The organism is Wolbachia endosymbiont (group B) of Chorthippus parallelus (genome assembly GCF_947251815.1).
Lineage (GTDB): Bacteria > Pseudomonadota > Alphaproteobacteria > Rickettsiales > Anaplasmataceae > Wolbachia.
Genome location: NZ_OX366390.1, coordinates 519,045 through 576,715, shown reverse-complemented (window position 1 = coordinate 576,715; position 57,671 = coordinate 519,045). Strand labels below are relative to the sequence as shown.

The following is a 57,671-nucleotide window of genomic DNA, read 5'->3' as shown; positions in this document are numbered from 1 at the left end:
TATGATCTTTACCCATACCAACATTCTTTCCAGGATGAAATTTTGTACCTCTTTGACGTACAATTATGTTACCTGGAATAACCTCACCATTCTTCTTTATCCCGAGCCGACGCCCTGCCGAATCTCTACCATTACAGGAACTACCACCTGATTTTTTAGTTGCCATATCTTACCTCTTACTTTTGAAGACTAATTTCATTGATACGAAGAACAGTAATATACTGCCTATGACCATTTTTCCTACGGTAATTTTTTCTTCTCTTTTTCTTAAAGATTATAATTTTTTTATCTCTACACTGCTCCAGTACTTCAGCTTTAACAACAGCATTAGATGAACAAGATAAGCCATTACTTGAAACACAAATCACTTTATTGATTTCCACTTCCTCTTTTTCTTCAGCTTGTAATCTTTCTACTTTAATTATGCTGCCTTTTTTTACTAAATACTGCTTTCCACAAGTTTCGATTACTGCAAACATGACAAATATCAATTATTGTTATTAACACTAATCGTAAATGATGTTACACATACTGTCAATATAAATAAAAACATGAAATACTTCTACCTTTATCTGCTTTTCCTTGGAGAGTAGTCAAGTTTTAAAACTTGACTACTCTCAAATTCTCTTAGTATCATGAAAACTTTACGACGTTAATAAAAACTCAAGCTTTCACTAAAAACATTCAATCGGAGCTTATAAATTAAAACTCATTCCAAGTTCAAACCCATGAGAAAAATTACTGAACTTGTGAAGTTTATAGCCAGCGAAAACATTCGTTCTCTCAGAAAGTGGAAGATTAATACCAGCACCTATCTGGTAGGAAAAAACTTTTTTACGTCTAGCTGTTGACCTTGCTGTGCTGGTTGAGATACTTTAGCTCCACCTCCTACACCAAAAGTAACATAAGGAGTAATATCCGTACTTTCAAATTGATGATTATAATGAAGCTTTGCCATGAATCCTAACTCTGCCAAAGATCCTCCAAACAAAACAGATTTCAATACAGGACCAGCTGAAATTTTTATGCTATCTGTATAATGATAGCCAAGCTCATAATTAATACCAAGATTGCCATATGACGACGAAGTATAGATTCTATCTCTAATCCAATCAACTCCAAAAGACGGTGCTGACAAAGAACAGCAGATAACCAAAGTAAGTAATTTTTTCATTTTCACCCTCTAACCATGAATATACGCATATATATCCATAGAAAAGTTAAAAATCACATAACTTACATAATAAAATTGGAATCATTTTCTTAGTTACTTGCCTGTCTCTTGCAATTGCCAAACTTTTCTTTTTCACATTTTATTACCTACTGCAATCATCATTTTAGCCTATATAACTTGCTTTTATTTCAACAAAAATTCAAACCAGACTTCACTAAAAACATTCAATCAGATTTTACAAATTAAAACTCATTCCAAATTCAACCCCATGCGAAAGTTCATGGAACTTTTGCAGCTTATAGCCAGCAAAAACACTTGTTCTCTCAGAAAGTGGAAGATTAATACCAGAACCTATCTGGTAGGAAAAAAATTCTTCTACGTCTGGCCCTTGATTTTCTGAAAGAGGAATTTTAGCAACACCTCCCAGACCAAAAGTAACATAAGGAGTAATATCCGTACTTTCAAATTGATGATTATAATGAAGCTTTGCCATGAATCCTAACTCTGCCAAAGATCCTCCAAACAAAACAGATTTCAATACAGGACCAGCTGAAATTTTTATGCTATCTGTATAATGACAGCCAAGCTCATAATTAATACCAAGATTGCCATATGACGACGAAGTATAGATTCTATCTCTAATCCAATCAACTCCAAAAGACGGTGCTGACAAAGAACAGCAGATAACCAAAGTAAGTAATTTTTTCATTTTCACCCTCTAACCATGAATATACGCATATATATCCATAGAAAAGTTAAAAATCACATAACTTACATAATAAAATTGGAATCATTTTCTTAGTTACTTGCCTGTCTCTTGCAATTGCCAAACTTTTCTTTTTCACATTTTATTACCTACTGCAATCATCATTTTAGCCTATATAACTTGCTTTTATTTCAACAAAAATTCAAACCAGACTTCACTAAAAACATTCAATCAGATTTTACAAATTAAAACTCATTCCAAATTCAACCCCATGCGAAAGTTCATGGAACTTTTGCAGCTTATAGCCAGCAAAAACACTTGTTCTCTCAGAAAGTGGAAGATTAATACCAGAACCTATCTGGTAGGAAAAAAATTCTTCTACGTCTGGCCCTTGATTTTCTGAAAGAGGAATTTTAGCAACACCTCCCAGACCAAAAGTAACATAAGGAGTAATATCTGTATTTTCAAATTGATGATGATAGTGAAGCTTTGCCATAAGTCCCGCGTCTAAAATCCCTTCATTCATAACAAGTTTGACTATAGGGCCAAATGAAATTTTAACGCTATCTGTACAGTGATAGCCAAGATCATAATTAACACCGAGCATGCCATACGACGAAGAGGTATAGGTTCTATCTTTAACCCAATCAACTCCAAAAGATGGTACTGAAAGAGAACAACAAACCAACAAGGTAAATAATTTTTTCATTTTTATCTAAGATCTCAGCATATTCATATATAAGCATAACCATCAAGAAAAAAATTGGAATTATTTTATTTTCTTAGTTATTTGCCTTTCTCTTGCAATTGCAAGACTTTTCTCTGGCACATCCTCTACTATAACGCTACCTGCTGCAACTAGAGAGTCATCATAAACATTAAGCGGTGCAATTAATGAACTATTGGCACCAATAAAACAATTGCTTCCAATATTTGTTTTATGTTTCTTTTTCCCATCATAATTACAAATAACGGTACCTGCACCTATGTTACTCCCCTGCCCTACCTGAGTATTTCCTATATAACTTAAGTGCTTTATCTTAGTATTTATACCTATATCACTTGCTTTTGTTTCAACAAAATTACCTATGATTGCACCATCACCTATTGTTGTATTTTCACATTTGGCAAATGGACCAACCCTAACACCAGATCCTATTTTTACTCCAGGACCAAAAAAAACGTATGGGTAAACAATCGAATCCATACCAATTTGCGTATCAAGAGAGAAGAAAACAGTTTCTGGAGCAACAAGTGTTACTCCAGAGTTAGTGAAAAACTTTCTTTTTTCTTCTTGAAAGTAAAACTCAGCCGTTGCAAGGTCATTCCTATTATTTATGCCAGTTGCCTCCTCCTCATCAGCAATAACATAGCCAACATTTAAATTACTCTTTACTGCAATGGCAACTATATCAGTCAGGTAATATTCGCGAGCTTGATTATTACACTCTATTTTCTCCACTAATTCATGTAAATCTTTTGTATATGCAACCATTATTCCAGCATTAGCAAGAAATTCCTCATCATTATTTCTACCATTTTGTACTTCTACTATTTCTCTTAGGGAACCGTTCTCAATAATTAGTCTACCGTATCCTTTATTATCAGTTTTAAACCCAAGACAAACTAAAGCATTGCTCTCTCCTAAGCAGCTTATCATTTTAGTTATTGTGCTGCTTTTTATCAGCGGAGTATCTCCATACTGCACAACAACTATGTCTGATAATTCTTTCAGGTTTCTCATTGCAATTTTGACTGCATCCCCTGTGCCGAGCGTTGACTCTTGTGTAATGAATTTTATATCCTCAAAGCACTTTAGTCTTTCAATTAAAGGCTGATCAACTACAACAGCAATATTTTCAGGATTTAGCTGCTTTGCATTGTAAATGACGTGCTCAAGCATGGAGAAATTACCTATTTTGTGCAGAACCTTAGGCAAGCTTGAATTCATTCGTTTACCATGCCCAGCAGCAAGTACAACAAATGTATAAGATTTATTTGTCACTTATCTTAAAGACGAAAAATGAAAACCATAATGGTTGAGCCAATTGATTTTGTTGTCGTAAAAACTCCTTAGATCACCAATTTGATATTTCAGCATCGCAAGCCTTTCTATGCCAATTCCAAATGCAAAGCCACTGTATTTAGTATGGTCTATTCCAACATTTTTAAAGACATTTGGATGCACCATACCACATCCAAGTACTTCAATCCATTTACTATCTTTATAGCTTATGTCCACTTCCGCAGAAGGTTCAGTAAAAGGGAAAAAACTATTACGAAAGCGTATTCTTAGACCCTTATCTCCGAAAAATTTACTAAGGAAGCAATGAATAGTAAATTTTAATTGGCCCATATTGACATTTTCATTAACATAAAGTCCTTCTATCTGATGAAACATAGGAGTGTGAGTTGCATCAAAGTCATTTCTGTATACCCTGCCTGCAGCCACTATTTTAATTGGAAAAGTTTTTGTCTTTTCCATGGTTCTAATCTGCACAGATGAGGTATGAGTGCGCAGCACCATTCTTTTATCATTTATTTTATTCCTTAAATAGAAGGTATCTTGCTCCTCTCGTGCAGGGTGGTGACTTGGAGTATTTAATGCATCAAATACGTGAAATTCATCTTCAATATCAGGACCATCAACTGCTTTAAAGCCCATATGCGCAAAAATGAGCTTCACTTCACTTATAACTTTACTGAGTGGATGAATCTTGCCAATTCTTTCTGGTCTGACAGGCAGTGTGATATCAACTGCTTCATTTTGCAGTTTTAACTTAACTTCTTTATCTTTCAGTTCATTTTCTTTGCTTGTTATAAGCTGGTCTATCTTATTGCGTAAAACATTAATCACTGCACCTAGGTCGCGTTTCTCTCCTGCATCATCTATATTCTTTAAGTCATCGAAATAAGCTTTTACTACACCCTTTCTCCCCAAGTATGACAACCTAACTTTTTCTAAATCCTTCAAAGAAGCAGCATTTTCAATCTCAGAAACTGCCTTATCTTCAAGTAAAGGTATTTCACTTATTAGCTCTTTATTCACCTTAAAAACGCTAGCTTAAACTTTCATTATAGTGCAATCTTTAATATCATCAATAAAACTATTTGGATAAAAAGGTGTCATGCGAGTACTCTCCCTTCTTGTCATCCAAGTAGCTGACACTGGGATCCATAACAGGTAATAAGAAGCACTGAAATGACATCTCTATAGGACTCCTAACTAATCCAGAATATTAAAAAATTCACCAAGCGAAAAAAAGGCAAAAGAATCCCCCAGTAGTGAGTTTTATAATGTAAATCGGCATTGTAATAATGTGCTAACGCTTATTTAAAGCGCGTTTTGGCTGAATGTAGAAAAAATAAAAAAGACATGCAGCCGCTATAATTTTATGTAATCTGCCAATATATACCTGAGTTTTTTACTGAATTTTGTTGTTAAATCTGCAGAGATTAAAAACAAGGATAAACACTCTTATTGTCATGATAAGAAGATTGATGAGATTTGTAAAGTAACTTTTTCTGCTCTTATTGAATCCAACACGCTACTATTATGTAAGAGTGCTATAATTATTAATTTATTGACTAATTATGTTTTTTATTTCACTCTATATTAAAAAATTTACTCATGCATAGTAGTAACATAGAAACTAAGAAAAAATATGAAATGGAGGATTTACCTAAGTTTTTTAAGGATAGATCTAAAGAAATAAGTAAAGCATTTTCTAATGAAGTGCTGGAGATTAGCACCATTCGCTCAAAAAATATTACAAGTGATACGCAAGAGTTTTCATTTAAGCTCAAGCTACTGACAGAGGTAAACCCTAATACAATATTACCTCAAATAAAACATTTAATTGACTTTTTTAAAATCTGCCTTTCTCAGGAGAAAAACTTCACAGCCAATATAAAAATGCCAAAAGAAAGTGAAGAATTATACAATAGCTACTGTAAAACTGTAGAAGAATTCATAAATAATGCTCCAATTCAAATCCTCCTGCAGGGCATAACAATAACGCTACAAACAGAAGTTAAAAACATCAACCTCAATAGCTTGCAACAAATCGAGGCATTTTTGAATGAACAGCTAAAGCATGCAGAAAAAGCTAAAAATGAGGATGCCACAAGAAATTTAGTCCCTCAAGAAATAGAGCGGGATATAGGTCAAACTACTTCGCACACAGATTATTTTAAGGCTAACAGAAAAAAGAAGTCAAAAAAGCAAGCTCAAGAACTATCAGAAGAGGAAAAACAATCAATCATAAAACAAGTTCAACTTGATGCTAGAGTAGCTATGATAGATAATTTGGCTGAGCACAAGGGAAAAAAACTTGATGAAATATTCGTAGAAGTAATAAGTGAATATAAAAATCAAGATTCAGATGCATTTTACAATATTTTCAACTCAGTGTTTAATATTATTTATTTCCAAGATAAACAACTACATGAAATATTAGAGCCGAATGAGATATCAGAAGTGCTAGAGGTACTCAAAAGGCCACAACCCCCTAATAATTCACTTTTAGGTAAAGAATATTTACAAAAGCAAGTATATAGAAAAAAAGAGCAGTTGATTAAATTAGTTTCAGGCCAACCTTCTCCACAGCCTAAAAATGTTTCTCATGAAATTTTACCAAGCAAAGCTGTAGATCATTTACCAAAAACAAATGAAGCTAAAACTCGATTGCCTACTAATATTAGGCTCAAATCACCATTAAAAGCTATGTTTTCTTCGAAAGAGACTTATTTTTGTCTATTTTTAGTAGCAGCTTCTATATCAGCACTCTGCCTATGGCATTTGCCGCTGGGAAAAGTGTCAATTTTAAAGGAATTGGTGCCAGCAGAAAAAAGGGAAAGTATCGGTCTAACATTAAACATAGGGTTACCAATATTAATTACGCTGTGCGTTTTGAACCTGGCTTACTTTATATATTCTGAATATTCTGTAGAATCTATTGAGCAGATAAGTAAAAAAGATCTTCCTTTGCGCACCTAACAAATAAGATCTTTTGTGATATAATTATTTATTTTATTGCATGTTTAAAGGAATTATCAAAGATATTGGCACTATAACTGATATCACTATCCACCCTAACTCTGATCAAACCTTCCATATTGAGACACAAAATTTATCCTCTATAAACAAAGGAGATTCAATATCCTGCTCCGGAGTGTGTTTAACTGTTGTCAACATAATGAGCGATGTATTCACAGTTCAAGTATCTCAAGAAACTATGAAGGTTTCTAACTTAAATATGTGGAAAACAGGAAAAAAAATAAACCTAGAGCAAGCAATGAAACTGAGTGACAGAATTGACGGCCACTTGGTTCAAGGTCATGTGGATGACACAGCAGAAATTTTAACAATCAATCAAAATTTAGAATCTCATGAAATCAGACTATCATGCCCACAAGAATTAATTAAATTTATTACAAAAAAAGGTTCTGTAACGCTAGATGGAGTTTCCCTTACAGTAAATTCAGTTATCGATCAAGAATTCACTGTGAACATTATTCCCTACACATGGAAAAATACAACTTTTCAATATAACAAAACAGGTAATTACCTAAATTTAGAAGTTGATATGATTGCCCGGTACTTAGACCAGCTGATAAAATATCAACACAATTAATTTTACAACTTTGTTATTTACAACTATTATATCTTGAAAATCATATAGATACAAAATATGTTTTTCGATAGCCTAATTATCTTTATTATTGTCTTGTGTGTAATAATATCGATAACTAGAGGTTTTATAAAAGAGCTATGTGCATTAATGTTGTTGCTCTTATCAGTCTTTTTGACAGCTAGTTACTATGATTTTTTTATTATAAATTATAGTAAGTATTTTGACTCTAAAGTTACACAAAACATACTTTCTACAATCTCTGTATTTATCATACTTAATCTTACATTCATGACAATGAATAACTGGCTAATGTACATATTATCACCTATAAGGTTGGGATTAATGGATAGAGTTACTGGAATCTTTGTCGGAGCACTCAGAGGAATATTGCTTTCTTATGTACTATTTTTTGCTGTGCACTTATATTGCCACACAGTATATGATAAAAAAGAGGGAGAGTCTAAAATAGACGCAGAAGACATATTGCCCAATTGGATAATAAATTCACACTCTTATCAGGCTTTATTTGTGACAACAGAAGAAGTAATTAACATGTATGTACCAGAGTCATTGATACTAAAAATAAAAGAGATTGGTGAGGAAATGGTTGATCAAGAAAAATCTCAAAACAATAAAGAAAAGTGAGTGTTCATTTTCTATAGCTAAATTAGCTTAGACAGCTGTTATCCACAGCAGTGCGCCATAGGTTACCAATTCCTATTACTAATCAAACAAAACTGCAAACATTGACGAATAAGTAAATCATCAAAAAAATTTAAATGTATAATTTTAGTTCATCAATGTAATACAACAAAACTTTTTTAGTGAATTCAAAATCTTCTAAGGTATTTCCTTCACATCTTGCTGTTATGCAGTTTTGCGTATTTGATACTCTAAGAAGCCACCAACCTTTATCATCAGTTACCTTAATTCCATCAAGCTCTGAAAATACAATGTTTTGCTGCTTTAGTGTCTCCTTTATTGATTCAATTATTTGAAATTTTTTCTCATCCTTCACTACAATTTTCACTTCATGAGTGATATATAACTTTGGTAAATCTTTAATCATCTCAGATAGGCTTTGGTTTTTCTTAAGTAAAATGTCAATGGCTTTAATAGCAGAATATAGTCCATCATCAAAACCTAGCTCAGAAAAGAAAAAATGTCCACTCAGTTCACCGGCAAACTTGGCCCCTTCTTCTACCATCTTTTTCTTAACTAGTGAGTGTCCAGTGGCACAGGTAATTATTTGCCCTCCTAATTTGCTAACGAAATCATGCACTTTCATACTCATTTTTACGTTGGCAATAACCTTGCTTTTTGGGTGTTCCGCCAATACTTCACGTGAAAAAATCATAAACAAGTGATCATTGGAAACAACATTACCTTTATTATCAATCAAGCGTACCCTATCACCATCACCATCAAGTGCAATACCAAGATCACATTTATCTTTCTTGACAATATCTATTAACTGAGCAAGATTTTTCTCTTCTATGGGATCTGGGTCATGCAGTGGAAACGTTCCATCTATAAAGCTATTGGTTACGATGTGTATATGATCTGGTAAAATCTTTTCAATATACCTTACAATTGTTGGGCTATTGCCAAAATCCCAAGCTATTTTTAGTTTTTGTGTAGCGTTATTCTTGAGCGCATTTTTTAATATGTTAACGTACTCACTATATATATTCGTGTTAATTAAGCTTCCAATTTTCGTGCTGTTTTTAATTGTATTGCCTATAATTTCCTTCATTTCTTGATCTGAGTAAACTTTTTTACTACTGAAAAATTTAAAGCCGTTATATTCTCTGGGATTATGAGAAGCAGTGATCATAATCCCAAGATCTGCCTGCATTGTTGCAGCGTAGAGCATAGGTGAAGAACAGAGCCCAACGCGTATAACATTCGCACCGGATAAAATCAAGCCTCTGATTAATTCTTTTTCTATGCTTGGTGAATCTATCCTGCTGTCATAGCCTACACAAACGTTAGCTGCAGTTTGACCGAATTTTCTACCTATTTCATACCCATCACTGATTTGCAGGTCTCTGCCTACCACACCTCTAATATCGTATTTTCTTATAATAGTATTGTCCATACTGCACTTCTTGGAGTGGTTAATATATAACATTCCCGCCAAATACTCAAGTTTATTTAACTATAAGATTAGTTGATTTTTTAAGAAAATATGCTAATCTTATAATATAGTTCTCTAAAAATAGAAATTATGCTAAAAGAAAACTTATTTATAGCTGAAAATCAAGGTTTAGATGTAGATGAGCAAAAGAAAAATGATATTTTAAGTTTCATTAAATCTTGCAAAAATTTTCAGGATTTTATCAGAAAACTAGAAGAAGAAAATTTAATCTGGTACTTTATTGGTCCTTTACACAAAGATGAGAACATTAAAGAACAGGTAAGTTCAAAGTGGAAAGAGGAGTTTCAAAAGTTTGAGCAATCAATAAATGCAACACATAAAAAATTCGCAGAATCTCTACCAAGTGAAAATTTCTTAGTATATACAACACAAGATAATGAATTTAAAATTAGATTTGAAAATAAAGAAAAACCAATAGAGATTAGCACCCTTTTAAGAGCCAGTGACGAAGGCAAGGTTTATAACCTATCTTTAGGGAAAGATAGTCAAATAACTGCAACCAAAAAAGGCAGCGAAAGGCACTATGATTTTACTGGTTCAAGCTCATGTGAGATGACCATTAACTGGCAAGCTAAGGATTCTAAAGGCAATAGCATAGATTGTAGCATGACTGTAGAAGTAAATTCTAAGGGCATAAAAAGAGTGATTGATGAACCAAAATTTGGAGAAATAACTGACCCAGAAGAGGTATTAAAATTAGTTGAGCAGAATAAAGAAGTTTTTATCAATGGCAAAACTCTATATCAAACTTTCACTGACATGGTCAAAAGTGTGAACGAGCAGCAAACACCAGCAGAGGAAACATTTACAAAAGATTCACCACAGTCAGCTACACCAAGTAGCAGTGGATATTCTTCTCTTAATACACCTTCTTCACGCAGAAGTTCTTTGTCTATTAGTAGTGAATTTAATGGTGAAGATGAAATATTTGAGAGTGATACGTTTAGTGATGAAGAAGAGAACAAACAAGAAGGAAATGAGTTAGAGGAAGAAAACACATATCTCAAGAAGGAAAACGCGGAGTTAAAAAGCCGTAATACGAAGATAACAGAAGAAGGTGAAGCAGAAGCAAGTCAATTAATCGAGGGAAAGCAAGATCTGGAAAAAGAAGTCACAAGACTTAAAGATGAATTGAAAAGAAAGGAAAAAGAGTTAGCTGAAAAGGATAAAGACATAGAGCAATTAGCACAAAAAGTAACCGTACTAGAACAAAGTCAAAAAAATAAAAATGTTGAAATAATAGATTTAACTAATCAATTGAACGATAAAGAAAGTGAGATTCAGTTAACAAATAGAATAAATGAGGAACTACAGGAAAAATTTAAGCAAAGTGAAGCTAAGTTAAGTACACTAGAAAAAAAGAATACAAATTTTGAAAATGATCTCAAGAAAATATTGGTAGAAGGTTCACAAGATAATCACGAAAAGCAGTTGGTAGAAGAATTGACGGAAGAAAAAGGGAAAAACAATACATTGGCTAAAAAGATGAAACAATTGTCTCAAGAATTCAATGAACTACAAAGAAAAAATGAAGATTTAGAGAGGAAAATTCGACAACTTGAACCCGGAAGATCACTTGCGGATGAGTTCAGTGAAGTAAATGCGAAAGTAGCTACTTCAACTGAAGCTGAATATGAAAGTAGAGGAATCGAGGCAAGTAATCACGAAACTACAGTTCCTAAAACACAAGACCAAGGTACAAATGCAGGTGTTAATGCATCATCTTTAACAGGTCAAAAAGAGGATAAGGAAGAAGAAGCTCGAACAAACATACCACAAAACATTATGGATTGGCCTATTCCAATTCCGAATGATAAACCAGATATAATGCACCCATTTGTCTAGACCATTTTTTTCAAAGTGATCCGATTTTTAAAATGAATATGTTGATAAATACGTCGACACACATTTAAAGTATTTATCAATATATTCATTTACTGTTTATGATAATAAAGATCAGCAGGAACTTTATAATGTAGAGTCTGATGTCGCCTTTTATAGTTATACCAACCAACAAAATCGTTTATTATAAGATTCAAATCTCTGATACTATTTGGTCTATAATAATATATAGCTTCTTGCTTTAAAGTTCTCCATAAACGCTCAACAAATATATTGTCGAAGCAACGTCCTTTATGATCCATACTAATTTTAATATTAGCACGCTCTAATTCCATAATAAAGTTGTAGCTAGTAAACTGCACTCCTTGATCACTATTAAAAATCTCAGGTTTACCTTGTTTTAGAGCTTCTTTGAGAGTATAAAGGCAAAATCCAGCATCGAGATATGGTGATAATGAATGAGCAATAATATAGCGACTATACAAGTCCATTATTGCCACAAAATAGACAAACTTACCTTCTACCATAATATATAGTAGCCCATACCTGATTAACTCTACAAATAATCAAATCTTTGAGTAAATAAGGATATATTTTATGCTTTTTTTCTTTAATACTTGTATTACATCTTTTTCTACAATACAGCCCACTAATCTTCATTTTTTTCATAATTCTTAAGATTTTTTTGTGATTGACTACTACTCCACTCGCTATGATTTCAGCAGTAATTTTACGATATCCATAACGGCAATCAGAAGCCAAATATACTTCTTGAATCAAATTTCACTTTCGTTATTAATTATATGCCTATAATATAGGCTAGATCTGCAAATCCCCAGTAAATCAGCCTGTTTCCTAATTGATAGATCAGAATCTTTTTCTATAAACCTTACTCTATCTTTTTTGCTTATTTCAGTAATTTTTTTTTCAAATAACTATTTTCCACTGTCAATTCTCCTATTACTTTATGTAAACTTTCTATTTCTTGCGCTAAGATTCTTTGTTTTCTCGCACTTTCACTTTCTTCAACAAATAGGTCTTTTAACCTTGCCAATACTCTATCACGCCAATCATATAGATTTGTTGATGGTATTTTATATTCACTACATATCTCAGATGTGCTTTTTTGATTTTTTATTGCTTCCAAAGCTATCTTTGCTTTTAACTCTGGTTCATATTTTTTTGTTGCCATACTTTTACCCCTTTACCTTCCTACTCGGATCAACCATTTTTTTTTGGTCTAGTTTATGGGGTGCATTATAAGAAGAGCAGGAAACTCCATTAGAGCCAACTAAGGTAAATACAGAATTATCAGATCCAAAATCAACCCCTGCTGAGATTCCTAAAAAATCCACCCCTTCAAAAGGATGAGTTTTTACTTCAACTATAGCTAATCCAAACGAAACATCATACCGCAACAATCACTAATTTTCTGTGCTTTCAAAAAAACACATCAAGCAAAATCATTTGAGAGTAAGTGGACATTGTTAGATGAATTAACCCTAACTTAAGAATCAGATATATACAATATTAGTATGTTTAATTAATAGTGAGGTTTAAAATGTCACCTAGTGAAAAAAACTCTTCAAATTTTGTTGAAACTAAGCAAGATGATCTTAAAATGATTCAAGATTCTTCATTAAATTCAGATATCATTCACGATCCCAAGAAGCTAAAAGACAGAATTATGGATCTGTTAAAAGGAGATACAGAATTCTCCAAGATGAAGCAAGGAGATAAGGCCCTTGTAGTAGGTACAGCAAGTGGATTATTTGCAGCAGTGTTACCATTTTTGGCAGTTGGTGCAACACTTGCTATACCAAGTGCTATAGTTGGTCTTACTCTATTTTTCGCTGCGAAAGTTGCTGTAAAAGCAGTTCAATCTGGATATAAAGGGCTCAAATGGTCAGCAGAAAAAACAGTTGAAGGAGCGAAGCATATTGGCGGAAAAATCAAAGATGGTGCTGTATATGCCAAGAATTCGGTAAAAGAAACTGCAAGTTCTGTAAAACAGGCAACACAAGAGAGAGCTAGCTCTACATTAAGAAAAATGGGGGATAACATTCAAAACCTTGGAAGGAAGATGAGTGATAGTGGTGCAAGCATGTCTAGTTTAGATGGCATCGCATATTCAATAGGTAATGAAGATCAAACTGTTATTTTGAAAACAAAAGAAAAAACGAGAAGTTTTAATAGTGTAAAGGAAATGTTTGTCAAGGAAGTTTTTGAAGACAAAGGTGTGAATAGCTCTGCTTTAACTAGGAAAATATTTTCTAAGCTGGGGGAAAAAATATTAGAGAAAGCTTATTCTGTTGATGGTCAACACAGTGCCAAAAAGGACCAGTTGATCAACCGATTGAAGCAGCAAATAGATTTTATCAATAAATTAGATGCTAAGAAGTTGCAACATTTGTTAGCTAAAGATAATAGCAGCCTATATGAAATTTTTTCTGAACATCATGATGAGATTAAGGAAGTTATTAAAGAATGCAAGGAAGAGCATACTCGTTTTAGTACTTTAGAAAGGCTTAATAAGTCAGCAAAAAGGCATAAAGCAAGTTCTATGAATTCACTGGAAAATAGCTTATCAGGTAGTAGTTCAACGAGTTCTATAAGTACTGTTAGCAGCAAAGCAGAATTATTAAATCCTAATGAGCATAAGGAAGTAAAAGCACCTACTTCACTTTGGAGCAAGTTTTCATCATCACTAAAAGGTGGCAAAAAGCCAGAGGAAGCTACTTATATAAGATATCAAGATTCTGAGTTGGATCAGATACAATCTGCGGAGATAGGAAATAGCCGTTTTTATGTTGCTCCGGAGAAACCGCCAAGAAGCAATTCAACGGGTTCTTTAAGCACTGACAGTACTGCTACAACTTCTAGCTTTGCCAGTTACCGTCGTAATTCTGATAGTGGGTTCAATTCACCAAGTTCTTCTCCGCAACATGGTATGTTCACTGAGAAAAATGGCAAGTTAAAAACCCAAGCTGACTTAAGAAAGACAGGTTCTTTGGACAAATTGGTGGGACCTTCTTCAACAGTAACTGCTGAAGTCGATGTAGAGCATCAAGCTCCAAAAATGAAGATATAGAGAGTAAACAAAACTATCTATCTTCTTAAAAAAGATGTTACTCACTGAGTAACATCTTTTTTTCATTTGATCAAAAACATTCGCTTATTTAAGATCAGTTTTCTAGCACTGGGCCAATTATGGAGTTTCTTTTGCCTTTTTTCTAGGTTATGCAAGAAACTTGAAAAATAAAATTTTTATTCAATAATTTGTGTATAAGGGATATCATTTTACTGCTAGCGAAATAAACCAGAATGAAGTCTATTTTATTGACAAGGCCTTTATTAGATTCGTTGAGCACAAGAAGCACGCTAAAAAAATATGGATACAAAGTTTTTATAGAGCCAGTATTCACAATAAAGTACTTAAATCCTGATATATCCGCGCACGAATTTGATGTTGTGATATCTACAAGTAAAAACAGTGTAAAGGCTTTCAGTCAAATATGCAAAGAGGATAACTTTTCGATTATTACAGTTGGTAATTCAACTATGCAGGCTGCAAAAAATTTGGGATTTTCCGATATAATCTCAGCAGACAGCAACGTTGATGGTCTGATATCATTCATAAAATCTCATTATTCAAATGCAATAAAGTTCTTATATATAAGGGGACAAGAAGTATCATGTGACCTAAAAAAAAGATTATCTGAAGAAGGTTTTAACGTAAGAGAAGTTGTACTCTATAAAACAATTACTAAAAGGAGTCTAACTAATAGGTGTAAAAATTTACTATTGGACGGTAAAATTGATAGCGTTGCTTTTTTTTCCTCACAAACTGCAAGGGTATTTTGTTCATTAGTTCTAAAAAGTGGGCTATCTCCTGTGATGAATAATACAGTTGCATATACCATGAGTAAAAACATTGCTGATAGTTTAAAGTTAATCAAGTGGAAAAAAATTATAACATCGAGGTTGCCTACAGGGGAGAGTTTAATTGATATAATTAATAAGGATTGTTGATGCTAAAGATTGCAACTTGGAATGTAAACTCCATACGTAAAAGAATTAACCAACTTTGTAGTTTTATAGTTGATAGTCAGATAGATATAGTTTTGCTGCAAGAGATAAAATGTACAGAAGAGCAATTTCCTTATGCAGAGATAGAAGAATTAGGATATGAATATGCTGTCTATGGACAGGTTGCAAGAAATGGTGTTTGTGTTTTATCTAAATATCCAATACTGGAGAAGTTTAAAATTGATATTGTAGAGAGTCATCAAGAAGCACGTTATATAGAGTGTGTGATAAAACACACCAATAATAAGGTAAGGGTAGGAAGTGTATACGTTCCAAACGGTCAAAGCCCAGACTCTCATACTTTTGAGTATAAACTCAAGTTTTTTGATAACCTATATGAAAGGATGGGCACTTTGTTGAAAAATGAAGAGTTAACTATTATAGCTGGCGATTATAATGTTGCACTGGATGAAATTGATGTTTTTGATTCAAATTTATTAAATGGCCAAGTGTGCTTTCATATAAAAGAGCGTGAGAAATTAAGAGCGATCTTGAATCTTGGTTTTAAAGATGCATTTAGAATATCTCACCTCAACTTACAACAATTCACTTGGTGGCATTATCAAGGTAATTCACTCAGAAACAATCAAGGAATGCGAATAGATCATATGCTGCTATCGCCACAAGCTGCAGATAAATTGGAAACATGTTACATAGATGATAGGTTGCGTAAACTAGAAAACCCATCTGATCATACTCCTGTTGTATGCGTTATAAAACAATAAAAGACCTCTTACATATTTGGTAAATCTGTTTGCTGTCCTGTACTTTTAGCTGGCTGATCTAAAGTAGGTTGTTTAAGGGTAGCAGGTGTTTCTTTTCGTGGACTGCAAACTCGCTCAGAAGTAAAATGCTGTTTATTCTCTCCGTCTCCCTGAGAAATTTGTTCAGTAATCTCTTTGATTTCGGTTTTTAAAATATCATCAATGCCATTGCGAATTTTTTCATTCAATTTTTCTCTCTTTTCTGTATCATCTTTATCTGGTGAGCTAGGGTCATATAAAGTACCTGGCCTATTATTTGAAAAAAGAACCTCAACTCCTCCCTTTACAGCAAATATTGTACCAATAACAGCAGCAATTATCGCAAGTGTAGTAGGACCAAAAATTAATATTGAAGCAATGGAAAAAAGAATAGGAAGAAAAACTTTACGTAAGAACTTTGTTACCATCTCTTCATCACTAAGTGGTGGTTCATCATCCTCTTTTTTACCACCGCCTAAGAATGGTATCTTCTCTTTTAGCCCACTCATACAAGAATCAGAAATATTTTTCGGGTCTATTTTTATTCCCAATGGTAACCCAACAAGTTTTATTAGTGAATCCTTAGCTTCTGTACCACGTATATCAGCTACACAATCATCTACTAATTTCTTTATTTCAACATTCTTGACATTCTCTTTGTTCGCTAATTTTTTCTCTCTAACTTCTTTAAATACAGAAAGTAAAAACTGACAAAAATTCTCTTCACTGAGTGGTCTTATCTCTTCTGGATTGACATTATTAAGTAGTATGTACTCATAATCTGATATGAAAACATTAGTTATTCGTGGGCTCTCCTGTGATTTGGCTTTATCTTGTAATGCTTCCATGAAGGCATCATAAATTGCCTTATGTTCTTCTTTGAAAATTATCTCACTTTCCTTTATAGGTGATTTTGAAGACTCTGCTTTTACTGGTGGAACTGTCATGGTTGACCTATTTCATTTACCTATGCCATAATTATAGCATATTTTTCGCATTAATTCAAATTTCTTAGAACCTGTCTTGAAAGGGAAAAAAGAAAAGAATAAAGCAAGAAATAGAAAAGTAACAAATGATAAGGGAATGTAAAAAATTGCTTCCATATATTTTAAATCTGATTATAATTACAGTTAGAGATGTTTTAAGAGCTCAAAATCTATCTTTGTCTGCAGACTTTTCAGTCAAACTTTTAATCAAAAAGCGTAGCGTATCTTCTTCAGTGTATACACGTATACTTAATCTCTGTCGTATGTGCGCTGCACTTTTTTCTAATCTTTTTTTTACACAGGGGGATTTTATGTCCAGAATTCCAGATATTTGACCTTTACTTTAGCTAAAAACCAATAGGCGCCTATTGTTTAACGCTAATTAAAATAAAAATTTTTCTAATATATAGAAGAATTACAAAATCACTGTTTACTGAAAACGGGGCAAGAAAGCTGCTAATGTCACAGAATTTTAGGTAAATGTTGTTTGCTTGACGTATGAGTGTACTCTCCTTACTTCAAGAACTCTTTAATATGACTACTATTATACTTACGAAATTAACCACTCAAGGCATCCGTTCAGGGGTGTGGCAAAATAAGGTAAAAGTGAATTTACAACAATAAGGTGTCATTCCAGTGCTTGACACTGGAATCCAGCCTTTTGTAGTCTCATTGAAAGCGTTGCTTTTAATATCTATGATTAGGTTGCTTGTGAGCAATTTGGATCCCAGTGTCAAGCACTGGGATGACATTACTTTTGCTTCAATATTTACACATTAGCCATGCATCTGAACAGATACTACTTAAGTCCTTTCAAGACAGGTTCTTAGGGTCTACGGTATAATTAAGAAAAGCCCCAGTTGTCGCTAATTTTTATTTCTACTTCAAGTGGTATAGAAATTTCTACTGCATTTTCCATTATATCTTTCATAAGTTTTGCTGTTTCTTGCACTCTGCTCTCTTCCACTTCTACAAGTAATTCATCATGAACCTGGAGGATTATTTTACCTGACTTTAACTGATCAAAAAGCCGAATCATCGCGCGTTTTATTATATCAGCGGCAGTTCCCTGCAGTGGTGCATTTATTGCTGCCCTTTCTGCAAATTGTCTTAGATAAGGAATTTTATTGTTGATGTCTCTTACAAAACATCTTCTACCAAACAAAGTCTCTACATAACCATGATTTCTCGCGATAGATACTGCTTTTTCCATATAAACCTTTATTTCTGGGTAACAAGAAAAATAGTAATTAATGTATTCAGCAGCCTCTTGAAAGGTAATGCCAAGTCGCTTTGCAAGGCCAAATGGACTAATGCCATATATAATGCCAAAATTAATGGTTTTTGCTTTGCGTCTTAATTGCTCATCTATTTCTTGCACTCCAAAAACTTGTCTTGCAGTGATATCATGAATATCTTGCCTGTTTGCAAAAGCTTCTTTAAATGCGGTAACATTTGCAACGTGTGCCAGGATTTTTAATTCTATTTGTGAATAGTCAGCAGAAATTATCTTGCAACCTTTTGGCACAATAAAGGCTTGCCTGATAAGACTACCTTCTTCGCTTCTGATAGGAATATTTTGTAAATTAGGATTGCTAGAGCTCAGCCTTCCAGTTGCAGTCACAGTGATTGAAAAGCTTGTATGTATCCTACCATCAAGCGGATCAACCTGTTTTATTAACGCGTCAGTATAGGTACCCTTTAATTTACTTGAATGTCGCCAACTTAAAATTTTACCTGCGATTTCTGTCCCCTCCTCTTCAAGTGCCTCTAGAACTTCAGAGTTTGTGCTATAAGACCCAGATTTTGACTTTTTCTTTTTACTTAGCTCCATTTTATTAAACAAAACATCACTTAATTGTTTTGGCGATGCAATGTTGAATTTTTCTCCTGCTAAATTATGTATATCGTTTTCAAGTATAGCAATTAGCTGCTCAAACTTATCAGACAATTCCTGTAGTTTTTGAATATTGAGCAGTATTCCATTTTGCTCCATATCAAATATTACTTTCATGAGAGGTCTATCAAAGCGCTCGTAAATCGTAAAAAGTTTTTCCTGAAATAATCTTTGTGTCAGTTTCTCATGGATCGCTATTAAAATTTTTGCCGAGAAAGTTTCTACATTTTTACTTAAATTGTGTGCAATTATGTTTGGAATGCTGTGATCATGCTTACCTGTGTCAAGACTATATGACATGATCATCAAGTCATCAATTGAGTCTAGCACTCTCTCTATTGTAGGAAATATTTCTCTGATCTTTCTAATATCATGTATTATTTTAAGCACCCCATTTGAAAATAAAGTTGAATTTATTATAGTGAGTGCATCTTGTAGGCAGCTTTGATCTATGTAGAAAATATTATCTTCACTGCAAGATAAGGAGATTTTGTTCAATCTATTGTTTTCAAAGTGGCAATGAATTGCAATTTTACCTTCATATCTGCAATGCTCCAAAAATTTTTCTAATTCTTCACTACTATATTCTATTTTCTCTTTTGTGCTAGATCCACTATAAGAAAAGAGCTTTTCTACTTTTCCTATCAATGAATTAAATTCATATTTCTTCAAAAAGGATAACAATTTTTCCATATTTGGAGGATGGACTTCATATTTTACAATATCATGTTGAAGATCTACTTTTTTGCATAGTGACAAAAGTTCTCTTGAAATTAGTGCTTTTTCCTTATGCTCAGTAAGAATATTACGAACTCTTGTTTGCTCAATGTTATTGATGTTTTCTATAATGTTATCCAACGAATCAAATTTATCCAGCAATTTAGCTGCAGTTTTTGGGCCTATTCCTGGAACGCCTGGAATGTTATCAGATGCATCTCCAGTTAGAGAAAATAAATCAAGAAGCTTATTTGAATTTACACCAAATTTTTCTATCACTTGTTTTTCATCTACGTATATATTTTTGATAGGATCAAATATTAGAATGTTGTAATTCAAAAGTTGAAATAAGTCTTTATCTGATGAGACTACTACTACTTTAAAGTCTTCGTGGTTGGCATATTTTGCAGCTAGTGTTGCAATTATGTCATCTGCTTCATAGCCTTCAATCTCTTCATAGCTGAAGTTAAAAGCTTCTACCGCTTCTCTCAGTATTGTAAATTGTGGAATTAGATCCTCAGGAGGCGTTACTCTGTTTGCTTTATACTCAGAATATAAACTGTGCCTGAAATTTTTTTTGCCAGAATCAAGTGCTATAGTTAAGTAGTCCGAATGGGAAATATACTTCAGAACCATATTAAGAAAACCGTACACAGCACCTACTGGAATACCAGCTGTGGTAGTCAAATGATGCAAAACGTAATAAGCTCTGAAAAGAAAACCATAACCATCAATGATTGTGAAAGTTTTTTCTTTCATTGTAGATATTTATGTGTGCCTTTGATGGTCTTTTATTTAGCTATAAAAATCAAGCTCTTGTTTCCTATAGCCAAAATAATCATAATGCTATAGTTACTATAAGAAAACATATTACGTAAGGGAATTAACTATTCTGCCACAATTTTGCTCTATCACACTTGCCATATTTAATATTCCAGCTTCATCGTAATAATTTCCAATTACTTGCAAAGCAAGTGGTAAGTCTTCATTGGAAAGTCCAACAGGAACAGAAATAGCAGGTAACCCCGCTAAGCTTGCCGGCACGGTAAACACATCATTGATGCACATAATTAGCGGGTCTGGCTTTTCATTTAAGCCAAAAGCTTCTGTTGGAGCAGATGGCACAAGTATGTAATCTATTTTTTCAAACGCTTTTATAAAATCATTTCTAATTAATGCCCTAATGCACTGTGCTTTTTCATAATACTCATTGTAATGACCTGAAGAAAGCGCATAAGCACCAATTAAAATTCTCCTTTTCACTTCTTTACCAAAACCTTCTGCTCTTGTTAGCGAATACATTTCTTCAAGGGTATCAGCATCAACCCTGAATCCGTAACGTACACCATCATAGCGAGCAAGGTTAGATGAAGTTTCAGCAGAACAAATTAGATAGTAAACCGGTATCGCATATTTAGTATGAGGCAGAGTAATGTCAACAACTTCAGCACCATTTTCTTTTAAATTGGAAGAAACTTTTTCCCAATGATGAACGATTTCTTCTGAAATTCCATCCATTCTATATTCTTTTGGTATACCAATGCGCTTACCCTTGATATCACCATTTATAAGATTAGAGAATTTAGGCACTGGCCTTTTGCTCGATGTTGAATCTTTTTCATCATAGCCACAAATTGTTTCCAGTATTAACGCTGAATCAGAAACGGAACGAGTAATTACTCCTGCTTGATCAAGAGAGCTCGCAAATGCAATCATACCAAAACGCGAACACCTTCCATAAGTTGGCTTTATTCCCACTACTCCGCAATAAGCTGCTGGTTGACGTACAGACCCACCAGTATCGCTTCCTAATGCTCCAGCGCATAAAAACCCAGCAACTGATGCTGCAGATCCACCAGATGATCCACCAGGAACAACTTTTTCTCCGTCACTTTTTCTAATCCATACATTTTTAACAGGACCAAAATAGCTATTTGTGTTCGCAGAACCCATAGCAAACTCATCCATGTTAAGTTTACCAAGCATGGCTGCTCCATTTTTTAAAAGCAAGTTAGATACCGTAGATTCATAAGTCGGGATGAAATTTTCCAGCATTTTTGAGCATGCCGTTGTTTTTATTCCTTTTGTACAAAATAAATCTTTAACACCAACTGGTATGCCCATAAGTGATGAAATATTATCTTTTTGTTTCAAAAAGTATTCATCTGCTATTTTAGCAGCTTTTATCGCGATTTCTGGGGTTTTTGTTACAAATGCATTCAGTTGCTCATTTTCAACTGCATTAACATGCGTCTCTACAAGCTCAACAGCAGAAAAATCTCTCCGCCTAAGTCCATCATGCATCTCTGTAATAGTGAGCCTTCTCAATTCATTCATTAATATTCAATTTTAGCGAGGGATTAATTATAACAATAATAGGACAGAAAATCTATATATTTATGATCGAAAACGGGAATACAACCGAGATCAATTCAGATTTCTGAAATGGATTGGTTAGTAGTACGTTTTAAATAGCCGGTTTGGCACACAATGCTAAGCCATAAGGGTTTAGCGTTTCTAAAATCAAATATCAACATCATGCACGTTAAGTGCATTGTTATTTATAAAGTCACGACGTGGTTCAACTATATCACCCATTAGCACCGAGAATATGCTATCTGCTTCTTCACAATCTTTTATTTCAACTTTTAGCAGAGTTCTAGTTTCTGGATTGAGTGTAGTTTCCCAAAGCTGATCAGCATTCATTTCACCAAGGCCTTTAAATCTCTGCAGAGTTAAACCTTTTTTACCATAATCCATCACTATTTTTGCGAGTGCACTTGGAGACTTTATTTTTATTTCAGTTTCTTGCGACTGTAAAAATGAATCACCATTAAATAAGTCAATTATGTTATCAAGAGAACTCAATATATTCCGTATTTCTTTACTTTCAAGCATACTAAGCGAGAATACATATTTGTCTGCTAACCCTTGAAACAATTTAGCAATGTGAATTTCCTCATCTTTTACTTCTACTTCCCAATTATATTCACTATACATCAATTTTAAATATTTTAATATCTCATCAGCAGACAATAGAGCATTCTTTTTGCTTAAAATTAGCAATGATTCTAAGAGATCTTTTGGTATTTCCCTATCATAATTTTTGCTAATGTTTGAAATACTGAGGCACTTATTCAAAACGAAACGCAAATCTTTGCCTACACCATTTAATGTTAATCTTTTAATCGCTGAATTTACTATATACTCTTCAAAAGTTTCATCATCTTTGATATAAGTATATTTAGCATTTTTTGTAACTTTATAGAGCGGTGGCTGCGCTATGTATAAATATCCTTTTTCAATTACTTCGCGCATATGTCTAAAAAAGAAAGTTAGAATCAAAGTCCTTATATGTGAACCATCAACGTCTGCGTCTGTCATAATGATAATTTTATGATACCTAATTTTTTCAACATCGAAGTGCTCACTCCCTATTCCAGCCCCAATTGCTGTGATCAGAGAGCCAATTTCTGCAGATGAAAAAATACGATCCAGACCTGCACGTTCTACGTTTAGAATTTTCCCTCTTAGAGCAAGTACCGCCTGTGTTTTACGATTACGTCCCTGCTTTGCAGTACCACCTGCGGAGTTACCTTCTACTATAAACAATTCCGATAACTCAGGAATTTTTTCCTGACAATCAGCAAGCTTTCCAGGTAGAGTTGCGATATCAATATTATTTTTATTTTTAACTAACTCCCGTGCTTTTCTTGCGGCTTCTCTTCCTTTTGCTGATCTAATCGCCCTTTCTACTATACTTGTTGCTAACTTGGGGTCAGTTTCAAGCATTGCACTCAATTTGTCAAAAACTATGCTCTCTACAATTGTCCGCGCTTCAGAACTAACTAGTTTATCTTTTGTTTGTGAAGAAAACTTAGGATCAGGCATCTTAAGAGATAAAACACAGGTTAAGCCTTCTCTAACATCCTCTCCAGTCAAATTTACCTTTGCCTTCTTCAAAAACCCTTCGTTGGTTGCATAGCTATTGATACACCTGGTTAGTGCAGATCTAAACCCTGCCAAATGCGTACCACCATCCCGTTGTCTTATATTATTTGTGAAGCATAGCATATTTTCATAGTAAGAATCATTCCACTCCATCGATATTTCCAAACTGATGCCTAGACTTTTTACATCATCTCTAATGCTGGCGATTTTAGTAACGTTTGTCTTATTCTTGTCTAAGTACCGTACAAAATTTGCTGTACCAAAATTATCTTTAGACTCTTTATTATCGTTAAAATGAGACTTTACATGCGGCTCATTACGTAGATCATGCAAAATGATCTCAATATTTGAGTTTAAAAATGCCAATTCTCTGATGCGACTCTCAAGAGTGGAGTAACTAAAATCAATACTACTAAAAGTCCCCGTTGATGGCATAAACGTTACTCTAGTTCCTCTTTTACTTGTGTTTTCATTGACTACCTTTAAAGATTCAACAGACTCACCATCTTCAAAGCGCATAAAATGTTCTTTTTTATTGCGCCAGATGGTTAATTCCAGCCAACTCGATAACGCATTAACAACTGAAATTCCAACACCATGTAATCCTCCGGAAACCTTATAGGTATTGCTGTCAAATTTACCTCCTGCATGTAGTTGGGTCATTATTACTTCTGCTGCTGATATTCCTTCCTCTGGATGAATGTCTGTTGGAATGCCACGACCGTTGTCGGTTACAGAAACTGAACCATCTTCATTTATGCTAACTTCAATCTTACTACAATAACCAGCCAAAGATTCATCTATCGCATTGTCAACAACCTCATACACCATATGGTGCAAGCCTGATCCATCATCAGTGTCACCAATATACATACCCGGACGCTTTCTTACAGCATCAAGACCTCTTAGGATTTTTATTGCGTCAGCGTTGTAGTTACTTTCCATGGAATTGCTTTATTTATAAATATTAATTAATATTACATTTGTATGTGCTGATTAGCAACATCTTTAAGTTGAAAGAAGGATCCTTGACATGTAGATAAAACATAACATATCACCTACACGAAGTGGTTTTACATGTTATTTCAATACATAAACTTAAGTTCAAATAATCCAAAACTCTGCTTCATATTTCAAGATAAATGGCTAGAATCAAATACAATTTACCTTCTTCTTTCAGTTGGACTTTCTAGCTCAACATAGGATAAGTTGCTCATACACTCTTCTAATATTTCATTCTTTTTATCATTGTTTAATCTATTGCTGAACTCTTGACACCTTCTCTCAAGAGCTGAATGCGTAGTCATAATATACCTTACTGTTTCAGATGATAACTCTGGTAACTCGCTACGGATCCTTTCTTGTTCTTTTCCAGAGAAATTGGTGAAATTGGCTCTGGCCATTTCAGAGAATTTTTGTGTGATCGTTTCTTTTATCATTGCTCTAGCCTCTTCTCCATCGAGTGTAATAACCACTGATGGATGTAAGCCAGATAAAGACTCAAATAATTTATTGTATGTTCCACCTGCACAACTTTGACCTTGATTACCGTAAGTTGTTGCAGCGTCTACAAGACCTTTTAAAAACATATCTTTTCTGTTTTTTATGTCTTCATCATTCAAAGGAGTTCTTTGATTCTCTGTCCCTGTATTTCTATCATTGCAGGCTTTCCAACATAAAATAGCTGCTTGCTTTAGTGTTAACTTACTATGATTGTCTTTAAAATTATCTCCTGTTCTATTGATAAATCTTAAGCATTCAAGTGCATTAGATTTATCGCCTTCTGTAAATTCATTTGACTGTTTGATGTACTCTTCAATGTCGGTTGTGTTGCCTCTATTTAGCTGTACATAGAATTCATCTTTGCTTAAATTCTCTTTATACTTTTCTATGAGTCTATCAACACTCAAGTTTATACTAGCAACTGCACTTGGGTCATGAGTAGTTTGTGCCATAAAAGGAATGGCTGCTAAATCTTGAAAGAAAATAGGCCTTTCTTCCTCTGGAATTTGTTGTATTAAATCGTTAAACTGCTGTATTTCTTCAATGAGTGATTTGTTTAGCAACCATAAGCACAATATAGGCAGTACCAAAAGCACACAGGAATTAATAATGTTTATAATTAAAAAAATGCTTAATGTTATTCTAATAACATTTTTTGGCCACGCTGATAATCTTTTTTCATTTTCCCTTGGTTTGAAAAAATAATTTACTAATGATAAATACAAAGAGAGCTGTACAAGAAGAAAAAATGAAGGAATCATACTTACTAATAAAACTATATTAATGAATCTTTTAATTTTATTAGTGTTGTTGTAAGCATTTTGCACTCTTTCTATTAAAGCCTGTACTCTATTTCTATTTTGCTGTTGATTATTATTTTGACCTGCAAACATAACACACCCCCATTCTAACATTAATATATCATGCTATAGAAAGAATTTAAATAAAGCAAGAAACTTATCAACTACCTGTAAAAAGCTTTATTTTTGCTTGATAGGAGGTTCTATCTTTGTACTTTCTACATTATTGAGAGTACTGCCTGTTTTTTGTGCAGCAATTTCTTGAATACCTTTCACAACAAAATACACTACTAGTGCTAAACCAAGAGTTATAATAGTTAGCGTAACTAATGCCGCTAACTGAACTTTTATCTCTAAACTTGTTTTTGCTTTATTCTCTCTTAGGAATCGAGCCATGTCTTGATCGTTTTCCCGCATCGCAATATCTAAAGGAGTAAGCCCCTTTCCATTTTTTATATTAACGTTTGCTCCTTGCTCTAAAAGAAGCCTCGTTTTTTCTATATTACCTTCTTTTACTGTACGAAATAGACGACTTTCACCCTCTATCTTCTCAATGTCTGCTCCATATGATCTAAGTACTTCAATGGCCTCTTCATTTCCACTATTGAGTGCAATATCCAAGGCATCCATTCCAGCTTTATTTTTGTGGTTGATAAAATTCTTCAACCGATCTCTACCAAAGCTTTCTATATATTGTTTAATGATGAGTTCCACTACTTTTCCAGGACAATTATTAGCAGCAGGAAAAAGTATTGTGTTGTTATTATTATCTTTTTTCGTTATGTCTGCTTTGAGTTTATTTATCAAATACTCGATAACTTCTACTCTGCTATCATCCTTTGCTTCAGTGCATTGTCTAATAGCTAAAAATAAAGCTGTCCGCCCATTATTATCAATATCTTCAATATCCTGTCCCTTATCAACTAAGGCTTGTATTACACTTTTATTCCCATATAAAGCAGCAAGGTGAAAAGGTGTATGTCCTTCAGTGCTTTCCCTTTCATTAATTAACGCACCATTGCTAGCTAGCAATTCTATAAACTCTGGCGTGTTTGCAAAAATTGCAAGGTGCATTGGTGTTAAGTCATCTTTGCCATGATTTCCAGTTTTTGCGTTAACGTTTGCTCCGTTATTTATCAGCAATTTCGCTATTTCAAACTGCTTATACCCGATAGCAACATGCAGTGGCGTACGATTACGTTCATAATTATCATTGACATTTGCACCAAACTTTATTAGCAGCTCTGTAGCTTCAATATCACCCATCCGAATTGCAGAGTATAAGGAAGGAGATTCATCTTTTTCTATTTCCCCTGTCATACGAAATTGCGAACATAATAATTCATATATTATTAAGAATTATTATTAATTTTTTATTAAAATAATATTAACAACAGTAAAAATCTTTAATTTTTATTAAAAATTTAATACCCATCAATGATTATATAAGCAAATGCTTATATAATCATTCCAAAAGTGAAGCAGTGAAAAAAAGCTTTTCATGAGAAATTATAAATGATAAATTATTAATAATGAATTATCGAGAATAAATTATGTGCTTTGGTTTGCCTAATATAAACAGAGAAGGTTATTTATTTATAGTTGTTTCCTTTATCGTAACATGTATAGCATTCTCTATATCTTGGGGAGCTGGAATTACTTGCTTATTTCCAACGTTATTATGTACCTATTTTTTTCGTGATCCAGCAAGAGCTGTACCAAACAATAAGGACTTTATATTAAGCCCTGCTGATGGTGTAATTTCAAAGATAGAAGAAGTTAGTTACTCTTTATCAGAAGAGAATGAAGAAGAAAAGAAGTTTACGCTTGTTAGCATATTTCTAAGTGTTTTGAATGTCCACGTTAATCGTATACCAATATCTGGTACAATAAAGGAAATGAGTTATAAAAAAGGCAAGTTTGTTTCCGCAATAAGCAATAGGTCTAGTAATGAGAATGAAAAGCAGGTTATTGCGATTGAATATGAGAAGGGAAAAGAAATCATTGTAGAGCAAATAGCTGGATTTATTGCACGCCGCATTGTTTGTAATTTGAGGACATCTCAGAGCGTAAAAGCAGGTGAAAGATTTGGAATTATAAGATTTGGTAGCAGAGTAAATATTTATATTCCTATTGGTATAGAAGTAAGAGTTTCAGAAGGACAAACTGTTATTGGCGGTGAGACAGTTATAGCAGATTTTAATAAACAAGAGAAGCTTACTTTTGATGTTATATGAATAACGATGAAAGTAACAGTAAATTTTTACCTATTACCAAGTTATTTCCAAATTTTATAACTTTACTGGGTTTATGTGCTGGCCTTACTTCACTTAAATTCACATTTAATGAACAATGGGAATTTTCAGCAATTTTTATTATCATTGCAGCAATAATAGATGGAATGGATGGCAGAATAGCAAGAATTCTAAAATCAACTAGCGATTTTGGAGCACAGCTTGATTCTTTTGCAGATTTTCTAAATTTTGGTTCAGCACCTGCTTTTCTTTTATATTTTTGGAAATTAAAGGAAATTAAAGTTGTAGGATGGATTTTAGTAATGATATATGTAATCTGCATATCAATAAGACTTGCAAGATTCAATGTTTCGCTACATTTAGAGCAATTATACTGGAAAAAATTTTTCTTTTCCGGCGTTCCAGCTCCTGTATGCGCTTTACTTGCTCTGTTACCAATAATTATTACCTTTCAATCTCATGAGAGTGAATACTTACTTCTTATAGAGCAATTTTTTAACGTAAAGAATACAGCTTGTTACTTTTTGGCCATTTCATTTTTTTCGATAAGTCATATTCCAACTTTCTCTGCAAAATACATTTATGTCCCTAAAAGTTTATCTTATATATTTGTGTCATTTTTTGGAATATTGATCATATTTTTTATAAGTAAGCCCTGGATAACACTACCAATTTTAGGCGCATTGTATATACTTACTATTCCAATAAGCACTGGACTTTATATATACTACACATATAAAACTCATTAGCTATATAAAAGTAGTGAGCAGCATGATTGTAAAAGCAACTGATCTATTAAACTCTTTTTTATATATAAAGATATTCAACATACCATTTATAATTATTTGGGTAATTGCAACTGGGGTTTTTTGTACGATTCGATTCAAATTCATTAACTTTAGGTTGTTCAAATATGGGATACAAACACTATTCAACCTAGAGAGCCATAATAATAACGGCATAATCACCCACATTCAGGCATTTGCAACGGTAATTTCAGGAACAGTTGGTCTTGGAACAATATCAGGAGTTGCAATAGCTATTACAATAGGGGGGCCAAGTGCAGTTTTTTGGATGATAATTACCGGAGTACTTGGCATGTCAATAAAATTTGCTGAAGTAGTGCTTGCATTTACTCATCGCTCTGAAAACACAACTGGTGGGGCTTTTTATTATATGGAACATGGACTTGCAAAGATTGGATTTATGAAGACTGGCAAATTCCTTGCATTTATCTACGCAGTTATGCTGCTTGTTGCAATGATTCTAGGCGGCATACCATTTCAGGCAAATCAAATTGCAGCGTTGTCAAGTAACTTATTTGAATACAACACATCTGTTATTATCTCGCTATTTGTATTAATTGTAATACTGGGAGGAATAAAGCGAATTGCTTTAGTTGCAACAGGTTTAGGGCCGATCATGATAATGTTATATATAGGCATGTGTATATATTTAATCTGTGTAAACGGAAATAATCTACTGAATGCTCTATCTATAATATTTCAAGATATCTTTAACAAATCAGCTATAGGAGGTGGAGTATTGAGTGGATTAATAGCAGGGGTAAGAAGGTCAGTGTTTGCTAATGAAGCAGGTACTGGAACAGCAGCTATAGCACATTCGATTGTAAAAGAGAAAGACCCAGTTAAAGTTGGAAGTGTTGCAATGATTGCACCATTTGTAGACACAATATTAGTCTCATTTTTGACTGGTATTGTGATAATTATCACCGATATGCATATCACTAATACCGTAGGTGATATTACGTTAGTTAGCTCAGCATTTTCAACAGCCTTACCTTTATTTAGCAAGCTAGCTCTTCCGCTGATAATGTTTTCCTTTGCATTTTCCACAATAATAGCTTACTATTACTACTGTGAAGTTGCCCTAGTGTACTTATTTGGTAACAAAAAAGTACTGATATTGTTTCAGTTTTTTATAGTGGGTTCAGTGTATATCAGCTGTATATCAAAAAATATAGAATTTATATCTTATTTAGGTGATAGCCTGTTTATGTGCCTTATGATTCCAAATGCTGTTGCGATATATCTACTGAGAAGGGAAGTCTTAAATACAATAGATTCTTATTACAAAAGGTATTAAACATGATTTATAGAATGCTTTATATAGTGTTATTTTGCCTACCATTTAATGATGTATACGCTGCTTCAGTTTTTCATAAAAGTTATGACACTGCATTAAATGGAGTAAGCAACTTCATGAATGAAGTGTTGTTTTTCAAGATCTTTCACGTACCATTTATAATTCTTTTATTGGCCTTTGGTTATATATTTCTAACACTACGTTTTAGATTTCTCAACATAAGGATGTTTAAGCATGCGTTCGCTATTTTATGTGGAAAATATGACACAGATCATCATGATGGTCACATTACGCATTTTCAGGCATTTGTAACCGCGCTATCAAGCACAGTAGGTCTTGGAACTGTTGCTGGTGTTGCAATTGCAATTTCAATGGGAGGGCCAGGAGCGGTACCTTGGATGATGATCACAGGCTTTTTTGGTATGTCTGCAAAGTTTGCTGAAGTAACTTTAGCATTCAGACACAGAACAGAAGGCCAGGAGCAGTTATTCAGTGGTCCCTTTCAATATATAAGAAATGGACTAGAGGAATTTGGATTTAAGAAGCTTGGTATTGTGATAGCTGCAATATATGCAGTGTTTTTTGTATTGTCAGGTCTTGGTGGAAGTGTAGCATTTCAGACTAATCAAATGGTTTCAATATTATCTGGCTATTCAAGCTGGATAGATAGTCATCCTTGGTTTCTCTCTTCCATAATTTCTACGTTACTTGCTCTGGTAATTATCGGTGGAATAAGGAGAATAGCTAGAGTATCTTCTGCACTAGTTCCTATTATGTCACTCATATATATTTTGAGCTGTGTCACAATCATTGCATTCAATATTCACAATTTTAGCAATACATTAAAAATATTGTTTTCCAGTATGATAGACTTCAATGCTGTTGGTGGTGGAGTAGTAGGAGCATTTGTCGCTGGGATTCAAAGGGCAATTTTTGCCAGTGAAGCAGGTGTTGGTTCTGCTGCAATTACTCACGCTGTAGCTAAAGATGAGGAGCCGGTTAGGACTGGTCTAGTTGCTATGATAGAACCATGCTTTGATACAATGTTAATTTGTTGTTTGACAGGAATAACAATAGTAATAACAGGCGCATACCAGACTGGCATTGGCGAGGGAATATTGATCACCCAAAAAGCATTTGAAACAGTTTCTTCTTGGTTTCCTATACTTTTAACCATCGCTGCGCCTTTGTTTGCGTTTTCCTCAGTAATTTCATTTGTATATTGTTGTGAAATGGGATGGCTGTATTTGTTTGGTGTAAAAAGTGTAGTAATATATCGTATAGCGGTGGTGGTAGTTGCATTTTTGTCAGGTTTGTCTAAAGATATAATGGCTATTGCTAATATTGGTGGGGCTTTATTCTCTTGTTTAGCACTCATCAATATGACAGCACTTATACTGTTTAGCAATCAGATTAACAATGAAGTCCAATGTTATCTAAAAAGGCTAAGGAATAATAAAATTAATTAAATTCTGGCATATGAAGGTACAACAACAGATGTCATTCCAGCGCCATCTTCTTTTCATAGCAAAATTCCCTTTTGTCATCCCAGTGCGTGACACTGGGATCTATTTTGCATATAGTTCCACCGTAGTGTTATATTTTAATGTAAAATTTTATATTTATCTACTAGATTCGTTTGCGAATAAAGTTCGCTGGATCCCAGTGTCACGCACTGGGATGACAAGAGAGAGGATGCTAGAATAATGGAGAAATATATAATTCTTATATTATCCTACATACTAGGTTCAATAACGTTTAGCTTAATTATTGCAAAAATAAATGGTATAAATTTAAGAGAAGTAGGTTCAGGAAACATTGGCGCTACAAATGTTGCAAGAACAGGAAATAAATTTCTTGCTGCTATTGCGTTATTTCTGGATACCTCTAAAGGGTTTATCGCAGTTTATACAGCACAACAATTTTGTGATAATAACGATTTTTATATATATGTATCTGCAATTTTAGCAGTTCTAGGGCATATGTTTCCTATTTGGCTAAGGTTCAATGGAGGAAAGGGGGTTGCAACAACTTTGGGAGTTTTAGTAGCACTTAACATTTCTATAGCATTAGCATTTGTATTTGTCTGGCTAATAGTATTTTTTATCTTTCGGTACTCCTCTCTTGCTTCCTTGGCTGCTAATGCAGCAGCTGTTATAGCATCTTTCTTTTTTCAAAAGGAGTTATTCCTTATACTACTCACTGTAGCGATATTAATTTTCTTGAAGCATTACAAAAATATTGCAAATCTTCTGCAAGGCAGAGAGCATAAGTTTCTATAAGCAATGAGATGTTAAATCACTGACACTTAAACTACGAGATAAACTGCTTGATGGTATTATTTTATCTTCTTTATTTAAGATTGTAATTTTTACTCTTGTTATACTCTCTACTTCTTGAGGTATTAAAAATTCATCTTCAATGAATCTTTGCTTCACTTCTTGTATTTTTTCATAAAGTGTGGTTACATTGCGCTTATTTTGATTATAAATATCTTCAATCTCTATCTCTAGCCTGTGTGAAGCTTCTTTTTTTAACATGTTATTTATCGCTGCTTCTGTTATTGCTAGTTTTTCTTGCAGAATTTTCTTTATTTCTTCTTTATCGTCTCTGCTATTTTTACTCAGTTCCGTGTATACCCTATAACACCTTTTCTCTAGTGGTAACATTCTTAAACTATCTAACATTCTGTCTACTTGACCCTTAATAGTCTTCTTGGCTTTCAATTTTAATTCTTTTACTTCTTCTTTTATTATTTTGCTAGCTATTCTCTTAGCTTCAGTTAAAGATGAGTCCTTGAGAAAAAAATCTGTTCTAAGTAAATTTTGGTTTAAAAGCTCCAAAAAGACTTTTCCTTTGATGTTTTCGAGTTGATCGTCTAAACCATCCCCCTGTAGTTTATTTGTTATGTGCTGAGACAGCGCAAAGTGCTCTAATTTATTTAACTTTACAGAGTTAATATTTTTCATTAACGTCAGCACAATTTGTTCACTATATTGAGAAGTAAAACTCAGTAAATTTCTCATTAAGGAAATACTTACTTCTGCAATAAAATCATCAACTATTTTTTGACTTTTATCATCTTCATAATTATTTTGGGCGTTATGCCAAGCCCTAAGAATTTCTTTACTGTTCTTCTTATTTTTTAGCCTGTCTAACATAAACTTACGTGCTTCATTTTCTGCTTCTGTAAGGAGCATTTGTCTAGGTGGTGTAAATTTAATCTCTGGATCGGAATGAATACCCTCTAATGTACTTAACATTCTGTAGATAACACCAGTAAAACATGTGTTAGGAATTCGTTCTTTTCTAGAGAAAGTTTGGCTATCTAGTAAATTTGCAATCAACGCGTCTTTTTTATTTTTTACATCTTCTCTATCTCCATCATTGCAAGCTCTCAGAACTAACAGAAGAATTTGTCCACCAGTGAAGCCAGAGCTATGTTTCTCATTACCTTTGCAAAAATCTTGCAAAAACATTACTAATTTTCCCTTATTCTCATTACTAAATGGTTGGCCATCAAGCATATGTAAGTGATTTATATATTCAATAAATTCTTTAAATCCCTCATTATTAATAGTGTCTTCAGATACTTGTTCAGTATATTTATCTTTTAATTTGTCAATATTTTTAATGATATCATTATTTAATTGATGGAGCAGTAAATGCTCATAAGTACCATCAAACTTATTTGTCATACTGCGAGTATTTTCTTTTATGCCTTCTAAAAAGAAACTTATAGCAGCTTTGAGTAACGTAAATGGATTAAAATCCTTTGGCCTTAATTCACTTTGTAATAGAATTAAAACCATTGCAAGTGGTATTGTTGCAAGTAACGAAACGAGCAGAAAAGTAGTTGTAAAGGTTAGATATGTTACAGAACCAAAAAATAAAAGGAAAGATGCTATCTTAATTTTATTTTTCTCAAAAAATATTTCCCAATATTCCTTTTTACTTATTTTTTCCTGCTTTGCAGCTTTTATGTCTTTATAAACGTAAAAAGTTTTTATTTCAGATCTAAAAAACAATGTGGCAAAAGATAAAAAGACATTGGCAGGATTAACTAAAATGCTTAAAGAAACAAAAGCTGCGAAGTAACTTGCTGTCTTTAATCTGTAAGAATCCTTTCCAGGAAATTGTATTTGGGAAATACCTATCATAGCCTACTCTCTATAATATTATGATATTGTAGTAATAACAAATAGCCTATAGATGTCAATGCTTAAGTATTTTACTGTCTACGCACTCATCGTATTCAATTTCAACTGTAGAGTGTGCAATTTCAAATCTATTTAATAGTATTTTTTTTATCTCATACAAAATATTAGTGTGTTGTCCATTTTGCTTTATCTTGGCATGCATAGTAAGTATAAAATAATTATCAGATAGTGACCATGCATGTATATGATGCACATCTATCACTTCAGGTAACTTAGATACAATCTCACTTTTTATCTCCTCAGCAGATACACTCTCAGGTGTACCTTCAAGGAGTATATGGCAAGAATTCTTGAGAATTTTATAGCCACTGTTTAAGATTATTACACTGACAAATACTGACAAAATAGGGTCCACTATTTGCCATCCGGTAAACATGATAATTATGGATGCAAGTATAGCAGCTACAGAACCTAAAATATCTCCGATAACATGTAATACAGCACTTTTTATGTTTATATTACTTTCGCATTTACTATGTAATATAAAAAAGACTATAATGTTAGAGATTAGGCCAAGTGTGGCAATTATTAGCATTACTTTCCATTCCACATTGACTGGACAAATGAATCTCTTTATTGATTCAATTATAATGACCGCTGCAATGAAAAATAGAGTTAAACCATTAACAAATGCTGCAATTATCTGCAATCTGTGATACCCATATGACCTCTGTAAATCAGATTTCTTAACTGAAAATTTGTGTGCTATCCAGCTTAAAACCAAGGCAAAAAGATCAGTGAGCATATGTCCTGCATCTGATAACAGAGCAAGCGAATGTGAAATTATTCCACCTGCTATCTCCATAAGCATTGTTATTGCAACTATTATTATGGAATAAATTAAGCGCTTGGACTCTGCTATTGAGTGTTTGCCATTGTGTACTGCTGTCATATAAAATCTTTTTATGAGCAAAAATCGTGGGTAACACTGGGCTCGAACCAGCGACCCCTTGCACGTCAAGCAAGTGCTCTACCAACTGAGCTAATTACCCATCGTAGCTTTAGTATAGTGCTTCAGTGGAATGGAAGTCAATTTGCTTTTAGACTCCTTGCTGAATGAAATTCTTTGACAAATTTCCATAAGTGTTGAAAGTATCAAAAATGGCGTGATATAAGGTGATCAACGACATGTAAGTTACCTCCTGATAGTAAGAACGTAAAAAAAGAGTCATTAAGATCTAATGTAAACTGTAATAGTGCTATCTTAAATCCGTCTAAGTTATTCCTGATTTTGTAAATAAGAAGCTGTTTATATAAATATACACTTTCATTTATGTCCAAGTTGATGTAATTTATTTGAAAATGGTAGGAAAATTTAGTATATCGTGAAAATAGCTATATTAGACTACTTTTGCCACATTTATATACGAACTAATTTACCTGACTTTGTTGCAGCAATTTGAAGCTTCTATTTTTACAACCATGTATTTATGCGGCTTGCTCTTATAAAGGTGGGTATTTCTTGCAATTTTAAGAAGGTAAATAAACAAATTTCTTGTAACGCTACAGGGTTTAGTATTTTTTATAAATCTTTACTTAACTTATTAAAATCTTGATAGTTATTATAATATTTGCTACACATTTATATTGTATTACCGTGCTTTCATAAAGATATAGTATTGGTGATGTAATGAAAAATGTTTCAAAATAGTAGAGGAATAAATGATTGATCATTATAAAGTATTAGAAGTAGAAAGAAATGCTACTCAAGACGAGATAAAAAAAGCATATCGAAAATTAGCATTTAAGTTTCATCCAGATAAATTTCCTGAAATAGGAGATCTCAATATGTTAAAAGCAAAGACACACCTTTCAGAAGCAGAAAGAGATCAACTAATTCAACTGAAAAAAATTTTAAAGAGCGCGAGGAAAAGTTCAAAAAGATATCAGTAGCATTCGAAGTATTATCTGATCCAGCAAAAAAAAGCCGGTACGATAATGAAAAGGATCCTAGTCAACAAACTTATGATGGACACTCATCATGGGAACAACAAGAGTCAGAGAAAAGACATCAAGAAAATAAAAATCCAATAATTCCTATGTCTTTAGTAATACTTTCAATATCTACGACAATAACCTTAAGCACTAGTCTTGGAAAATCAAAAGTAGGTGAAGTTGTTGCAGCAACACTTGGAGGACTGCTATCTATGCCAGTCGTAAATAATTTAGAAAATATACTGAAGTCAAAGTCAGATGATCCTGAAGAAAGACAGAAGGCAAAGTTAACTGCAGATAATTTAAAAAAAATATTAAAGCCAATTAGTACAAAAAATATTGTATTATCAGGAGTTATTGCAGGATTATGTACATCGATTTCTTACATCATCTTTAATACTCATAAAGAATCATTCAAATCTGGCCTTATAACTGTAGCTGCAACTGCAATTGGGGGTGGAGTTGGTGCTGCATTGTCAAGAACTATTTCTACAAAATTGGAAAATGTTGACACTGAACAACCAAATATCCCAGGACAGAGCATATAGCTACTCTCTCCTTTATCGTTACCCCGGTGTTATGATACTGGGGTAACACCTTTCGCTATGTAAATTAGCTAAAATGTTCATACAGTTTTTACTGAAATGACATTATTCACTGCTTCCTATATAGTTTGAAGACATGCTCTTAGCAGCTGCTTGAGGTCAGCTATAGAATTTTAGCCACATTCTAAATGTTACATATTAAGTTAACTATCTATACTTTTTTATTAAGATATAAATTATACCAATATGAGAATTTACGCTTTTTTATAGAGGTTAAATGTAAGATTGAAACATATTTTAAAAAATTAAAAATAAAATGGAGGACGAGATGTCTAATTATATATCAAGATAAACTAGGGTTATAAAAGATGAATTGCAGACAACAGGTAGGGTTAGAACAAATGATGATCAATCTGTTGAAAACGTAAAGATCACAAATGACCATGCCTTTTATAAACTTATTTGTGAAAAGCGAGCTCATGGAGATGTTTCAACGGAGCAGTTTAATTCACTATATTATGATATCTCTGAGAAGATGATAAAAAAACCTTTTACTATTCAAGAAATAAATGACTTCTGCAAGGAAAAAGGTATTCCTTTATTTACAACGGATGAATTGCTTACTCTTGTACCGAAGGATGAAACAAAATGTTACGCAGACTACGAAGTAAACTCAGTAAGGGGTCATGATCATGGATATATGGCTGATCAGATTAATATTAAAGCTTCATATATAGAGAAAAATTTAATCGATCACCAGGACTATCAAAATTACATTGTGGACTCAGATTCATACTATAAATTTATATACAAAAAATCCACATTAGAAACTCTAAGAGATAGAGCTCTTGATATGTTTAATGACGGCAAAACTGAAGAGCAAGTTAGGGAGTATTTAAATAGAATAAATACTAGCAATAAAATAATCAGAGAAGTTAAAGAATCACTAGAAAATATCCCTGAAGGAAGCTTTAAGGGATGGCTCGATGACCCATTAAATAAAGGATATACGAATGTAGAGTATCATGTGTTATATGAAAAAATCTCTGAAGAACTTGTGCACACTAGTATGAGTATCGATCAAATTAAAGGAATATATAATCAGTATGGTATAATACCTCCAACAGAGAGTGAACTTAGAGGGATGAAAAAAGTTCAGGAGGAAACAAGATCAAGTGAGCATTATGAACAAAAAACAGGTTTAACATTCCAAGGTAGAATAAATCTAAACGTTACAGATGATAGTGCTGAAAATGAGTTTAATCTAAACATTGATCTGTTTCAGGACAAAAGTTTTGAAGATTTTATTGATCAGAACAACGATGGTGTTATTAATAGCGAAGATCTTATTGATCAAAATAACGATGGTGTTATCAATAATGAAGGTCTTCTTAAAGCATTAGAAGACACCGTCAAAACATTCAATGAAGTCTTTGGAATAAAGAAAGATAACAATCCACTCTTAGCACATGGAAACGTTGCTAATTTTAGATTGTTCCTGTTTGAAAATAAGGAAAGTTATGAGGATTTTTTAAGTAAAGGGTACTCCGGAAAAATACCAGGTGGTGGTGCAGCAGAATCCTCTGATAATAACTATATCAGTAATATGTATTCTCATGCTGAAAATGGGAGAAATAATGGCGATTTTACCCATGATGGAAAAGTAGATCACAATGATTATAATTACGTTATAAAGCATGAGCTTGTCCATGCATTAACATTCTATTTAACTTCTAAGCTTGATCTTGGCAAAGTTTTAATGGAAGGGTTAGCAGAGTACGTAACACACTTAACAGAAGGAGAAAAACTTGCTGATTTTGCAAAACTTGTTGGCGAAAAATACAAGGAGCATACTTTAGAGGAGATAATTAAAGGAGCTATTGATCCTTATCAAACAGGCGCAGCAGCTATTGCATATATCGAAGAAACTTATCCGAATTTCATTGATAATTTACTTTACGCAGCAACAGAAGATAGGAAAACTCTAAATGGTCGTTTTTACTTCAAGGAAATGATGACAAAGACCTATGAAAGCGAAGGAGAAAAAATCAAAAACGGGGAAGGGTTTTCTAATTGGGTAAAAGCTAACTCAAGCACAGAAGATAGCGCTGTTGAATCTCACCATATTCAATATGATCAACAAGACGAAGAAAATGAAGTACACTCAAAAGAACAAGTAAATGAATATAATGCACCCATTTGTCTAGACCATTTTTTTCAAAGTGATCCGATTTTTAAAATGAATATGTTGATAAATACGTCGACACACATTTAAAGTATTTATCAATATATTCATTTACTGTTTATGATAATAAAGATCAGCAGGAACTTTATAATGTAGAGTCTGATGTCGCCTTTTATAGTTATACCAACCAACAAAATCGTTTATTATAAGATTCAAATCTCTGATACTATTTGGTCTATAATAATATATAGCTTCTTGCTTTAAAGTTCTCCATAAACGCTCAACAAATATATTGTCGAAGCAACGTCCTTTATGATCCATACTAATTTTAATATTAGCACGCTCTAATTCCATAATAAAGTTGTAGCTAGTAAACTGCACTCCTTGATCACTATTAAAAATCTCAGGTTTACCTTGTTTTAGAGCTTCTTTGAGAGTATAAAGGCAAAATCCAGCATCGAGATATGGTGATAATGAATGAGCAATAATATAGCGACTATACAAGTCCATTATTGCCACAAAATAGACAAACTTACCTTCTACCATAATATATAGTAGCCCATACCTGATTAACTCTACAAATAATCAAATCTTTGAGTAAATAAGGATATATTTTATGCTTTTTTTCTTTAATACTTGTATTACATCTTTTTCTACAATACAGCCCACTAATCTTCATTTTTTTCATAATTCTTAAGATTTTTTTGTGATTGACTACTACTCCACTCGCTATGATTTCAGCAGTAATTTTACGATATCCATAACGGCAATCAGAAGCCAAATATACTTCTTGAATCAAATTTCACTTTCGTTATTAATTATATGCCTATAATATAGGCTAGATCTGCAAATCCCCAGTAAATCAGCCTGTTTCCTAATTGATAGATCAGAATCTTTTTCTATAAACCTTACTCTATCTTTTTTGCTTATTTCAGTAATTTTTTTTTCAAATAACTATTTTCCACTGTCAATTCTCCTATTACTTTATGTAAACTTTCTATTTCTTGCGCTAAGATTCTTTGTTTTCTCGCACTTTCACTTTCTTCAACAAATAGGTCTTTTAACCTTGCCAATACTCTATCACGCCAATCATATAGATTTGTTGATGGTATTTTATATTCACTACATATCTCAGATGTGCTTTTTTGATTTTTTATTGCTTCCAAAGCTATCTTTGCTTTTAACTCTGGTTCATATTTTTTTGTTGCCATACTTTTACCCCTTTACCTTCCTACTCGGATCAACCATTTTTTTTTGGTCTAGTTTATGGGGTGCATTATAGAAGATAGAGCTACTACTGGTTCATTTCGTGGTTTGGAAGTACCTAAAAAACCAGTAATGCATGCCCAAAATGAAGAAAAAATTGTTCTAAAAGACACAATCTTGAAAATAGCACAGAACTATGATCGAGATTCAGAAGGAAAGCATAAGGCAAATGTAACCATAGATTATAATGATGTAAAAGCTTTGTATGATAGGGCAGAAGGAGCAGAAAAGCAATCTGTGTTAGATTTTTGGAACAAACTGCACACATCAGAATACAAGGTTGGTGCTTTGCCGGAAGACAAATACTATTTTGAAAAAGGCAAATTCGTAATCCACGATAGTGATACGAAAAAGCTTATAGTGTTACCTGAAGATAAGGTGTCCATCAAGATAATGAAGGATGGTGATAGTTATAGTTTAGCTATATCAAGTGGTAATGGCAAAGTAATAAGCAGCATTAGTAAAATAGATAATCCAAATTACGAATTGCTGTCAGATTCAAGTCATTTCAATTCAGGGGAGCAAGATAATATTGTATTATCAGATCAACATCACGAATATAATCTTTATCTAGAGAATGGCTTTGTGAAAATGTTTGATTACACAAGCGACCACATTTATCACGACCACAACTCGGCCTATATCTAATATACAAGGAGGGCCCTGCCCTCTTCTTGTCATTCAAGTAGCTGACACTGGTTCACCTTATGATGGTGTCATACCAGTGCTCAGACACTGGCATCCAGTTAAATTTGCAAGTATAAAAGTAATCAAAGTTTCTTATGATGGAAAAGTGGATTCCAGTGTCACGCACTGTAATGACACCAAAGGAGTTACTAGGATAACATAGTCTGCTACATACTTAGATCACAAGAGAAGAATTCTGAAGCGAAAAGCTTCAAGGAAATCTTATGCAAAATCTAGTATTTACGGAATTTATATTATTTTCATGCACATTATGGTTTTTATAATTAACGGAAAGTGATATGGCTAGTTTAACTTTTAAAGACAACTCTGGAGCAAATGTACCATCCCCTAACATTAAAAGCATAATTTATGAAGATGCTGCACAGAATAAGTATACCTTTGGTGTAGACAATGCTACTAATGTTTTCAACACTTTTAAGTATGAACCTAATGGTGCTGCTGAAATAGATTACAGTGCTACAGCAACAAACTTCATGACTGGAGGTGCAATTGCTACATTATTAGGTATTGGAACTAACGTAGGTGCAATAAAAACTAAGACTGATTCTATTCCAGCTGACTTAAGCGCTGACTTAGTTACCATAAAAACTCAAGTCGGAACAGATCTGATATCAGGAATAAAGGCTAAGACTGATAAGATGCCTGACGATTTAGGAACTGAGTTAGGTAAGTTAGCTACATCTGCTGAACTAGCTTCTTTGGCTAAAACTGCTGACGTTGCTGCTATAAAGGCTAAGACTGATACTATTCCAGCTAACTTAAGCGCTGACTTAACTACGATAAAAACTCAAGTCGGAACAGATCTGATATCAGGAATAAAGGCTAAGACTGATAAGATTACAGATACCTTAGGAGCTGATGTTACTGCTATAAAGGCTAAGACTGATACTATTCCAGCTAACTTAAGCGCTGACTTAACTACGATAAAAACTCAAGTCGGAACAGATCTGATATCAGGAATAAAGGCTAAGACTGATAAGATTACAGATACCTTAGGAGCTGATGTCATTGCTATAAAGGCTAAGACTGATACTATTCCAGCTAACTTAAGCGCTGACTTAACTACGATAAAAACTCAAGTCGGAACAGATCTGATATCAGGAATAAAGGCTAAGACTGATAAGATGCCTGACGATCTAGGAACTGAGTTAGGTAAGTTAGCAAAATCTGCTGAACTAGCTCCTTTAGCTAAAACTGCTGATGTTACTGCAATAAGGGCTAAGACTGATAAGATGCCTGACGATTTACAAGAAGAATTAGATGCATTGCCTGGATTTGAATATATAGATACATTAGTGGTTCCACTGGCTAAAACTGCTGACGTTGCTGCTATAAAGGCTAAAACTGATAAGATTCCTGACGATTTAGGAGCTGAATTAGGTAAGTTAGCAAAATCTGCTGAATTAGCTCCTTTGGCTAAATCTGCTGATGTTGCTGCTATAAAGGCTAAGACTGATAAGATGCCTGCTGACTTAAACGCTGAGTTAATTAAGTTAACTACAATAGGAAATGCTATAAATGGTAATGGTAACGTCACTGAAGCTGCTAAAGCTGTACTAGAGAGCAGTTTCAAGCAAGCTATCACGGATGCTGGGCAAGAAGGTAGTGAATGGCTTAGAAATGAGATAAAAGAGATAGTGTCACAGCCATCCTTCGAGATTCCAAAAGATTCAAGTGAAGCACTTTCTTGGGATTGGTAATTTAAGTGCTGGTGAATGACATAGTACGATGTCATTCACTGTTGTCATTCCAGTATCACATGCTGGAATGACATCCTTGTTTTATTGCAACTAATTTGCAGTGATTTTTGTTTTAATGTAGATGGAATATAGTCCTATTGATGCTGCGTTTGAAACATTTAGACTATCAATTACGTTTGACATTGGGATTTTTAAAAGATAATCACAAGTTTCTTTAACTAGTCTCCGCATTCCTTTCTCTTCAGAACCAAAAACGATCACTCTTTTTTCTCCAAAGCTCTTTATTTCCTCTATATCCTCTCCGGCATTGCAATCAAACCCATAACACCAATAGCCGACCTCTTTTAAATACTCCATAGTTTTCACTATATTTGTAACGTATATTAGCGGAACAATATCCAATGCTCCACTTGCTGCTTTTGCAATAGATGCATTCTCACTCGGTGAATGGTTATGTGGTAAAACCAATGCGTTGACATTAAAACAAGCTGAGGTTCTTAAAATCGACCCTATATTGTGTGTATCAGTAATTTGATCTAAAATGACTATAGTAGAGTTTTCACCTGATCTTTCAGCTATTTCTTCAATATTTAAGCTGTGAAAAATAGGAGTAACTTTTAAAGCAATTCCTTGGTGATTTACACCTTTGGGTAAAACATCATTGAACATTTTGTTCTCTACCAGTCGAGCTTTAATGCCCTTACTATCTGCACATTGTTTAATTTCTTTCTCAAATTCTCTGTAGAAATTTTCTGTTACTAACAGTTCTATACACCGCCTATTTTTGTTTCTTAATGCTGAAATACAAGTGTGCTTTCCATATATCCAACAGTTTTCATTAGCTTTTGATGATTTCATCTCATTATTAAAAATCAGATTTTTATAGAATAAGCAATATTTTACTGTGTTTATATATTGTTGTAAAATTATGCAGTTTAATTAATGAATTTATGTCAGATGATGAGTTAGATTGGCAAAAAAATGTTAAGCCAATAGAATGTGGCAAAGTTACTTTGAAAGTTGATCACAAAGTAAATATAAAATCTATGATTGATAAAGGTATCTCTGGCTTACAAGAAAATTTTCTTAATACTGATAATGGTGATTCATCATTTTGTCTTGACTACAATACAAAATTAAAGATCGATAGGGGCAAATATTTTATAAGCGATAAACTCGATTTGCATGGCTATAGTATAGATAATGCTTATTGTAAATTGATAGATTTTATTATCAAAAATTATCAAGCAGGGAATAGGTGCTTATTGGTAATTACGGGGCATGGTAATAGTACAGATAAAATAGACACTATAAAGAATAGCTTAAATAAGTGGTTGAATGACACAAAAGTTCGAAATATGATCTTATACTATCAGCAAGCCATAAAAAAACATGGTGGCAAAGGAGCTTTTTATGTCTTATTAAGAAGAAATAAAGGTTAATTTTAGAGTACCTATTTAGGAGTACCTTTCTTAGAATTCACGTGTTGAAGAATGATTTCTGCTAAACCTTTACTAATTCCAGGTACGTTTTGAATTTCAGCTAGAGAAGCTTTGCTTATGTTTTCTACCGAACCAAAATGAGACATGAGTGCCTTCTTTCTTTTACTGCCAACACCAGATATTTTACTTAATTGTGAAGCAAAAAACTGTTTATCGCGTTTTTTTCTATGCGAAGTTATCGCAAAACGGTGAGCTTCATTACGCAGCAATTGTAAATAAAGCATGACCTTGCTGTCACTTGCTAGAGTAAATTCTTCTCTGCTCGGCACATAAAATCTTTCATTTCCTGCATTACGATCATGACCTTTTGCCATACAAGCAAAAGGAACGTTTATATTCAATATCTCCAACACATTCTGCACTATGGAAACATGTCCTGGCCCACCATCTATCAGTAAAAAATCAGGAATGATGTCTTTTATATTGCCAGAGAAACGTCTAGTCAGCACTTCTCTCATCATTTTATAGTCATCACCTGAAATTTCTTCTTTTATAGTAAATTTTTTGTATTCACTTTTTAAAAAACCTTCCTGCCCTGCAACAATCATCACACCAACTTGTTGATTTCCAGATATATGGCTATTATCATAAACCTCGATACGCTTTGGAATATTTGGTAACAAAAAGATTTTGCTAAGCTCTTCGAGCTTTTCTAGGTTATTTCTATAATCAGTAAGCTTCTGCTCTAGGCTATGCTTAGAATTATTGTAAATAAAATTCAACAAATCACGCTCTTTACTATTTTTCGCATGCAAAACTTTTATTGGTTTCTGAGTAAGAGCATAAAGTGCTTGTTCTATAATTTCCTTATCCACAATAGAATATGGAACGTAAATTTGTGCTGGTGGGGTGTTAACTGGATTATACAAATTGACCAAAAAGGTGGATAAAATTTCATCATTTAAATGATCACTACAATTCTCAACAAAGTAAGGAATGCTTCCATAATTGCCTTTATCTCTGAACGATAATACACCAATGCATGCTAAGTCTGCTTCACGTACAACGCTAAAGAAATCTGCATCTTCTTCAAAAGAAAAATCCATTGGCTGCATTTGAATTTGCTGAAGAAATTTCAATCGATCTCTATAGACAGCAGCAAGCTCGTAGTTCATTTCCCTGCTGCACTTTTCCATTGTAGAAAATAGCTGTCTTTGCACTTCTTTATTCCTTCCTAGCAGAGTATCTTGTGCTTGTTTTACTGATTTGCAGTAATCATCTTTTGTAATTTTATCTACGCATGGTGCTGAACAGCGCTTAACTTGATACTCAAGACATGGTCTTTTTGTTGAAGAGAAATATTGATCTGAACATACTCTTAAGAGAAAAGCTTTTTGCAATGATAATATAGTGTTCTTAACAGCAGCGGCAGATGGAAAAGGGCCGTAGTAATGAAACTCATTCTTCTTAAACTTACCTCTATATTTCGCTATTCTTGGATAATCATGCTTAGAAATTGTTATATAAGGATAAGATTTTCCATCCCTAAGCAAAATATTATAAGATGGTTTTAACGATTTTATTAACTGTGCTTCAAGAAGCAATGCTTCGATTTCATTCTCAGTGATGAATATTTCAACCTTAATAACCTGTGAGATCATTACTCTGATTCGTTCAGAAAGGTTTTCGAATTGAAGGTAGTCGGATAATCTCGACTTCAAGTTTTTTGCTTTACCAATGTATAAAACCTTATTCTTATCTCCAACCATCTTATAAACGCCACAGGATTGTGGAGATGATTTGATTTGTTCCTTATATTGCCTGAGCATTTATCAATTGTTTAACCTGTATAAGGTTAAACTCTGCTACTAAATGAAAGGTAGAAACAACATTTGCAAGCAAAGATAACCTGTTTATTCTAAGCTCATTAGAATCACAGTTAATCTTTACATTGTCCATAAATTGATTGATAAATGGAGCAAAACGAGCAAGTTCATCAAGCGCTGTATTAAAGTCGTTATTTTCTATCGCTTGTTTTATGTTTTTACAAGCATCTATAGCACAATTTGATAGCGCAATCTCCTCATTTTCAATCAAAAACTTCTTACTGTAAGATGCATTATAAGTAGTGCCATCACTTTTTTTTACTTTGCTTATTATGTTACTGACTCTTTTGTAAGTGCCTAGAACTTGTTCACCTTCTTTTGTACTAAGATAATGATCCAATATCACAGTTTGCTTTTCTGCTACCAGCAGATCATTAATATCAATTTTATATAGTATTGAATCTACAACATCTTGCCTTATATTTCTATTTTTTAAAATAACCTTGAACCTTTCTAAGCAGAATTTAAATACTAGTTCTGAAATTTGTTTTTCACTTGGCTTATCAACTGGAGTTATATTTTTATTCAATAGAAGCCTTGAACATAAAGATACTGACTTATCTATCAGCAATCTAATTGGAATATGCAAATTATTTTCAAGTATTGTTCTAATTATACCAATTGTCATTCTCCGCAAACCAAACTGATCATACGAACCAGAGATTTTCTCACCTGCTGCAATTAAACCAACCAAACTATCCATCTTGTCTGCAATAGCTACAGCAATCGCAGTAGGAGATTTAGGACATTCTTGCTCCGATCCAATTGGCTTATAGTGCTCAGTTATAGCTTCTACTACTTCTTTATCTTCTTGAAAATAAGAAGCGTAGTATCCACTCATTACTCCTTGCAATCCCGGAAATTCTTTCACTATCAACGTTGCAAGATCTGCCTTTGCTAAATATGCAGCACGTTCAACTTTAATTAATGAAGCATGTGGAATAAATATCGCTATATACTTTGAAAGAGCGATAATACGCTTCACTTTTTCTTCTACGCTACCGAGCGAAGCATGAAATGAAATAGAGCTCAATTTTTTGACATAGTAATCTAGGTTTTCCTTCTTGTCTTGAGATATCAAAAACTGGGCATCAGCAAGACGTGCTTCTAATATTCTTTCATGACCTTTGACAACTTCATTATTGTTAACATTTACAACAGTAACAAAATGTGATATTTTCTGTCCATCACTTAAAGCAAGATACTTTTGCTGCGTATTAATTATACTAAGTATTACTTCCTTCGGTAATTCTGATGATTTTACTTTACCAAATAATACTATTGGCCACTCTATAAGCCCTGCCAATTCATTAAGTAAATAATCATTTTTTTCAAGTTGTAAGTTCTCCTCTTTTGTAAACTTATTAATCTGATCTAGTATAAATTGCTTTCTTTTGTCCAACTGGAGAATGACATTATTTTTTTCTAACAATTCAAAATAGTCTTTGGGTGTTTTAACAGTAAGTACTGCATCACCTGAAAGAAACCTATGACCACACGTCACGTTGCATGCTGTAACCCCTGCAAAAGATATAGGTATTATTTCGTCATTTAAAATACATAGAATATTTTTAATTGGCCTAACCCATCTCTCTTTTCTTTCACTCCATCTCATACTCTTTGGCCAAGAAAAGTTTTTTAGCATTTCCTCCAGTTGATTTTTGAGAAACCCGTTGATGTTAAATAAGCAGCTTTCTCTCTTAATGAAGTAAAAATCTTCATCATTTACTTTGCGAATGAGTAAATCTTCTTCACCTTTCCGATTTTTTCTCAAAAAACCTTCGATAGCACTTTTCGGTGCATTAACTCTTGGTCCTTTAATTTCATTGTTAGAATCTTTTAGCTCTAAAGCACTTATGCCATCAATAAAAAGAGCAATGCGACGTGCAGTCACATAAACTTCTATAGATGCAAATTTCACATTATTTTTACTAAAAGCATTAGTGATATAGCTCTTAACCTGAGCTGCAGATGAATTCTGCATTCTTGATGGAATTTCTTCTGAAAGACATTCAAACAATAATTGTGACAACATATTCTACTTTGCTCTATATAATTCACAGCATTTTTTTGTTAACTCTCTCACTCTACCAATATAGGCTGTACGTTCATTCACACCAAGCACACCTCTTGCATCAAGTAGATTAAGTAGATGGCTCGTTTTAATACATTGGTCATAAGCTGCTATCGGCAATTCTTTTTCAACAAGGAATTTACACAGTTTTTCTGTATCCTCAAACTGCTGTTGTACTACTTTAGTATCATAATAATCAAGTGCCAGGTAAGAAAACTCTCGCTCTCTTTGTTTAAAAATATCTCCATAAGTTACACCATTATCGTTCCACATTATGTCGTAAACATTATCTACACCCTGTATGCACATTGCTAAACGCTCTAACCCATATGCTACTTCACCAGGAATTATTCTGCAGTCAATACCTCCCACTTGCTGTATATAAGTAAGTTGTGTTACTTCCATTCCGTTGCATGTAACCTCCCAACCAAGACCGGATGCACCAACACTTGGGTTTTCCCAATCATCTTCAATAAACTTAATATCATATTCTTTTGTCGATACACCAAGAGCTTTTAAGCTATTTAAGTAAACATCTTGCAAATTGCTGCCAGATGGTTTTATTATAACTTGGTATTGATGATGCTGATATAAGCGATTAGGGTTGTCGCCATAACGCCCATCTGTAGGTCTTATTACTGGTTGTAGATACGCAATTTTTGTTGATTTTTCGTCAATTGCTGACATGATTGTTGCGGGATGTAGTGTTCCAGCTCCAACTTCAGACGTATATGAATGAAGTATAGTACACCCTTCATCTGCCCAAAAATCTTGTAATCCCTTTATTATATCCTGTAGATTCACGCAAACTGTATATCTTTTAAACTGAATACATAAGCAAATAAGTACTATTCTATACTTATTTTTTTAATAGTGCCATGAAAATAGTCACTCAAGGCTATTGAACTTTCTTTTACATACTCAAATATGCTTTTGTTTAGAACAATCGCATCATGCATAGTCAGATCGCAGAATATAAATGCAGTCAAGTACAATAAAATCACTGCATAAAACACATGAAAAATCCCTTCAAATGTGATTGATATTGCATTGTTATAACTAAGCTGTATCGTACTTATCGGCCATGGTTTTATTACTTCTACAATATTAAAAAATAAATAAGGTATTATAAAGAAAAAGAACAAATGCATAAGATCATTAAACCAAAATGGACATTTAAGTATTGCCTTGCATATACTTAAATAGAATTTACTTACAATATAATAAATTGACATTATTGCCGGCATCGAAAGCGCAACAGTCATCACCTGTCCTGATGCTATTTGTACTACTATATTCTCATCACTGCTGGCTGAAGGATCTTGAATGTGAAAAATGGATATTGCAACTAATTGCAGCACTAACATAACTATTGCTAGCTTGGTAAAAATAGCAGCTACAACTATGCCTGAATTCGGCATTTTATATAGTATAAAATCACCTCCGTATGTAAGCATTAATATAATGTCGGTAATAAATAATATTAGAAAAGAAGACCAATAATGCTGCCAACCCGGTAAATATCCTACTCCTAAAAAAGAGCTTAATATTTTGGCAGGAAAAACCTTGCCTAGCATCTTACCCAAAAATTGAAAAAAAATCCCCATGTCCTAACTAACACTTGACTTATATTTTTCACAATACTGAATTGTAATGGACTTATCAATACACTTCTTGCATAGAAAAAAGGCAAATAGTTAAAAACGATCTAAACCGTTGCCCCTTTATACTAGTAGCCTCCTTTTTTGTCATCCCAGTGCTCCGACACTGGGATCCAGCCTTTCTTACCAATAAAAACTTAGAATAAGATCTCCTTTGTGCTCAAAAAATTCCTGGATTCCAGTGTCAGCTACTTGAATGACATCTTTAATCTCCGTATAGCTATGCGTCACGCGCTGGCCTGAAGCTTTAACTATAAATAGTAAAAAATTTACCAAGCGAGAAAAAGGCAAAAGAATCCCCTAGTAGTGAGTTTTGACCCTATAATAATGTAAATTGGCATTGTAATAATGTGCTAACGCTTATTTTAAGCGCATTTTGGCTGAATGTAGAAAAAATAAAAAAGACATGCAGCCGCTATAATTTTATGTAATCTGCCAATATATACCTGAGTTTTTTACTGAATTTTGTTGTTAAATCTGCAGAGATTAAAAACAAGGATAAATACTCTTATTGATATGATAAGGAAAGTGGGAAGGTTTGTCAAGTCACTTCAGCCAGCTACCTACTTAGATGTTCCAGACTGCTAAGTAGATACCAAATTTTTTGCAACATCAAGTGCAGCATAGGTAAATATTGCACTTGCACCTGCACGTTTAAAACCAATTAAGGACTCATAAATCACTCTGTTATAATCCAGCCAGCCATTATTTGCTGCAGCTTTTATCATTGCGTATTCACCGCTTACTTGGTAAGCAAAAATCGGAAAATTAAACTTTTCACTTGCTGTTTTTATTACATCTAAGTATGGCATACCCGGCTTTATCATAATAAAATCTGCACCTTCATCTATATCCATTTCGATTTCGCAGATTGCTTCGCGTGCATTTCTATAATCCATTTGATAACCACTTTTGTCGATGAAATTTGATGATGCGCACGAACCGACAACTTGCCTGAATGGCGCATAGAAGCTAGAACAGTACTTTACTGCATAGGACAATATTGACACATTCTGAAAGTTATTATCATCCAATGTTTTTCTTATTTTTCCTATCCTGCCATCCATCATATCAGAAGGAGCAACTATATCGCATCCTGCTTTTGCTAAAACAAGTGCTTGCTTACATAATGCTGACACAGTCTCGTCATTTTCTACATCTATCCTACTGCTTTTTAAAATGCCATCATGACCGTGAGTAGTGTATGGGTCTAGTGCAATGTCTGCAATAATGCCAATATCCGGTACATTTGATTTTACAGCACAAATTGCTTTACAGATTAAATTGTCAGGATTGTACGCTTCCTCGGCGTTTTCAGATTTTAGTTTACTATCAACTACAGGAAAAATTGCAACAGCATTAATCCCCGAGTCCTTAGCTTTCTGAATTATAGAAATTAATCCATCTATTGAATAACATTTGATATCAGGTAAGCCAGAAATTGGCTCAATTGTTTCTTCTCCGTCATGAACAAATAAGGGAAAAATCAAATCATTTACTGATAAAGTGCTTTCACTTGTTAAATTGCGAATCCACTTGCCTGAGCGCCTACGCCTTAACCTTGTATTTGGGAAATTAAACATTGGATCCAGGCAAATTCCCAGTAAAAAGCAACACTCCTGAAATGAGTATAACCCAAAGTACCGATATTGGCAAAAATACTTTCCAACCAAGACGCATTAATTGATCATAACGATAACGAGGTATTGTAGCTCTAATCCAAACAAATATAAACAAAAGTACAACTATCTTCAAAACAAACCAGATTAAACTAGGAATTTTATACAGCAAACTAAGCTCTAATGGAGGATACCACCCTCCTAGAAAGAATATTGTCATCATAGCGCTTGCTAAAATCATATTTGCATATTCTCCCAAGAAAAAGAGAGCAAAAGGCATTGATGAATACTCGACGTTATACCCAGAGACGAGCTCTGCTTCAGCTTCTGGTAAGTCAAATGGGTGACGATTAGTTTCGGCAAGCAAAGAAATAAAAAATATCATTCCTATAGGCATTAGTAATAAATCAATCCAAAATGGCATATTATGTTTCGCTACCACCATCTCTCCAAGATTTAATGTGCCAGTTGTAATAACAACTGTAGCAACTATTAGACCTATTGAAACTTCATATGAAATCATTTGAGCAGCTGACCTTATAGCGCCAAGAAATGCGTAATTAGAATTACTAGACCAGCCTGCAATAATAATGCCATATATTCCCAAAGAGGATATAGCTAGCACATAAAGCACTCCAACATTAATATTTGCTATTACCTTAGGGATTATTACCTGCTGTCCATTTTCTGTAGTTATTTCAGCTCCAAATGGTATAACTGCCCAGGAAATTAATGCTAAAATAAAGGTGATCATTGGAGCCATAATAAACAGTATTGTGTTTGCTCTAAATGGTATTATCGGCTCTTTAATTATCAATTTGATAGCATCTGCAAACGGCTGCAATAAACCAAATGGCCCTACTACACTTGGACCATGCCTTAGTTGAATTGCACCAATAACTTTACGCTCAAAGTACACTAAATATGCTACTGAAAGCAAAAGTGGAATAAGAAGAAAAAGAATATCAAATATCAAGTACATGCAACCCTAAATCAAAAAAATAGTTCATAATTGTGGCAATAAAAAATATAGCAAGTCCTCTAGACACAGCAGACAATGTCCCTATTGAAATCAATAGGACAACATTTTTCTGTACAGCATTTAGCTTAATAGAATAGTAAAATGATATGAATATGAATGACACTAGTGACATCATAATTAAGATCATTGTGAGAGGCAAATAATTCCCTCTTCCCTCGGTAACTATAATAAATGTTATTGCCATCCATACATATCCTTCAGTAAATAGTACAATAATATCATTGATAAAATAAAGTAGCTTATAAACGAACTGTTTTTCTAATGCATTTTGTTCTTTACACAAAAATATAGAGTTTAATTTTCGTTGAAAATATACCAGAATTATCAGTAATAATGGTGTTAGAATAAATAAAATATTAAGTAGATTGTTCATAAAAATCCTTAGTACAATCTGACATTATTTTTGAAGCGCGACTGATTGAATCCGTCATATAAAAATTACACTCCTTTAAAGTGAAAGGTGTATTACTTAAGCTTATCCCATCATTGCTAATTGGCACCCATGTGTTTTTTACCACTTGATCAGCATTTCTAAACTGTGGACCAATAGTGTCTAATTTTTTCCTAACATCAAATAAACTATCATATAGCAAGGAAAGACCCAAATATTGGGATAAATTTTTTATAATCAACCAATCTTCCTTTGCTTCACCAGGAGGAAAAACAGCTAAATTTGTTCTCTGTACTCGCCCTTCAGTATTTACATAAGTTGCATATTTTTCTGTGTATGCAGCTCCAGGTAGAATGACATCTGCTATATGCGCTCCCCTATCACCATGATGTCCTTGATAAATTACAAATGTATTTTCTAATTTTGATGTATCAATTTCATCTGCGCCAAGAAGATAAACAACTTCCACCTCACCACTTTCTGCCTGCTTTAGTATCTGATTAATGTCTTTTCCACCTTTGCTAGGAACAAATCCAATATCTAGTCCACCAACCCTTGCTGCAGCCTTATGTAGTACGTTAAAGCCATTCCAGTTATCTCTGATCATGTTAAATTTTTCTGCAATTTTGCCAGTTAGCGCTAAAATTGATTCAGAATCATCTCTTACTAATGCATCTTGACCGATGATGAGCATAGGATTTGAGGCAACACTCAGCAACTTGCAAAATTTATGATTTCCTTTTGCTATTTCGTCTAAGATATTTGGGTTATTGCCTAACCTCTCAACATGGTATAAATACTCAACGTTAGGGCCAATGCTTGCAATAGGAAAATTGCCTTGTAAATATCTCTTTCTCAATCTTGCATTAATGATTGGTGCTTCTATCCTTGGATTTGTATTTATAAGCAGACATAAATCTGCATTTTCTATACCCTCGATAGTGGTATTGAACACATAAGATCCACGATTACTTGATATAAGATTTGCACCATCTTGCCTGCAGTCTATATTCCCCGAACCAAGCTTCTGCATCACTTCTTTGAGTAGAAGCATAGACTCACAATCTGCTAAATCACCTGCAATTGCAGCTATTTTGTTTGATTTCGTATTCTTTAGTTTCTTTGCAGCAAAAGCCAATGCTTCATTCCAATCAACTGGAATTAATTTGCTCTCTTTTTTTATATAAGGTCGATCGAGGCGTTGTACTTTGAGTCCATCGTAAGCAAAACGAGTTTTGTCTGATATCCATTCTTCGTTCACTTCTTCATTGAGTCTTGGCAATATTCGCATAACTTCAGGACCACGATAATCAACTCTAATACTGCTTCCTACAGCATCCAGCACATCTATAGTTTCGCAATGTGATAGCTCCCATGGGCGCGCTGTAAAAGAGTAAGGCTTTGAAGTTAAGGCTCCCACAGGGCAGAGATCTATAATATTCCCAGATAATTCAGAGCTAATATGCCTTTTTATGTAAGTACTAATCTCTATATTCTCTCCCCTTCCGATTCCTCCAAGTTCGTTTGTACCTGCAACATCAGACAAGAATCTAACACACCGAGTGCAATGAATGCATCTATTCATTGCAGTTTCAACCAGCGGACCAAAATGTTTTTTTGGCACAGCTCTTTTATGCTCATCAAGTCTGCTTATTCCTTTTCCATAAACCATTGTTATATCTTGCAAATCGCACTCACCACCTTGATCACAAATTGGACAATCAAGTGGATGATTAATTAGTAAAAACTCGAGCACTCCTTCACGTGCCTTTTTTACCTTGGTAGTGTCGGTGTGAATCACCATACCCTCTGCAACTGGCATTGCGCAGGAAGCTACTGGTTTTGGAGGACCACCCTCCACTTCAACTAAACACATTCTGCAGTTACCAGCAATTGCTAAACGCTCATGATAACAAAAACGTGGAATTTCAATGCCCACAGCTTCACAAGCTTGGATTATAGTGAGCCCATGCTCTACTTCACATTCCTTAGAATTAATAGTAACTTTCACTATACAGCTTCCCACTTTATAGGGTTACCACTTACCTCATCTTCAACTAGATTGCCGTTATCGTATTGAGCAGACATATAGTTCATACGTGAATCACGGTCTATATACTTAACCGGTTTTACCGGTTTATCCTTATACATTTTTTGTTCAGCTTTCTTACGTTGAGTAGGGTTATTTTTACTAGCTGTTTTCGCTTTCCCACCTGCTGCCATATAAACTCCTAAAAACTTCTTATTTTATTTTAACACTTAAGTATACACCGTCAATGCTAAATAGCTTTAAAGTTTTAATAGGCCATCATTACAATCATCATTTGAACAAAATACTTTCTCTTGATGCTGCTCAAGTACACAACTTTAGAATTCCCCAAAAAGAAGATGATATCATTTTCTACGTCTTATCAATAGACATTCATGCAGCCGTAAATTAAGCTATAAATTCAATACAAAGATCCTTAATTATTAACCTCATAGTATTTCTCAACCAACTTATTGAGCAATCTTACACCGAAACCTACTGCCCCTCTTGGAGAAATATCAGTGCCTTTTTCGTGCCAAGCAGTGCCTGCAATGTCTAAATGTGCCCAGCAAGTGTCGTTTACAAAACGCTGCAGAAACTGTGCAGCCATTATACTATCTCCACCAGAACCTGCAGGAGCTATATTTTGTACATCAGCAATCGGCGAATCAATAACTTTGTTATAAGTTTCATTCATAGGAAAGCGCCATAATTTTTCATTTACTTCATTTCCTGCATCAATCAGATGATTCGCTAATTCATCGTTATTTGAAAAAAGACCAGCATATTCATTATTTCCCAGTGCAACCACTATAGCACCAGTTAAAGTTGCAAGGTCGATCATAAATTTCGGTGCAAATCTATCTTGTGTATACCATAAAGCATCCGCAAGTATTAGTCTTCCCTCTGCATCGGTATTTAATATTTCTATTGTTTGTCCAGACATTGAAGTGACTACATCGCTCGGTCTTTGAGCATTACCATCCACTGCATTTTCTGCAAGTGCAACCACACCAATTGCATTTACTTTTGCTTTTCGCCCAGCTAGAGTACGCATCACTCCTACTACAGTAGCAGAACCTGCCATGTCATATTTCATTGACTCCATACCGCGTGAGGGTTTAAGTGACACTCCACCAGTGTCAAACGTTATACCCTTGCCTATAAAAGCTATTGGTTTTTGTTCTTGAGAAGCCCCATTCCATTTTATCACCACTAACTTTGGCTCTTTACTACTTCCTTGCGCTACTCCAAGCAGGGCTCCCATTTTTTTCTCTTCCATTTGCTTTTTATCAAGCACTTCAACCTCAAGACCAAGTTTAGTAAGTTCAGCTTTTATACGATTAGCGTAAGACTCTGGATATAAAATATTAGGTGGCTCAGTAGTAAAAGCACGTGCAAGAAAGATACCTTCACCTTCGTGTTTTAAACGCTCAAATGATTTTTCAATGCTACTTAACTGTTCATCTTTTACTAATAATGTAATTTCCTCTACTTCTGTAATTTTTTCATCCTTTTTAGTTTTATACTTATTAAACTTGAAACTGCGCAGAAATGCTCCATATGCAACATTTGCTGTACTGCCCTCGATTGAAATAGCTGCTCGCTTGATTCTTAATCTGCTTAGCTCACAATATACTTTACCACCAATATTTAATCCTTTGCTTTCATCCCATTCATCTCTCATTCCAAGACCAGCAACTATAATATTTTTTCCCTCTGATGAAGTAACGGAGAAAAATTCACCAAAACCTCCATTAAAACCACTAAATTTCTTGATGTTATCTATAGCTTGCTTATCTTGTAGAACATTAGTTATGAGCTTATCACCCTCAAACAAACCTACCACTAGCGTCTCAAAATCGGGTAAAGCTTTAGAAATTGTTATCTTCATCGTTGACATCTCCGTTGCAAATAATTGTAAGCTGCACATAAAACATAGTAAAAACATTAGTAAGATATTTTTCATATACATTTTAAGTACAATAGCGCTTAAGACTACTATGAACTCCCCTGATATGCAAGGGCTTTATCTTTTATCAGAAAATTTGTTATGCCCACCTAGGGTTATATTAAATGTGTAGGTCTTCATGGCCTGATTGTTATAAGTAAATGGTGCTATCAGAAGGCTTGCAAGTCCACTCTCAATAAGATTACCAAGAAGAAGATCATCACAGTTATCGCAATTATGATCAGCAAAAAACATTTGTGTTGTGAATTCTGGAAAATCTGGATGTTGGACCAAAAAGTTGATGTGTGGAGCCCTATCACCAATTTTACCTGGTACTATTGTAATAAAATTATAATAGCCAAGGTTATTTACTACAAATCTTCCTGATCCAGCAAAATTTGGATCAAGCTCCACATTTTCATCATAATAGCTCATGCCAAGTGAGTCTGCG

The 57,671-nt window shown here is 33.8% G+C and carries 44 protein-coding genes, 1 tRNA gene and 4 pseudogenes (2 of these 49 cut by a window edge); 18 read left to right on the top strand and 31 right to left on the bottom strand.

The genetic code is table 11. The features are described from left to right. From rpmA to pheS, 7 genes and pseudogenes are all read right to left on the bottom strand, one after another. Positions 1-166, bottom strand: partial view of a 50S ribosomal protein L27 gene (gene rpmA, locus OPS21_RS02475; protein WP_006012184.1) — the 5' portion only. Its footprint begins 104 nt before the window's first position; the window shows 166 of its 270 coding nt (coding positions 1-166); it begins with the start codon at positions 164-166; its stop codon lies off the left edge, out of view. Positions 167-176: 10 nt separating this feature from the next. Further along, positions 177-479, bottom strand: a complete 303-nt coding sequence (gene rplU, locus OPS21_RS02470; protein WP_264336916.1) for a 50S ribosomal protein L21 — start codon at positions 477-479, stop codon at positions 177-179. A 216-nt stretch (positions 480-695) separates the two neighbouring features. Beyond that, positions 696-1,174 (bottom strand): annotated as a pseudogene (locus OPS21_RS02465) (outer membrane protein). A gap of 235 nt (positions 1,175-1,409) precedes the next feature. Next, the gene (locus OPS21_RS02460; protein ID WP_264336914.1) at positions 1,410-1,883 is read right to left on the bottom strand and encodes a hypothetical protein; all 474 of its coding nucleotides are present in this window, start codon (positions 1,881-1,883) and stop codon (positions 1,410-1,412) included. A 235-nt stretch (positions 1,884-2,118) separates the two neighbouring features. Further along, positions 2,119-2,589, bottom strand: coding sequence for a P44/Msp2 family outer membrane protein (locus OPS21_RS02455; protein ID WP_264336913.1), 471 nt, complete (start codon positions 2,587-2,589; stop codon positions 2,119-2,121). Between the two features lie 60 nt (positions 2,590-2,649). Then, the gene (locus tag OPS21_RS02450) at positions 2,650-3,885 is read right to left on the bottom strand and encodes an NTP transferase domain-containing protein (protein ID WP_265027695.1); all 1,236 of its coding nucleotides are present in this window, start codon (positions 3,883-3,885) and stop codon (positions 2,650-2,652) included. Then, on the bottom strand, positions 3,886-4,929 hold the full coding sequence (pheS, locus tag OPS21_RS02445; RefSeq protein WP_264336911.1) for a phenylalanine--tRNA ligase subunit alpha: 1,044 nt from the start codon (positions 4,927-4,929) through the stop codon (positions 3,886-3,888). Between the two features lie 582 nt (positions 4,930-5,511). Between pheS and OPS21_RS02440 the strand changes: the two genes are divergently transcribed. From OPS21_RS02440 to OPS21_RS02430, 3 genes are read left to right on the top strand one after another with little or no spacing between them, the layout of a single operon-like run. Further along, complete coding sequence (locus OPS21_RS02440; RefSeq protein WP_264336910.1) at positions 5,512-6,879, top strand: hypothetical protein; 1,368 nt, start codon at positions 5,512-5,514, stop codon at positions 6,877-6,879. Between the two features lie 40 nt (positions 6,880-6,919). After that, entirely contained in the window at positions 6,920-7,516 is a 597-nt protein-coding gene (locus OPS21_RS02435) for a riboflavin synthase (protein ID WP_264336909.1), read from the top strand. A 57-nt stretch (positions 7,517-7,573) separates the two neighbouring features. Further along, positions 7,574-8,161, top strand: coding sequence for a CvpA family protein (locus OPS21_RS02430; RefSeq protein ID WP_264336908.1), 588 nt, complete (start codon positions 7,574-7,576; stop codon positions 8,159-8,161). 130 nt (positions 8,162-8,291) lie between these two features. Here the strand turns inward: OPS21_RS02430 and OPS21_RS02425 are convergent, their stop codons facing one another. Continuing rightward, positions 8,292-9,617, bottom strand: coding sequence for a phosphomannomutase/phosphoglucomutase (locus tag OPS21_RS02425; protein ID WP_010407162.1), 1,326 nt, complete (start codon positions 9,615-9,617; stop codon positions 8,292-8,294). Positions 9,618-9,746: 129 nt separating this feature from the next. Between OPS21_RS02425 and OPS21_RS02420 the strand changes: the two genes are divergently transcribed. Next, a complete protein-coding gene (locus OPS21_RS02420) occupies positions 9,747-11,522 on the top strand; it encodes a hypothetical protein (RefSeq protein WP_264336907.1) in 1,776 nt (591 codons plus the stop codon). Between the two features lie 89 nt (positions 11,523-11,611). On the opposite strand, the pseudogene OPS21_RS02415 reads toward OPS21_RS02420, so the two are convergent. Further along, positions 11,612-12,711 (bottom strand): annotated as a pseudogene (locus OPS21_RS02415) (IS3 family transposase). A 4-nt stretch (positions 12,712-12,715) separates the two neighbouring features. Then, complete coding sequence (locus tag OPS21_RS02410; RefSeq protein ID WP_265027694.1) at positions 12,716-12,937, bottom strand: hypothetical protein; 222 nt, start codon at positions 12,935-12,937, stop codon at positions 12,716-12,718. Between the two features lie 143 nt (positions 12,938-13,080). On the opposite strand from OPS21_RS02410, the gene OPS21_RS02405 reads away from it, so the two are divergent. The 3 genes from OPS21_RS02405 (at position 13,081) to OPS21_RS02395 (ending at position 16,333) form a co-directional block, all read left to right on the top strand. After that, a complete protein-coding gene (locus OPS21_RS02405) occupies positions 13,081-14,610 on the top strand; it encodes an actin-bundling T4SS effector WalE1 family protein (protein WP_264336906.1) in 1,530 nt (509 codons plus the stop codon). A gap of 233 nt (positions 14,611-14,843) precedes the next feature. Further along, positions 14,844-15,551, top strand: coding sequence for a uroporphyrinogen-III synthase (locus OPS21_RS02400; RefSeq protein WP_064085243.1), 708 nt, complete (start codon positions 14,844-14,846; stop codon positions 15,549-15,551). Continuing rightward, a complete protein-coding gene (locus OPS21_RS02395; protein WP_017532452.1) occupies positions 15,551-16,333 on the top strand; it encodes an exodeoxyribonuclease III in 783 nt (260 codons plus the stop codon). The genes OPS21_RS02400 and OPS21_RS02395 overlap by 1 nt, the downstream gene beginning before the upstream one ends. Before the next feature lie 8 nt (positions 16,334-16,341). Here OPS21_RS02395 and OPS21_RS02390 read toward each other — a convergent pair whose 3' ends face one another. The 6 genes from OPS21_RS02390 to OPS21_RS02365 all read right to left on the bottom strand — a co-directional run bounded on the left by OPS21_RS02390 (position 16,342) and on the right by OPS21_RS02365 (position 27,525). Then, positions 16,342-17,298 carry a hypothetical protein gene (locus OPS21_RS02390; RefSeq protein ID WP_264336905.1) on the bottom strand — a complete coding sequence of 319 codons (957 nt, stop codon included), beginning with the start codon at positions 17,296-17,298 and terminating at the stop codon, positions 16,342-16,344. 883 nt (positions 17,299-18,181) lie between these two features. Beyond that, the gene (gene polA / locus OPS21_RS02385) at positions 18,182-20,710 is read right to left on the bottom strand and encodes a DNA polymerase I (protein ID WP_264336904.1); all 2,529 of its coding nucleotides are present in this window, start codon (positions 20,708-20,710) and stop codon (positions 18,182-18,184) included. A 111-nt stretch (positions 20,711-20,821) separates the two neighbouring features. Continuing rightward, positions 20,822-22,288: an Asp-tRNA(Asn)/Glu-tRNA(Gln) amidotransferase subunit GatA gene (gene gatA / locus OPS21_RS02380; RefSeq protein ID WP_264336903.1), complete on the bottom strand. Its 1,467-nt coding sequence runs from the start codon at positions 22,286-22,288 to the stop codon at positions 20,822-20,824. A gap of 186 nt (positions 22,289-22,474) precedes the next feature. After that, positions 22,475-24,847 carry a DNA topoisomerase (ATP-hydrolyzing) subunit B gene (gene gyrB / locus OPS21_RS02375; protein ID WP_264336902.1) on the bottom strand — a complete coding sequence of 791 codons (2,373 nt, stop codon included), beginning with the start codon at positions 24,845-24,847 and terminating at the stop codon, positions 22,475-22,477. A 218-nt stretch (positions 24,848-25,065) separates the two neighbouring features. Next, positions 25,066-26,298: a hypothetical protein gene (locus OPS21_RS02370; protein ID WP_264336901.1), complete on the bottom strand. Its 1,233-nt coding sequence runs from the start codon at positions 26,296-26,298 to the stop codon at positions 25,066-25,068. Positions 26,299-26,385: 87 nt separating this feature from the next. After that, positions 26,386-27,525, bottom strand: a complete 1,140-nt coding sequence (locus tag OPS21_RS02365) for an ankyrin repeat domain-containing protein (RefSeq protein WP_264336900.1) — start codon at positions 27,523-27,525, stop codon at positions 26,386-26,388. A gap of 233 nt (positions 27,526-27,758) precedes the next feature. On the opposite strand from OPS21_RS02365, the gene OPS21_RS02360 reads away from it, so the two are divergent. The 5 genes from OPS21_RS02360 (at position 27,759) to plsY (ending at position 32,848) form a co-directional block, all read left to right on the top strand. After that, on the top strand, positions 27,759-28,442 hold the full coding sequence (locus OPS21_RS02360) for a phosphatidylserine decarboxylase (protein WP_063631019.1): 684 nt from the start codon (positions 27,759-27,761) through the stop codon (positions 28,440-28,442). After that, on the top strand, positions 28,439-29,209 hold the full coding sequence (locus OPS21_RS02355) for a CDP-alcohol phosphatidyltransferase family protein (protein ID WP_264336899.1): 771 nt from the start codon (positions 28,439-28,441) through the stop codon (positions 29,207-29,209). Before OPS21_RS02360 ends, OPS21_RS02355 begins: the two co-directional genes overlap by 4 nt. Positions 29,210-29,231: 22 nt before the next feature. After that, complete coding sequence (locus tag OPS21_RS02350) at positions 29,232-30,566, top strand: alanine/glycine:cation symporter family protein (protein WP_010404445.1); 1,335 nt, start codon at positions 29,232-29,234, stop codon at positions 30,564-30,566. 2 nt (positions 30,567-30,568) lie between these two features. Next, the gene (locus OPS21_RS02345) at positions 30,569-32,035 is read left to right on the top strand and encodes an alanine/glycine:cation symporter family protein (protein ID WP_264336898.1); all 1,467 of its coding nucleotides are present in this window, start codon (positions 30,569-30,571) and stop codon (positions 32,033-32,035) included. Positions 32,036-32,272: 237 nt separating this feature from the next. Continuing rightward, positions 32,273-32,848, top strand: coding sequence for a glycerol-3-phosphate 1-O-acyltransferase PlsY (gene plsY, locus OPS21_RS02340; RefSeq protein ID WP_264336897.1), 576 nt, complete (start codon positions 32,273-32,275; stop codon positions 32,846-32,848). On the opposite strand, the gene OPS21_RS02335 is transcribed toward plsY, so the two are convergent. The 3 genes from OPS21_RS02335 to OPS21_RS02325 form a co-directional block, all read right to left on the bottom strand. Beyond that, entirely contained in the window at positions 32,843-34,726 is a 1,884-nt protein-coding gene (locus tag OPS21_RS02335) for a hypothetical protein (RefSeq protein WP_264336896.1), read from the bottom strand. The genes plsY and OPS21_RS02335 overlap by 6 nt on opposite strands. Before the next feature lie 55 nt (positions 34,727-34,781). Then, positions 34,782-35,678 carry a cation diffusion facilitator family transporter gene (locus OPS21_RS02330; RefSeq protein ID WP_264336895.1) on the bottom strand — a complete coding sequence of 299 codons (897 nt, stop codon included), beginning with the start codon at positions 35,676-35,678 and terminating at the stop codon, positions 34,782-34,784. Between the two features lie 27 nt (positions 35,679-35,705). Further along, positions 35,706-35,778 (bottom strand) — tRNA-Val (locus OPS21_RS02325). A gap of 670 nt (positions 35,779-36,448) precedes the next feature. Between OPS21_RS02325 and OPS21_RS02320 the strand changes: the two are divergent. From OPS21_RS02320 to OPS21_RS02310, 3 genes and pseudogenes are all read left to right on the top strand, one after another. Beyond that, positions 36,449-36,723 (top strand): annotated as a pseudogene (locus tag OPS21_RS02320) (DnaJ domain-containing protein); the annotation flags it as partial. A 102-nt stretch (positions 36,724-36,825) separates the two neighbouring features. Next, positions 36,826-37,269 (top strand): hypothetical protein, encoded by a 444-nt coding sequence (locus OPS21_RS02315; protein WP_264337286.1) that lies wholly within the window; start codon positions 36,826-36,828, stop codon positions 37,267-37,269. Positions 37,270-37,639: 370 nt separating this feature from the next. Beyond that, the gene (locus tag OPS21_RS02310; RefSeq protein ID WP_264336894.1) at positions 37,640-39,541 is read left to right on the top strand and encodes a hypothetical protein; all 1,902 of its coding nucleotides are present in this window, start codon (positions 37,640-37,642) and stop codon (positions 39,539-39,541) included. Positions 39,542-39,562: 21 nt separating this feature from the next. Here the strand turns inward: OPS21_RS02310 and OPS21_RS02305 are convergent. Then, positions 39,563-40,662: pseudogene (locus tag OPS21_RS02305) on the bottom strand (IS3 family transposase). 55 nt (positions 40,663-40,717) lie between these two features. Between OPS21_RS02305 and OPS21_RS02300 the strand changes: the two are divergent. After that, positions 40,718-41,365 (top strand): hypothetical protein, encoded by a 648-nt coding sequence (locus OPS21_RS02300; protein ID WP_264336893.1) that lies wholly within the window; start codon positions 40,718-40,720, stop codon positions 41,363-41,365. A 338-nt stretch (positions 41,366-41,703) separates the two neighbouring features. Further along, positions 41,704-43,125: a hypothetical protein gene (locus tag OPS21_RS02295; protein ID WP_264336892.1), complete on the top strand. Its 1,422-nt coding sequence runs from the start codon at positions 41,704-41,706 to the stop codon at positions 43,123-43,125. 90 nt (positions 43,126-43,215) lie between these two features. On the opposite strand, the gene rlmB is transcribed toward OPS21_RS02295, so the two are convergent. After that, complete coding sequence (gene rlmB, locus OPS21_RS02290; RefSeq protein WP_264336891.1) at positions 43,216-43,983, bottom strand: 23S rRNA (guanosine(2251)-2'-O)-methyltransferase RlmB; 768 nt, start codon at positions 43,981-43,983, stop codon at positions 43,216-43,218. 92 nt (positions 43,984-44,075) lie between these two features. On the opposite strand from rlmB, the gene OPS21_RS02285 reads away from it, so the two are divergent. After that, positions 44,076-44,567, top strand: coding sequence for a Smr/MutS family protein (locus OPS21_RS02285; protein ID WP_264336890.1), 492 nt, complete (start codon positions 44,076-44,078; stop codon positions 44,565-44,567). 11 nt (positions 44,568-44,578) lie between these two features. Here OPS21_RS02285 and uvrC read toward each other — a convergent pair whose 3' ends face one another. The 10 genes from uvrC to OPS21_RS02235 all read right to left on the bottom strand — a co-directional run. Beyond that, a complete protein-coding gene (gene uvrC / locus OPS21_RS02280) occupies positions 44,579-46,396 on the bottom strand; it encodes an excinuclease ABC subunit UvrC (protein WP_264336889.1) in 1,818 nt (605 codons plus the stop codon). Further along, positions 46,380-48,488, bottom strand: a complete 2,109-nt coding sequence (gene glyS / locus OPS21_RS02275; RefSeq protein ID WP_264336888.1) for a glycine--tRNA ligase subunit beta — start codon at positions 48,486-48,488, stop codon at positions 46,380-46,382. Before glyS ends, uvrC begins: the two co-directional genes overlap by 17 nt. Before the next feature lie 3 nt (positions 48,489-48,491). After that, positions 48,492-49,331, bottom strand: coding sequence for a glycine--tRNA ligase subunit alpha (locus OPS21_RS02270; RefSeq protein ID WP_264336887.1), 840 nt, complete (start codon positions 49,329-49,331; stop codon positions 48,492-48,494). A 44-nt stretch (positions 49,332-49,375) separates the two neighbouring features. Further along, entirely contained in the window at positions 49,376-50,134 is a 759-nt protein-coding gene (locus tag OPS21_RS02265; RefSeq protein ID WP_264336886.1) for a phosphatidylglycerophosphatase, read from the bottom strand. Between the two features lie 638 nt (positions 50,135-50,772). Beyond that, positions 50,773-51,771, bottom strand: coding sequence for a porphobilinogen synthase (gene hemB / locus OPS21_RS02260; RefSeq protein ID WP_010404406.1), 999 nt, complete (start codon positions 51,769-51,771; stop codon positions 50,773-50,775). Next, on the bottom strand, positions 51,764-52,789 hold the full coding sequence (gene nuoH / locus OPS21_RS02255) for an NADH-quinone oxidoreductase subunit NuoH (RefSeq protein WP_264336835.1): 1,026 nt from the start codon (positions 52,787-52,789) through the stop codon (positions 51,764-51,766). The genes hemB and nuoH overlap by 8 nt, the downstream gene beginning before the upstream one ends. A 416-nt stretch (positions 52,790-53,205) precedes the next feature. After that, on the bottom strand, positions 53,206-55,254 hold the full coding sequence (nuoG, locus tag OPS21_RS02250) for an NADH-quinone oxidoreductase subunit NuoG (RefSeq protein ID WP_264336843.1): 2,049 nt from the start codon (positions 55,252-55,254) through the stop codon (positions 53,206-53,208). Next, complete coding sequence (locus OPS21_RS02245) at positions 55,251-55,463, bottom strand: hypothetical protein (protein WP_264336834.1); 213 nt, start codon at positions 55,461-55,463, stop codon at positions 55,251-55,253. The genes nuoG and OPS21_RS02245 overlap by 4 nt, the downstream gene beginning before the upstream one ends. 242 nt (positions 55,464-55,705) lie before the next feature. Continuing rightward, positions 55,706-57,163 (bottom strand): leucyl aminopeptidase, encoded by a 1,458-nt coding sequence (locus OPS21_RS02240; RefSeq protein WP_265027743.1) that lies wholly within the window; start codon positions 57,161-57,163, stop codon positions 55,706-55,708. Between the two features lie 135 nt (positions 57,164-57,298). Next, positions 57,299-57,671, bottom strand: the 3' portion of a protein-coding gene (locus tag OPS21_RS02235) for a protocatechuate 3,4-dioxygenase (RefSeq protein ID WP_064085711.1). The gene runs 269 nt beyond the window's last position; the window shows 373 of its 642 coding nt (coding positions 270-642); the start codon falls outside the window, past its right edge; the stop codon is at positions 57,299-57,301.

Coding starts and splice junctions, on each gene's coding strand:
- OPS21_RS02400 (WP_064085243.1), top strand. CDS start 14,844: ATGAAGTCTATTTTATTGACAAGGCCTTTATTAGATTCGTTGAGCACA.
- OPS21_RS02330 (WP_264336895.1), bottom strand. CDS start 35,678: ATGACAGCAGTACACAATGGCAAACACTCAATAGCAGAGTCCAAGCGC.
- OPS21_RS02395 (WP_017532452.1), top strand. CDS start 15,551: ATGCTAAAGATTGCAACTTGGAATGTAAACTCCATACGTAAAAGAATT.
- rlmB (WP_264336891.1), bottom strand. CDS start 43,983: ATGAAATCATCAAAAGCTAATGAAAACTGTTGGATATATGGAAAGCAC.
- OPS21_RS02390 (WP_264336905.1), bottom strand. CDS start 17,298: ATGACAGTTCCACCAGTAAAAGCAGAGTCTTCAAAATCACCTATAAAG.
- OPS21_RS02240 (WP_265027743.1), bottom strand. CDS start 57,163: ATGAAGATAACAATTTCTAAAGCTTTACCCGATTTTGAGACGCTAGTG.
- hemB (WP_010404406.1), bottom strand. CDS start 51,771: ATGTTTAATTTCCCAAATACAAGGTTAAGGCGTAGGCGCTCAGGCAAG.
- plsY (WP_264336897.1), top strand. CDS start 32,273: ATGGAGAAATATATAATTCTTATATTATCCTACATACTAGGTTCAATA.
- OPS21_RS02360 (WP_063631019.1), top strand. CDS start 27,759: ATGTGCTTTGGTTTGCCTAATATAAACAGAGAAGGTTATTTATTTATA.
- gatA (WP_264336903.1), bottom strand. CDS start 22,288: ATGAATGAATTGAGAAGGCTCACTATTACAGAGATGCATGATGGACTT.
- OPS21_RS02285 (WP_264336890.1), top strand. CDS start 44,076: ATGTCAGATGATGAGTTAGATTGGCAAAAAAATGTTAAGCCAATAGAA.
- OPS21_RS02405 (WP_264336906.1), top strand. CDS start 13,081: ATGTCACCTAGTGAAAAAAACTCTTCAAATTTTGTTGAAACTAAGCAA.
- OPS21_RS02300 (WP_264336893.1), top strand. CDS start 40,718: ATGGGGTGCATTATAGAAGATAGAGCTACTACTGGTTCATTTCGTGGT.
- OPS21_RS02365 (WP_264336900.1), bottom strand. CDS start 27,525: ATGACAGGGGAAATAGAAAAAGATGAATCTCCTTCCTTATACTCTGCA.
- OPS21_RS02370 (WP_264336901.1), bottom strand. CDS start 26,298: ATGTTTGCAGGTCAAAATAATAATCAACAGCAAAATAGAAATAGAGTA.
- OPS21_RS02425 (WP_010407162.1), bottom strand. CDS start 9,617: ATGGACAATACTATTATAAGAAAATACGATATTAGAGGTGTGGTAGGC.
- uvrC (WP_264336889.1), bottom strand. CDS start 46,396: ATGCTCAGGCAATATAAGGAACAAATCAAATCATCTCCACAATCCTGT.
- OPS21_RS02345 (WP_264336898.1), top strand. CDS start 30,569: ATGATTTATAGAATGCTTTATATAGTGTTATTTTGCCTACCATTTAAT.
- OPS21_RS02265 (WP_264336886.1), bottom strand. CDS start 50,134: ATGGGGATTTTTTTTCAATTTTTGGGTAAGATGCTAGGCAAGGTTTTT.
- OPS21_RS02435 (WP_264336909.1), top strand. CDS start 6,920: ATGTTTAAAGGAATTATCAAAGATATTGGCACTATAACTGATATCACT.
- OPS21_RS02430 (WP_264336908.1), top strand. CDS start 7,574: ATGTTTTTCGATAGCCTAATTATCTTTATTATTGTCTTGTGTGTAATA.
- OPS21_RS02420 (WP_264336907.1), top strand. CDS start 9,747: ATGCTAAAAGAAAACTTATTTATAGCTGAAAATCAAGGTTTAGATGTA.
- nuoH (WP_264336835.1), bottom strand. CDS start 52,789: ATGTACTTGATATTTGATATTCTTTTTCTTCTTATTCCACTTTTGCTT.
- OPS21_RS02455 (WP_264336913.1), bottom strand. CDS start 2,589: ATGAAAAAATTATTTACCTTGTTGGTTTGTTGTTCTCTTTCAGTACCA.
- OPS21_RS02440 (WP_264336910.1), top strand. CDS start 5,512: ATGCATAGTAGTAACATAGAAACTAAGAAAAAATATGAAATGGAGGAT.
- polA (WP_264336904.1), bottom strand. CDS start 20,710: ATGAAAGAAAAAACTTTCACAATCATTGATGGTTATGGTTTTCTTTTC.
- OPS21_RS02355 (WP_264336899.1), top strand. CDS start 28,439: ATGAATAACGATGAAAGTAACAGTAAATTTTTACCTATTACCAAGTTA.
- rplU (WP_264336916.1), bottom strand. CDS start 479: ATGTTTGCAGTAATCGAAACTTGTGGAAAGCAGTATTTAGTAAAAAAA.
- OPS21_RS02295 (WP_264336892.1), top strand. CDS start 41,704: ATGGCTAGTTTAACTTTTAAAGACAACTCTGGAGCAAATGTACCATCC.
- OPS21_RS02245 (WP_264336834.1), bottom strand. CDS start 55,463: ATGGCAGCAGGTGGGAAAGCGAAAACAGCTAGTAAAAATAACCCTACT.
- OPS21_RS02315 (WP_264337286.1), top strand. CDS start 36,826: ATGTCTTTAGTAATACTTTCAATATCTACGACAATAACCTTAAGCACT.
- gyrB (WP_264336902.1), bottom strand. CDS start 24,847: ATGGAAAGTAACTACAACGCTGACGCAATAAAAATCCTAAGAGGTCTT.
- OPS21_RS02335 (WP_264336896.1), bottom strand. CDS start 34,726: ATGATAGGTATTTCCCAAATACAATTTCCTGGAAAGGATTCTTACAGA.
- OPS21_RS02350 (WP_010404445.1), top strand. CDS start 29,232: ATGATTGTAAAAGCAACTGATCTATTAAACTCTTTTTTATATATAAAG.
- glyS (WP_264336888.1), bottom strand. CDS start 48,488: ATGTTGTCACAATTATTGTTTGAATGTCTTTCAGAAGAAATTCCATCA.
- OPS21_RS02460 (WP_264336914.1), bottom strand. CDS start 1,883: ATGAAAAAATTACTTACTTTGGTTATCTGCTGTTCTTTGTCAGCACCG.